Source organism: Kitasatospora sp. NPDC096204 (assembly GCF_044763205.1).
Classification (GTDB): Bacteria; Actinomycetota; Actinomycetes; order Streptomycetales; family Streptomycetaceae; genus Kitasatospora.
On record NZ_JBIWFT010000015.1, the window covers coordinates 111,787 to 165,773 of the forward strand.

The window sequence follows — 53,987 nt, forward strand, 5'->3', positions numbered from 1 at the left end:
CAGTCGTAGGTGCGCTCGCGCTTCATGGTGTCCAGGTCCGGGCCGAAGGTGAGCGCGCCGGGGCCGTTGCTGCCCCAGTACCCGTACTCGCCGGGAGCGACCGGCGAGGGGTTGTCGGCGAACTGCTGGATCAGCTCCCGGGCGATGGTGGTCTGTTCGCGGGGCGTGGTGCCGGTGGAGTACCCGAGGTTGATCATGTTGCGGCGGTAGTACTCCCACAGGCCCACGCAGTCGAGGGTCATCTCCTCGGCGGCCAGGTCCACGTTCCAGGTCAGCAGCGGGCCGCCCCACAGGACGCGGCTGCCGCGCTGGACGTGGGCGGTGATCCGCCACGGTGAGATGAGCGACCAGTCGAGTCCGGCGAGGGGTTCGGCGGCCAGAGGCACGGTGAAGCTCGCGGAGCCGGGGGCGTTGAGGATGGAGCGGTAGTTCAGGGCCGAGACGGGCAGCTCGGCGAGCAGAGCGCCGCCCTTGAACTCGGAGAGGATCACGCGGTATCCGTTGTCGTCCGTCATCAGGCCGCCGGGACCACGACGGCTTCGGCGTAGGACGTCCACGCCGTGGTGAGCCGGACGTTGTTGTTGTCCGAGTTGTCCGTGGAGACCATGCTGGAGACGTTCAGCGGGGTGCCGGCCGGGACACGGACGGTGGCGCTGCCCCGGGAGTCGTGGGCGTTGCCGGCCCTCACGAACTGCGGGCGGCCCGCACGACGGCGCTCACCGTGCCCGACGACCGTGGGCGTGATCCAGCCCTCGCCGAAGTCGCCCCGGTAAGAGGCCTCGAAGGAGACGGTGGCCAGGCGCGGGTACGGGGCGGCCGGGGCCGTGAAGGTGTGCCACGCCAGCGTGCCCCATGCCCCGTCCGCGGCCTGGTACGACGGGTCCAGACGGACCGCGCCGGGAACAACGGGGGCGGTGGTGCCGGGACCGGTGACCTTGTGCAGCGCCGTCGTTACCGCGTCGTAGACCAGGGAGCCGGCCGGGGCCCCGGTGGCGGCCTGGGCGATGCCCTGGGCACCGGCGGTGCGCAGGTGGCGCAGCGGGGTGGTGTCGAGCTGCCCTGCGACGACGAACCGCTGGTCCTCTATGCCGGTGATGCCGGTCTGGGCGATGTTCACCAGGGCGAGCCGGATGGAGTTGGACGGCACCGGCCAGTCCTTCGCGCCCGGGGTGGACTCGGCCAACGCCGCGATGGACCAGCCCTTGGCGCCCTCCTTCGTCACCTGTGCACCAGAGGCGGCGGTGGCGTACGGGGTGCCGTCGGCCGCGTAGGAGACGGGCTGGATGTACTGGTCCGCAGTGGTGCGGATGTCCATCAGCAGCGGGCCTGCGGGAACGGAGTCGGGGTCGGCGAAGGCCACCACCAGGTCGGTGCGCGCGGCCTCACCTGGCTTGGGGGTGGAGCACTGGAGCTGCACGGAGGCGTCCAGGTTCGCGAAGTGCACGGCGCCCTTGTGGGAGACGGCGACGTCGTCGGGTAGCCACACCGACCCGGCCGCGACGGAGACGCGCGGGGTGGGGTTGTCGACCTTCTCGACCAGCAGGGCGGTGGGCCCGGCGACGCCGACGTGGGCGCCCCGGGTTCCGCCGATCATCGTGCGCAGATCGAGCGCGTCATACCGGCCTTGCTGCACGAAGAGGGGTGCGCGGAGTTCAGCAGCCAAAGAGAGGGGGGTCCTTACATCCAGGCGGAGCGCCACTGCACATCCGCCGTGACCCCGTCGGGGCCTTCCAATACGTCGAGTTGAACGGTGCTCGCACCGGGCGGGAGGGCGAACCAGACGGAGGTCGGGTCGACCTGTCCGAACCTGCTGGCACCGTTGAGGGTGATGCGGCGGCGGCCCATGTCGACCACCAGGGCGTCACCGCGGCCGACCCGCAGCCCACGAAGCGCGAAGCGCTTCCGTTCCCCGTTGTGGACGAGGGTCAGCGACGGGTCGCGCACCTCCCCGGAACGCGGGGTGAGCCGCACGACGGGCCACGTGTCCACCGAGCCGGTGTTGGCGATGTCCGGAGCGGCCCGGGCGACGGGTCCGTCACCGAGGTCGAACGGGAACGTCAGCGGGAAGATCGGCCTGCCCTCGCGGGGGGCGGCCACCGCCACGGTCGCCCTCGCCTCGTCGGCCGAGTACAGCCGGGGGTCGGTGGCCAGCAGCTCGACGGTGACGCGGCGGCGGCCCGCGTGGAACTCACGGTCCACGGTCACGGCCCGCTTGCGCACCCGGCCCATGATCCGGGCCCTCCCGCCGGCCACCCCGGGGAACGCGAACTCGAACGCCCGCTCCTCGCCGCCAGGCGCGAACGCGGCCAGCACAGCGGGAAGCTCGTGGTCGTCCAGAGCCAGCATGGTCAGCGTGACGGTGCGCGCCCCCATGTAGTCGGTGCCCGGGGTCAGGCCGTCGCGCTGGAGCAGTTCGGCGTCCGAGGTGCGCACGTCGGGGGCGTCCAGGAGGCCGGCCACTTCTTCCAGGACGATGGTGGAGTCCTCGCCGAGCAGCAGCCCGCCCCACGACGCCGTCCACGGCTGGCCGGTGTAGGGGTTGTGGGCGCTGGGCTGGGGGCCGATGTCGGGAAGCCGCGGAGGCGGCAGGTCCGGCAGGGTCCGGAACGTGACCGGCTCCGACCAGGCGTCCAGGCCGGGGCCGGTGCAGTGGTAGCGGACCCGGTACTCGGTGTCCGGCTCCAGGGGCGGGTCGTCGCCCAGCGGGCCGTCGTCGCCGATGAGGGCCGACCCCGGCCACGTGGGGTCTTCGGCGTCGTAGTGCGCCTTGCCCGTTGTGGTGTTGGTGGTCTCGATGTCCGTCCACGCGCCCGCCGTCTTCGTGAAGAAGACGCGGGCGGTGTGGGCGGTGACGTCGCTGATGAAGGGTGGGGAGAGAGCCCCGATCTTGCTACCTCCCGGAGGTCTTCAGCTCCCACGCGATGGCCTTGCCGATCTCGTGGGGGTCCGCGTCGGTGCGGGCATTGACAGTGATGTGCGCGCCGTGGCGCTCCCGGCCCGCCTTGGACGTGGTGTCGGGGTGGCGCAGGCTTGCGGCGGCGCGCTGGCCGTAGCCGTAGGAGTCGAGCGAGCGAATCCCCGAGGCGACGGGGCGAAGGGCCTGCTCCAGCGGGCTCGCGTACGCGGCCACCGGCATCGCGGCCAGCGCCATGACCGGTGCGGCCATCAGCGAGCGCGGCGCGACGGCCGGAGCGGAGGCGGGGACGCTGGCCTTGAACGGGTTGAGGGACGAGACGATCCCTGAGACGACGCCGCTGATACTGATGGACTTCATGCCGTTGACCAGGCCCTGGATGGCGCTCTTGCCCTTGTCGAACAGGAGCGAGCCCAGGTCGCCGATCGCGCTGAGGATCTTGCCCGGCAGGCTGGAGACGTAGGAGACCACGGTCGAGATGCCGGACGACACGCCGCTGGCGATGTTCGACCATGCCGAACTCACCGCGCTGACACAGGAGTTCCAGGCCGAGGACGTCCAGGACTGGACGTTGCTCCAGGCTGTCGAGACCGCGCTGCCCACGGACGAGGCCGCCGACGACACGGTGGACGTCACGGACGACCAGGACGACGAGGTCCAGGAGGTCACGGAGCCCCAGGCGGAGGACGTCCACGACGAGACGTTGCTCCACGCGGTCGAGACGGCGGAGGCCACGGAGGACGCTGCCGACGACACGGCGGAGGTCACGGACGACCAGGCCGACGAGGTCCAGGAGGTCACGGAGTTCCAGGCCGAGGAGACGGCGGAGCCCACGGCGCTGGCCGCCGACGAGACGGCGGACGTCACGGACGCCCAGGCGGAGGAGGTCCACGAGGTCACCGCGGACCAGGCTGCGGAGGTGGCGGACATCAGCCCGTCCCACGCCGCCTGGACGGCGTGCCAGGCCGCGACGGCGGCGACCGCCAAGGCGTTCCAGGCGGCCATCGCGATGCCGAAGCCGACGACCAGCGCGCGGAGGCTCAGGTCGACCAGCCGCATCATGGCGGCCGTGGCCTCGGCGTTGTCCTTGAAGACCTGGAAGAACTGGCGGAGGGTGTCCGCGAACCACGAGATCGACGCGGCGATCTCCGGCGAGAACTGGACCGCCAGCGAGGCGATCCCCTGGAGGACGGCGTCCAGGACGCCGACCAGCGGGGACAGGATCAGCTTGAGCCGATCGCCCCCGTTCGCCAGGGTGACGAAGAAGTCCCCGAAGGCGGCCCCGATCCCGACGAGCGCGACCGGCAACTGCTCGGTGAACGCCTTCATCCCCGGCGACTGCATCGCCGCCGTGAGCTTGGGGAACAGGACATCGGCGAAGTCGGTGACCGACTTCACCATGGGCCGGACGAACGCCGAGCCCGCGTCGAAGAACGACTTCAGGACCGGCTCGGCCTGCTTGAACCAGGCCGTGACGTCCTTGACCGCGCCGCCGAACTCGTGGCGCATGGCGGCGGTCGCGGGCTTGAGCGCCGCCGACGCCTTCTGCATCGCCTCCTCGGCCTTGTCGCCGAGGGCCTTCATGTCGCCCGCCGCTGCGACGGCCGCGAGCCCCAGGGGCAGGACCGGCAGAGCGGCCAGCGCCAGGACGGCGACCAGCCCGGAGGCCACCACCGTCACCCAGGAGGCGATGGCGGTGACCGCCACCAGCAGCGGCAGCGTCGCTGCGGCGGACTGGGCGAAGCCGGCCGCGATGCCCAGGGTGCCCTGGGCGGCCGAGGCGATGCCCGCCCCGATGCCCTGGAGGGCGGAGGCCGTCTGCTCGATCGAGAGCGTGAAGAGCCGGCCGAAGTTCCGGGCGACCTCCGCGGCCCCCGAACCGACCTCCCCCAGACCGGACTTGATCCGGTCGAACCCACCTCTGGCGAGGTGGACGTTGATGCCCAGCCGCCAGCGGCGGCCGGTGAAGGCCCGGATCCGGGCCTCGGCCGGCGCGGTGTCCGCGTCCGCCCGGACCCGGGCTCGTCGCTCGCGGGTGAGCGCTGCGATCCGGGCCGCCGCCTCGCCGGTGTCGGCGACGACGTTGACCCGGACCGTGCGGTCGTGGGTCAGCTCCCGCAGCCGGGCGTTGACGCCCGTGGTGTCAAGGTCGAGCTTGACGGAGAGCTTGGTGTACTTCTCCAGCATCTCCAGGTACCGCTTCAAGCGGTCCCGGAAGCCGTCGGTGTCGGGCAGGACGCGTACGTGGACGCGCCCGGCCTCCTTGCCGCCGGGGCCGGCCACAGGCTCACCTCCTACGTGAGTCGGACCGGCGCGGGCCGCATCGGCGCGGCGGAGCGCGCGAGCACGGCCGCCGGAAGGCTGAACGTTTCTGCAAGGGGGGTTGAAGACTCGGCGAGCACCGGACCCCCACCCTCGCCGACCTCACGCTGGAGGGCGGCGGCGAAAGGGCTGGTGCCGGTCGGCCGGCTGTTGCGCTTGGCGTACGGGCGCGGGTAGGGCTTCGGGCTCTCGACCGCGCGAGGGTTCTTCGACGCCTTGGCGACCTGGACATGGGTGAGCGCCTGCACGGCGTCCACCAGATCCGCGAGCACATAGGTCCGGGCATCCCAGCCCAAGGCCTCACGGCCACCGCGCAGGGCGGCCACCGTCGCGGAACCGTCGGGGAAGGTCCCGATCAGAGCGAGGACGAAGCGGGCGGAGTGCCGCCCCCGGACCCAGTCCAGGACGTCCACCCCGCAGTAGCGGCGAAGGTCGGCCGTGATCTGCGCGCCGTGCTCGTCCAGCAGCCTGATCAGGCCGCGGCTTCCCCCGGTGCGGCCTCCTCCATCCACCGCTCAAGGATCTTCATCTGCTCCGGCAGCGGCAGCGCGTCCACGGACTCCCGCATCGCCTTCTTGTCGGAGGCGACCGCGACCAGCAACGCGGACATCGCGTCGATGCGGCGCTCGTTACTGACCTTCTCGGACTGCACGACGTCCAGCAGGGCCAGAGCGGTCTTCAGGTCGCCGCCGGGCAGGGCCTCGATCCGGCGCAGCCGGACCTTCTTGCCGCTGGCGGCGATGAACTTCAGGCCCTTGCCTGCGTGCTTGCGGTCGGCTTCGGCCTTGAGGTCGGCGAAGTCCAGGGTGGTCAAAGGGGTTGCCTCCAGGCGGTTTGACAGAAGTGACGTGAAGTCAAGAAACTAAGAGTGCAAGGGGGATGGCTTCCCTCGGGCAATCGGACCTTCGGGCCAGAGGGCGCAGGGCAACGCGTCCTTGCCCCGTGTGCTGCCGTTCGAGAGCCGGTGCTCTCGACTGGTGGTCGCGGGGGAAAATTGAACCCACCAACACCCGCAAGTGGGCCCCCTCGGGGGCTTTTGAAAGGTGCTGGAGAACAATCTCCAGCGCATACACGAGCACCTGCACCGGCAGGTCTCGATTCATCTACCGCTTGCGGTGGATCGGGTCGAGCCTGCCTGGAAACAGGACCACCCCGATCTGCCCCCATCAGAGGGAGTTATCGGTGTCGGTGGGAGTCTCTGAGTGGCTGGTTGTTCTCGGCGCAGGCTTCGCGGGCCTTCGGTACCTGTTGCTACGGGTGATCCCACCACTGAGCGATGCAGCAATCGTCGCGATCCGCGCCCTTCGCAGGGTCCAGCATGAGCTGCGCGGCGGCGATGAGTTGCACGGAAGGGACAACGAGGTCAGGCAGCCGGGGTCTGGAGGCCGGCGGCCAGGTCGAACACGGGGGTGACGGAGCCCAGCGGCGTGCTCTGGTTGAGGGCCACGACGGTGGCCTTGACCGGCATCTCGCCGAGTGCGGCGGGGTCCATGGTCACCGAGTCCGCGCCAATGATGCTCGTCTTCGGGTAGTGCCAGACCACGGCCTTCGTGCCGTCCACGGCGGCGACCATCAGCGCGCGGTTCTGCGCGGCCGGGGACGTCGGGATCGAGAACAGCCCCTTGGAGTCCAGGCCCTTGTCGGTGCCGTAGTACAGCCGGTAGGACTCGGCGGTGAAGTCCGACAGGTTGATCGTCACGGCGTAGGTCTTGCCGGGGTCGGTCGTCTTCAGGCTCTTGTTCTGCCAGCTCCCGAGGACTTCGGGCTCGTCGCCGTCGACGGACATCTCGATGCCGTTGTCCAGCGAGGTGTTCCCGATGCTCTTCCAGGTCAGGCCCTCGGGGCCCCACTTAGTGCTGTCCTTCGGGTCGAACCCCGGCTTGCTCAGGTCCGGCAGCGCGGTGCCCGGCGGGGCGACGTAGATGTATCCGGTGCCCGGTACCAGGACCGGGGCGTCGTCAGCAGCCAAGCTGACTCCCTTCCGGCCCTCAGCGGGGCCTTGTGGCGATCATGTAGTTGGCCGAGAACCGGTAGAAGCCGGTCTGGGCCTCGGTCATGGGGTCGGTGGTCATGAACGGCCCGGTCGCCTCACGGAAGCGGGACAGGTAGCCCTCGGCGTTGCCCCACTGCTCGAAGGTCAGGCGGACCAGGCCGGCGCGGGCGCGGCGGGCCAGCAGGGAGGCGTCCGCGCGGCTGGTGGCGTAGGTCTGGACGGTGAACATGCCCTCGTCCACGTAGCGCTTATCCTTCATCACGCCACCGACGCGGCGGGCGATGACCAGGCCGCCGGTCTTGCGCAGGGCGAGCTGCCAGTCGGCGGGCAGGTACACCGCGCAGCGGTGCTCCGACAGGACGGTGCGCAGGGCCTCCAGGACGATGCGCTCGGAGTCGGGCATCAGGTACGGCTCGCGGGTCACCACAGGGCGGCCTCCATCGCGTGGATGCCGTCCACCGGCCGCCCGGCCCGTTCGTTCCAGCCGCCCCAGTTCTTGTGGGCGGCCAGCGGGTCCAGGTTGACGATGGCGTAGCCCTTGGCGTGGCGGCGGACCTTGATCCCGGCGATGAACTCGCCGGTGTCGACGTGCAGCGCAGCCTTCGCCACGACCCGGGCGGCGCGCTCCGCGGCTTCGAGCTTGAGGGCGCCCATCACGCCGGGCAGGGCGGCGACCACCGCGTCCAGGTCCGGGCGGAGTTCAGCCACTCTGGCCACCCCCTTCCACGATCACGGTGACGAAGCGCATCCGGTCGGAAGCGCCGTGGTGCGAGCGGGGTGCGTCGACCACCGCCCAGTGCGTTCCAGGATCGCCGTCGTCCTCGAAGGTCAGGGACGACCACTTGTCGATCACCACGCCGGGCGGAAAGACGATCTTGCGACGGACCGGAGGCGACCAGCCGACCTGAGCGCCGACCGGGGCCCGCCAACCCGCCGCGTCACCGACCGGGGCGACCCACGCGGAGTAGGTGTTGCTCGGCCCGGGGGCCGGCCGACGGTCGCCGTAGCCGTCATCGACGTAGCGGACGGTGTGGACGGTCACCCGGGTCCGGCCGCGTTCCAGCAGGCTCACACCGGCCCCCAGGAGTCCACCGGGTCGGGGAAGGGGTAGCCGGTGCGAAGGCCCCGTGAGGCGACCTCGCGGCGGCCCTGCACGGAGCGCAGACCGGAGCGGCCGGCCACCCGCTCGATCAGCGCTTGCTCGCCCCGGGTGAGGGCCAGGCCCACCGGGGAGCCGTCCGACATGCGGTAGGACACCTCTCCGGCCTGCTCCTGCACGTACCCCTCGGGGTTGCGGAAGCGCCGGTCGGCGACGGCCAGGGCCAGGGATCGGATCACCGCAGGGTGCCGCTCGGGCGACCAGGCCCGGTGACCCTGGGCGGCGATCACCCAGAACGCGTCTTCGATCGCGGTGCTGGCCCGCTCCCAGTCCGGCGTACCGGGCTCGGGGGCGGGCCTGCCGAGGCGGGCGAACAGCGCGGCGACCGTCAGCCCGGCACTCATCACGCGGCCGGGGCCAGCGGCTTCGGCTCACCGGTGAAGGTGACCTTGACGCCCCGGACCTTGACCAGGTTGGCGGGCTTGGTCCAGTCGGTCTCGCCCTTCTTCAGGTCGGTCACCAGAGTGGCCCCCCAGTACGAGGACAGGAACGAACGCTCCATCGCCGCGCCGGAGTTGTAGTCCTTGATCCAGCGCAGCGCGAAGCCGTCGGCGGTCTGCCGGCCGCCCTTCGCGGACTCCGGGACCGACGGCGCGCCGGAGACGAGCTGGATCGCGCTGCGGTGGAAGGCGTAGACGCCGAGCGGGTTGAGCTTGTCGTTGGTCGACTCCACCAGGCGGAAGCCGTGGATGCGACCGAGGGTGCTCTCCTTCAGGGCCGCGCCGCCGTCGGCGTGCTCGGACGCGGACAGGACGTTCGGCGAGTTGAGGAGGTAGAACGCGGCCTCGGAGCCGAGCACGACGGTGCGGCCCTCGGCGGGGACGTTCTCCTTGTTGAGCTGGACGCGCAGGCGGGCGAGGGCCTTGCGGATCATCTGGCCGGCCGCCTCGTCGCTGGTGGCCTTGGTCAGGTCGACCGGGATCTTCGCGGTGGTGGCGACCTCGGGGAACTCGGTCATCGCACCGGCGACCTTGTTCTCCAGGCGCTCGGTGATGGAGTCGACCTGCGGCACCATGACCTGCTCGCCGAAGGAGAGCAGGTCGAGCGACAGCTCGGCATCGGAGAGGTCCACCGCGGAGTAGGCATGGGTGTCCAGCTTGACGGTCAGCAGACCCTCGTTCAGGTTCTCCGACTGAATCCAGGTGGAGGCGTCGTTGAACTTGCGCTTGGCGTCGATGGCCTCCTCCGCGCCCTTCAGGCGGGCGGGGCGGCGGATGTTGATGACCTGACCGGTGGCGTTGACGAACTCGGACGCGGCGCGGCGGTCGAACATGCCCGCCAGGACCACGGAGTCCTTCAGGTTGGCGACGGCCTGGGCGACGAGCTTGTCCGGGTTCTGGAAGGCGTTGGCACGGTTCGGGTTGGTGCTGATGGCGCTGTTCCTCGGGGTAGCGGAAAGCCGCCCCGGGGGCAGGGCGGCCTAGGTGAAACGTTTCTTCAGATGCCGTAGCGGCGCTGGCGCAGCTTCTCGGCGAGACCCTTGTACGGGTCGGGCTCTTCGTTCGGGGTCAGCCCGCCCGCGCCCAGCAGCGGCTTCGGCGCGGCGACGGCGGCCAGGGCCTCGGCGTGCTTGCGCACAGTGGCCTCGTCACCGCCTTGGACCAGGGCGGCGAGGACCGGCGGCAGGGCGTATTCGGCGGCGATCCGGTCCCGAAGGGCCTGCTCCTGGAGCTGGGCGACCTGGGCGCGCAGCTCGTCCGCCTCGACCCCGGCCTCCTGGCCGCGCTCGCGCGCGGTCTCCAGGTCGGCCTGGATCTTCTCGTACAGGGCCTTGTAGTCCGGCTCGGTCGGCACCGGGGCGGCCGGGGTCTGCTCGCCGCTCTCCACGGCGGGGCCCTCGGACTGCTCGGGGGCGGGTGGGGTGTCCGGGTGGGCCACGCCGCCGGGGATCGCCTCGGCCGGGGTCGGGGTCTCGGGCACGTCTCTCCTACGTCTTGGTGTAGATGGATTGGGTCAGCCAGCCGTTGAACCGCTAGACGGTAAGCCCGCGGGCAGCATGAAGAGCCCCCTCGGCAAGGCATGGGGTCAGCAGCGGCTGAGGCTGACAGCGCGAAGCCAGGCACTGAGTGGCAAGGGTCAATGCACCGCCGGACAACTGAATCTGATTGGACATGAAATATTGCTCCGGGACGGCGGGAAGGCACGGTTCGCGCCGCGACTGACGAGATGGAGTCAGGACCTTTCGGCTCGACTGCATCAACAGGACAGAATCCCGTACTCGGCAGCAGGTTCATGAGAGGAAATGGCATGGCGAAACAGGACTCAAGGCGCGGCACTGTCAAATGGGGCAGGGCCCTGGCCTCGATCGCGGGGGCCACTCTGGTTCTTTCCGGCATTCCGGGTCGCGCTGCGATAGCCGCAGAAACTGATTGGTCGAACATCGCCGGGCCGTCGCGCGGGTTTTCAGCCATCGCCAAAGTGACGGTCGGCGGCAACACCTTCGAAGTGGTTCGGGGAACGGACAATGGCGTTTGGTTCCGGTACAACGGCGGAGATTTCCGACCGCTCGGCGCAGGCCACTCTCAGACGGTCGACGAACCGGCCATCGTGCAATTGCAGGACCGAATCGTCGTTTCCCACAGAGGTCTCGATGGCCAGATCTACTACAGCTTCCTCCAGAGCCCATCCGCCAACATGTGGACACAGTGGGCACGAGTTCCTGGCGATGCCTGGTCCGTCAGCGGGCCATCCATGGTCGCCATCGGCCCCGACCTCTATGTCGATGTTGTTCAGCAGGACGAGCAAATGGCCGACATCGCCTTGCGTTTCGACTCCAACGGGAACATCAACTCTGCCAGCAGCTGGACCAAGCCATATCGCAGCCCCATACTACTCGTCGGTCCTCCCGGCGTTGGCAAAACCAGCCTTGCCCACTCGATCGGCCACGCCGTTACGCGGCCAATCACCCGCATGAGCCTGAGTGGACAAACCGAAATAAGGGACTACTTCGTAGGAACGGACAAGGCCGTTTACGTCGGGGCGCGAGCAGGCCAGATCTCCAAGGGGGCGCAGAAGGTGCCGGGCGGAGGCCTCTGTGACTCAGGCGTGTCCGCCGCCCGACTCGGATACCAGGACTACACCGTCGGCCCGGGGCACCCGATGTATAACCAGCAGTTGCAGACCCTACTTAGCTGCATTGGGACCGACGGGCTTGTATGGACTAACTCCTCGTCTGACGGTGGTGACACCTGGCACGGGTGGCAGCATCCTTCGGGTACGCCCGCAGTATCGACGTCCACTCCATCTATCAGCGCGACACAGTCATCCTTCCAGATAACCATCCGATGGGACGGAACAAAAAGCGCTCAGTACCCTGACAACACAGAGGTCGGGAAGCGGGTTAACCCCTAATCTGTTCCTGTCCACCATTCAGCCGTCTCGGCGGGAAGATCTCGGCCGGTGTGCTGGGATTCTGATTGATGCCCCGTGCGTCGTCTGCAATGGTTGAATCGGGCTGGGTCACTGGTTCCTGGCATAGTACGTGCGCCAGTCGGCCAGTGACCCGCCCCCGAACTCGCGCCACATCCGGGCGAACCTGTCGTTCTCGGTAGCCAGTCGGTAGCGGCGGGAGAAGATCGGGACGGCCTGGCAGTGGCAGTGGGGGTGAGCGCCGAAGGCGGCCGTGCGCTTGGACTTGTAGACCGCGCCTCGGCCTGCCATGAGCGCGCAGAAGTAGCAGGGGCTCGCGTCGGTGGCGCGGAAGTAGCCGATCGCCCCCGGGTCGTCCTGGAGGGCGAGGTGGACGGCGTCGCGGCCGGCGTCCTGGACGAGCATCCCGCCCGCCCCCGAACCGCCGGTCTTCAGCGACTCCAGGAACTCCTTCTCCCAGGCCACCAGCTCGGCGTCGTCCAGCGCCGCCGAGCCCTCCCGGGCCGGGCGCTCCCGCTCGTGCGCGGCCACCCGGTCGGCGACCTGGTGGCGGAACGATTCTTCAGCCCTGCGGGCCTCGCGTGCCGGGTCAGCGGCGGGGAAGGGGTTGCGGATGTCCACCGGCAGCACCTCGCGCGGGCCGGAGCCTGTCCGCTTGCCGGTGGCCTTGTTGAAGTCGGCCCACAGGGAGCCGAGCGAGGCACCCGGGCGGTAGCCGGGGCCTCCGATCACGCGGCCGGTCTCCAGCGCGCGCACCAGCCGGTAGAAGGCGACGGACAGCGTGTAGGAGGCCGCTGCGGATTCGCGGATCGCCGCCGTGTAGGCGGTCTCCAGCTCGGTCAGCGAACCGGCGAGCTGGCGGGCCTCGACGGCGGCCAGGGCCTCGGCCCAGCGGGCGGCGAACTCAGCGGCCAGCGCTTCCTGCGCGAGCTGGTACGTGGCCACCGCGCGCAGGATCTCGGCGGTTCTGGGAGTCCACGCCACCGTTGACCGCCTCCTTCTGCTGCTTCAGGGCTTCGGCGGCCTCGGCCTTGCGGGCTGCCTCCTCGGCGGCCTTCACCGCCTCGTCAATGTCGGCCTGGCTGAAGCCGGGCACCTTGCGCAGCGCGACGGAGAGCGGGACGCCCTGCTGCATGAGCTTGACCATCGCGTCGGCGGCCTGGGCGAGGCTGCGGGTGGACTTCTCGGCCCATTCGACCTGGCTCTCGTCCTGCTCGATCTCGCCCCGGCCGGCCACCATGGCGCACAGCCGGAACACCGACTCCCACGACTCGCCCAGCGAGTCCTGGAGGGTGGACAGGAACCGCTTGAACGAGGTCTCTGCCGCCGCGAGGGCATCCGCGCTCAGGTTCACGAGGTTCGACCCGGCGAGGTAGTGGGGCGGCACGTCCGCCAGGCCCATGATCTCTTCGACGGTCTGACGGCGGGAGGCCAGCAGATCGCCGGTCGGCATCGCCGGGAGCTGCCCGAACTTCGCATCGGAGTTGGGCGCCATCAGCAGGGTGGACGGGTCCAGGCTCGGCACGTCGTAGACGGGCTCGCCAGTCTCCGGGTCGCGCACCGGGTCACCGGTCTCCGGGTCCAGCCGCTCGGCCGGCGCGAGGCCGGTGGCCCACCTGATCGCGTGCGCGCCCCAGTGTTCATTGAGCAGCAGGGACAGGGTCTGCTGGTTGAGGCGGTCCTGCGAGACGATCAGCGGCTCGACCAGGCCCCGGGTGCGGCCCCGCAGGTCCACGGCCGGAGAGAACCGCACCACCGGGCAGACCCCGAGGCCGTGCGGCTGCGAGGTGAGCACCGCGGAGTCCGGTTCGGCGTCCAGATCGACGGTGTACTTCGCCACGTCGTCCCACAGGTAGCCGACCGTGCGGTCCTCGTCCGGCTGCTGCTCGGGCACGTGCAGCGCGTACACCGGGAACTCGTCCCACGCCGGATCGGCGTAGACCGCCACCGTGCTGATCGCGTCGTACGCCCGGATCGCAGGCTCCTTGCGGCCCTTGCGCGGATCGGGGGTGACGACGACGTACGCGGCCCCGGAGGTGAGCGCGGCGCGGTGGACGGCGTTCTGCCGCTCGTCCAGCCGGTTCTTCTGCCAGAACGCCCACTCGGAGGCGTTCTCCCCGCTGCCCGGCTTGCGGAAGCCGGAGACGCGCAGGGCGTTCAGCGGGGCCTCCACCGCCAGGGCGGAGACGTTCACGACGGACCGCTTCACCAGGTCCTTGAACTCGGCGTTGGCCGTGGCCGGCATCCACGGAGCGCGGTGGGCGCCCCGGGCGTAGCGGTCGACCAGGTTGAGCCGGTCGTAGTCGCGGTCGATCAGGTCCTTCGCGTGCCGGGCACGCTTGATCACCACGGGGAGGGACATCAGAACCCTCCTCGGGTCTGTAGCGTTCCGGGCCGCTTCTGCGGCTTGAGCTTGCCGCTCTCGGTGAGGCGGCGGTGGGCGATCCAGGCCAGCACCATCGCGGCGTACAGGTCGACCTTCAGCTTCGACTCGCGCGACTCCTTGCCGAACGAGATGCCGTACTGGTTGGGCCGCTTGCGGGCGTTGAGGGTATGGCGGGTGAGCGAGTAGTCGCGCACGTGCGGCAGGGCCACCGTCTCGATCGCGCCGACCATGGCCATGTGCTCGGTGGTGATCTCGCGCTGGTTGGCGCGCATGTCGAACCCGCAGGTCGACTTGCCGGACGCCTTGATCAGCAGGTGCTTGCCGTACTTCTCCGACCAGTCGGCGACGTAGGACTCCCACCCAGCGACGTCGGCGAAGAAGCCGACCACGGTGTACTTCCTGAAGACGTGGGCCACCATGTCGTTGACCTCGGTGCCGTCGACCTCCCAGCCCTTGCCGGCCGGGCCGTCAGGCTTCTCCCACAGCGCCAACTTCTGGACCAGTTTGTCCCGAACTCGCATGCCGACCAAGGCCGTTGAGTCATCCGTCTTGCCGCCGTCGAAAGCGAGCACGATGCGCTCGCCCGGCTTGAGCCCGTCGGCGGGCTCGACCGTGGCCAGGTCCCAGGTGTCGCGGTCGACCAGGGCGTCATCGTGGCTGGAGAGCTGGTTGAGGTACTTCCGGCGGCTCTCGTCCTCGGTGGTGGACGCCGACCAGATGTCCTTCATCACCCGGTCCGGGTTGATCCAGACCGAGTCGCCGCGGGCACACAGGATCGCGGCGCGCAGCTGCTGCTCGTCGGCGAGGTCGACCCCGGGCGGGGCCTCCACCGAGTCGTAGTAGATGCCCGCGTCGCGGTTGATCCCGTCGCGCTGCTTCTCGAAGGCGTACCACGTCGACTCCGCGACGCTTTCCTCCCCGATCACCGGCGCGTTGGTGATCTCCATCGTCCTGCCCGACACCTTCGTGGCGTTCGGCCGAATCGTCGCGGCGAGGCGGGGGCCGTGGTTGCCCTCTACCCAGTGCCACGTCTCGTTGAGCAGCGCGAAGCTCGGCCGTCCGCCCTCGGCGGCGCGGAAGCTCGACGCCTTGGCCTCAAGGCGGCACTGGCGGCCGTCGCTGTCGGTCTGGCTGGCGTAGCAGACCTCCTGGCCGAGCTTGATCGCGTACCGCTCGATGGCGGCCTGGCTGAAGATGGTGGACAGCGCCGACATCGTGTTGACGTTCTGGCCGGCCGCGGTGGCGAAGATCTGTACCCACGCCTCCTGCGGCGGGCCGCCGATCGGCGAGCCGTCGGCGCGGAAGCCCACCAGGCGGCACGGGCCGACGAACTCCATCCCGGCCACCGACGCCATCATGGGGTCCTTACCGGGGTAAGCCCCACCCCTTCAGGCGGCGCACAGTGCCGGACTCGTGGCGGAAGCCCCGACCCCAGGTCTCGGGGTCGTTCGGGTCCTCCGGGACCGCGTCGTCGCGCAGCTCGTACCAGCGAGCCAGGATGCGGCACTGCTCCGGGGTGAACTTGAAGTCCGGGCGGAAGGCATGCGCCGACCAGCGCAGCAGCTCGCCCGCGAGGGTGCGGTGCGGGTGCGGGACGGTGTCCGGAATCGTGCGCACGGGGTCGTAGGTGAGGGGGTGGTTCATGGATCACCCCCCTCGCAAGGCACAGTCGGTCGGCCGCTTCCCGAATAAGAGGTACAAGAGGCACCCCTTATTGCCCTGGCGGCCTGGTTACGGCTGGGCTGCCTCCCGGCGGGCGCGCTCCTCCAGCAGCCGGGCAGCGTCCACGGAGACGTGCTCACCGGCCGCGAAGGGCGAGTTCATGTCGTGGGCCCACAGTTCGCGGGCCATGGCGTGCGGGACCTCGCGGTCGAGACACGCCTCGTAGTAGACGATCGTCCGCGCGATGCGCAGGGACTCGTCCGAGGGCCCGGCGGCCCGGGTCTTGCGGCGTGCCACGGCGGCCCCTCCTCAGACTCGGTTGCCCCAGCGGGCGGCGATGGCGTCGCGGGCGTTGTGGCCGCGCTTGGCGCCCTCGCCCTCACCGCGGATCTTGGCGAGGTAGCCGGCCGCGCTGGCCCGGTTGGTCTGGGCCTGCGCGATGCCGGGGTGGAGGACGAACATGCCAGCGCGGTTGCCACCGGGGATCATCTGGCCCTCGCGCTTCACCACGGCGTCGAGCTGGGCGGCGCGGGCGAGCATCGGCGAGGCGATGTCGATCAGCGCGAGGTCGGTCGGCTCAAGATCGAGTTCGGTCTCGTACAGCTCGATCAGCGCGGCGCGGATCTTCGCCGGGTCCTTCTCGGAGGGGTCGACGTTCAACGGACCTCCCCGGGGTGGCGTCGGCGGTTTCGGGCGGGCTGCCAGCGGTCCGCGGCGGCCCTTCGGCGGGCCCGGCCGGCGTCGGCCGCGTCCTTGCGAAGGACGTGCCAGTCGCACAGCGCGCGGAGGTTGGCGGGGTCGTCGGGGCCGCCTTCGGAGGCGGGGACGATGTGGTCGCAGTGGCGCGCGGGCTCCCCGCACAGTTCGCCGGTGTCGTAGCGGACGTGCTGGCAGCGCCAGGCGTCGCGGTTCATCACCCCGCGGCGAAGGCGGGCCCAGTGCGCAGGGAGCGGGGTCGTCCGGCGCGAACTCGCAGCCACAGCAACCTCCTTGAGCACAGAGCCCCGCCAGGTGCTCGACCACGACCAGGGAGAGAGGACCGGTCGGGGAGCGTTGCCCTGGCGGGGCCACGTGAGGAGGCAGGCCGGCGTGCCGCAGCATCGGGAGCGCGCACGCGCGCGGTAACTGCCTCCACATGTATTAAGGCCGCCCGGTTAACACGTCGACTGCCCGGTGATCACTGTCCGCTGTCAGTGCGTGGCGCTGAGTTCATCACTGCGGGTCACGCTGTGTAAATGATCCCGAAGAAGGGGGCGGCCGGCGTTCGTATCGGATCTCGGCTGCTATGACGCCCCGGGCAGTAAAGGAACGCGTGTGGGAGTCACCCCCCCGGGTGCCATTCCGATAAACGGGAGACGCACGTCACGCCGCCTCAACTTGCGTTGTGGTCTGCATGTTTGCTTCATTGGAATTGCTCGGCCGGTCCGCCGAAGCGCAGCGAGGATGAAATGCCGCTGCCACGGACGAATTCACCGCCGGAGCGTTCGACTCGAAATTCCCTGAATGGCGGCGCGCAATGACCGCGCCCCATGGACCCGAAAGCGGTCACTGTGCGTAAGAATCTTGTTCCCGTCACCCTCGCCCTGGTCATGCTGCTCGCCGGGTCGCCGTGGCAGACCCACAGCTGGGGCGGAGGACTCGCTGCCGCCCTGCTGACCGGCCTTCTCGCCCATGGGGCGGGCAAGGTGCCCGGCCTGGTCAAGCGGGCCGTGCAGGGCCCCTCCGGGGCCGTTGTCGAGCCCGAGCCGGTGGCCGTCGCCCCCGCCCTGGTGAACGCCTACGACCGCGACCGCGCCGCCCGCTGACCACCTCGGCTCAACCCCTTCGGAGAACCCCGTGAACCCCCGCCGCACCCTCACCGTGCTCGCCCTGTCCGCCGCAACCGCCGTCGGCGGGTGGCTGGTTGGCCACACGACCGCCGCACCGGCCAACAACGACCCCGCCCATGTCCAGGCGTTCAACGACGGGTGGACCGAAGGCATGGCCGACGCCTGCGACCAGGGCAGCGCGTACGCCTGCGACTGGCTGTCCACCACCCGCTGACCCGCCCCGAGCCGCACCACCGCAAGGAACACGATCATGAGCGCGACCCTGACTGACGAACTCCTCTCCGCCACCGGCCAGCACTGCCACCGCTACGACTTCGTGACCCGCATGGAGTCCGAAGCGGACGGCCACGGGTGGGCCCGGATAGGCATGGTGATGGACGGCACGGGGGCCCTATTGGAGGACGGGGAGGGGTGGCACCAGCACGAGTCGGAAGCGGTCCGCGCACAGTCCAACTGGCAGGCCGCATGCCGGATCATGGCGGACGCCGCCGGGGAGTGCGGGGGACTGTGGGACACCTTGGGCGAGGGGATCGCCTACGACGCGACTCGTTCCTGGCCAGCGACGCAGCGCGCCGCATCGCGGACAGCCTGGCCGGATACCCGTTGCTGGACGACGACGACCACACCGAGCGGGAACACGCCGCGATGGTCGAAGAGATTGAAGGCTCACCCCTCACCCTGCCGGACGGCGTGGACGGCGAAGACGTGCTCCGCGAACTCGACTGCCCCTCGCTCGGCGAGATCACCATGACCATGGTGGAGGCCGCCCTGTCCAGTCTGGGCTACACCGCCTGCTCCGACTGTGACGAATGGCTGACCCCCATGGACGCCCGGCGCGGTGAGCCGCTGTGCCGTGACTGCGCGCTCAACGAGTCGTGCCCGCCCGTGCGCTGGGCCCACCCGACCCTGACCGGCGGGTCCGGCTGGACCACCGGCGAACCCCTGACGGCCGTCCTAATCCCGTACCTGGACGGCTACGCCACCGAGCAGGGGGCCGCGTACCGCGAAGACGTCCGCGCCATCGTCCGGGGCTCCCGGCAGGGATACCGCGCCATCTACGGCCGGGCCGCGTAGGCAACAGGCCCCACCCCTCCCAACTCCCGCACCACAGAACGGAAGCACCACCATGACCCGCGCCGACATGATCCGCCTCTCCGGCTACTGGCCCAACCTGGCCCGACTCGGCATGGACCACCCCGACGACGTGGCCGCGCTGTTCGACGCCTTCCGCGACATGCGCCGCGACCCGGAGTTCGGCCGGGGCCTTGACCTCCTGCTGGACGAGCTGTTCGACGCCCCCGACACCGTCTGACACCAGGCCCCACCCGTACCCCCGCACCGACCCGAGAGAGACCCCCGTGAGCCGCACCGCCGAGTACCTGACCGATCTTGCCGAAGACGCCGGAATCGTCGCCGAGTTGGAGGCCCTGACCGCCTACGCCGCGTACGTCGGCAACGCCGAATACGCCGTGGACACCTTCGAAGACGCCTACGAAGGCGAGTGGGACGACTTGGGGGACTTCGCCCATGACCAGCTCATGGAGACGGACGACGACTACCGCGCGGCGTACGAGAGCTGCCGGGGCTGGACTCCCCAAATCGACATGATCGCGTGGCAGTGCGACTACTTCCACACCAGCAGCGGGCACGTCTTCCGGTCCCTGTGAGCTGTGCCCCCCTGGTGAGGGCCCAGCCCCCCTGCAGGGCCCCCGCCAAGGGTGCACAGACACCAGGCCTCACCCCCCTCACCCCGAAGGAACAGCGCCATGACCCCCGCCGCACAGCTCCAGGCCATCGTTGACCGCGTCCACCGCAACGAAGCCGACTGGGAAGCCCTCTTCCACGAGTGCGTCCCGACGTACGACCCGCACACCGACGACCAGCCCGCCGAAGACCGGTACATGGGCCACTACGACGAGGCCGACAACGACCGCGCCCACCAGTGCCGGGAACTGCTGCTGGAGCTCACCGCCGAACTCGAAGCGCTCACCCGCGAGATGGAGGGCTCCCGGTGATCACCCCCGAGGACTTCGCGCTCCTGTCCCACTGGACCCATGCCGACCGCATCGGGGCCGACGTCGCCGACCCCGACGGCACCGCCGCCCGGCGACTCGCCCAGGCCGGATACCTCGTCCCCGGTTACGCGCCCGGCTGCTGGCGTCCCACCCCCGCCGGACACGCCGCCCGCGCCGAGTACACCAGGGCCCACCCCGTCGGGCGGCGCGTCGGTGGCATTCCCCTCGGCTGAGCAGCCCCTCCACCCCGGGCGGGCACCAGGCCCCACCCCTCCCCGCACCACCGAAGGAACAGCGCCACCGTGAACACCCGCGACACCTACGCCGAACTCCTCCAGCAGCTCAGCGACCACGCAGCCGTCAACGGCGCACGGGCCTACGCCACCGAGGCCGACGGCCCGAGCACCAGCCCGGACATCCTGGCCCAGCGCCTCGCCCGCCACGCCGTCCACCACGACGCGACCGTCACCCCCGCCCCCTGCGGAGCACTCACCGTCGAGTGGCCCCGCCCCGGCCGCACCGTCCGTGTGGTGTGGCGGCCGGTCCTCCGGGCGAAGTGGGTCGACCTGTCGCAGGCCCTGCCCGACTGGACCCCGGACAGCCGGGCCTACGGCAAGGGAGCCGAGGACGCGAGCCGGATGCGCGGCTGGAGGCTCAGCCGGGCCGGGTACCGGGCCTGGGCCGAAGCGGTCGGCCTGAGCGGAGACGACGGCGAGTGGTTCGCCTACGAGACCGGCCAGACCGACTGGTGGATCTCCCACGAGGGTCGCTGACACCAGGCCCACCCCCCTCCCGCGGCCGGCCGCCGCTGACACCAGGCCCCACCCCCACCCCGAGCAACCCCGGAGAGCAGACATGCCCAAGTACATCGTCGCCGTCGACGTCATCACCGTGCACGTGGTGCCCGTCCTCGCCCCCACCCCCGAAGCCGCGCAGGCCGAAGCCGAACGGCTCGTCACCGGCGACTGGGAGACCTGGTACGACCACACCGAGCCCGTGGTCGTCGGCGACGCCCTCACCGAAGCCGAGTGGGACGCCGAGAAGGAAGCCGACGCCCGCCGCCGCGGCACCTGGCTCCAGACCCCGCCCCGGGCCCGCCGGCCGAAGCAGGTCTGAACCCCCACCGCCCTCAGACCCCACCCCCGGGAGACCCCCGTGCACACCATCCCCGAGCCGCCACGCGTCATGGACCTGCCCCCGCACCTCACCTTCGGCTACGCCCGCCCCGGCACCCCGCCCCACGTCACCTCCGCGGCCACCCCGCCACCCGAGCGCCGCGCACTGTGCGACCCGGCCTTCCCACTCACCTCGGCCTGGGCCCTCAACGGTGACCCGCTCTGCCCGGCCTGCGCGACGCTCGCCCGGCTCTGACACCGGGCCCAACCCCCACCGGCACCAGGCTCCCCCCTCCCCGGGGTGGGGCCTGGTGCCGAAGTGCCGGGTGTCGGACCCCGGTTGGCATTGAGGCCCACCGTAAGAGTGCTGTTTATATATCTTTTTTAAAGTGTCAAAAAAATGACACTAACGACATGGCCCTTACGCCGTACTACCCCCTCCACCACCCAGCGTGACCACAGGCCAGACCCCCAGGAGACCCAGTGACCAGCCCCGCCCGCGCCCCCTGGATACCCGGCGGCACCGCCCTGGAGTGGGGCCTGCGCAATCCCTGCCCCGTCGGCGTCGGCCCCGGCGGCTATCGGGGCGACGGCGGGAAGGTGTGGTGTCTGTCCTGCGGCGACCGCTACGCCGGGCGCCCGGCCCAGGTCGGCGAAGACCACCTTCACCGCGACGACGCCCACCACGCCGCCCGGCTCCACGCCGACGACCACGAAGCCGAGATCCGCCGGTACATCACCGCCGAACGCACCCGGGAGACCCGCGAGAAGTCCGGGTGGACCAGCGGGTGTACGGCCTCGTCGCGGCGGCCACCGGCGAGGACCCCGACGGCTGGGTGTGGTGGGACGGCACCGGCTACCGGCTCGTCCCGGCCGGGGCCCGCCTCGGGGCCAAGGGCCGCCGAGTGCGCCGCCGCGTGGTCGAGCTGGTCATCGCCGCCGGCTTCCTCCAGCAGGACGAGCGCGGCGACGTGGTGGCCACCCCCGACGGCCGGGCCATGCTCCGTGTCTGGCAGCACCACCGCGCCGAGCTGGCCGAGCCGTGGCCCGCCCGTCACGAACCCCAGGCCCTGCCCCCGCTGCCCGGCGGCCAGGAAACCGCCCGCCGCCGCGAGACCGCCCGCCAGCTTGCCCTGGAGCTGGAGCACCAGGCCGCCGAGACCCGGGCCTCGTTCCTGCTGCTGCGCGAGCAGGCCGAGCAGCAGCGCCAGGCCGAGCTGGCGGCCAAGCGTCAGCGCCGCGAAGATGAACAGGCCGAGCGCGAGCGCGCGGAGCGGGCCCGCACCGGGGCGGACATCGACCTCACGTGGTCCGCGGTGGGTGCCGGCCGTTGGACCGTCACCGGGGCCGGGCACGACCGCCGGCTCGACGTCACCCTCAACACCACCGACTTTGCCGCCGATATGTACGAGGTCCGGGAGAACGGCCACTTCCACTCCCGCCACCGCTACGAGCACCAGGCCGAGGCCGCCGTCCGGCAACTGCTCGCCGATGGAGTCGAGATCGGGCAGCCGGCACCAGGCCCCACCCCTGCGGCCTCCGCCCGACCGTGCCCAATAGAACCCGCCGGCCGAGGGCACCAGGCCCCGCCCGCCCCGAACAAGAGGAACATCCCTGACCGTCTACCCCGACAACGTCCTCCCCGCCGGTTGATGAAACCCGTGGCTCGTCGCCCTCGACTGCGAAGGCCGCAGAGGCCGCTACCGGGGCGTCAGCGGCCTTGGGGAACAGATCGGCACCGTCGAGAAGGGATTCGATCGGCTACGTTGGGTAACGATGTGCGGGATCTCGCTCCTTCTTGAGCGCTGGTGCGGACGAGGCCTTGCCTTGGAGCCGAAGGGTTGTTGCTCCAGTGCTGGACTCGGAGTCGCCGAACTGGCTGTTCATCAGAAAGTGAAACGCCTGACACGGCCTCGGCCCGCGCGCGATCCTGTTCCTGCACCAACAGCCATGCAAGATCGCGCAAGTGAAGTGACAGGAGGGGTGGGCATGGCGATACGGTTCTTTGGTATCGACCCGGAGACCGGTCAGGGGAACAGCCCGACCATCTGGGTGGACGAGGGGGTCGGGGACTTGCTGGTCCAGAGCTACGTGGCCGACGAGGCGTCGATCGCTGGCGTGCTCGCGGCCGGCCATGGTCCGGACCACGAGAACACGATCCCGTCGCACGAGGGAGTGTTTCGGATTCCGGCCCGAATGGTGCCGATTCTCAGGAGGGCGTGTGATGAGGCAGAGCGTTCCCAGCTTCGTCGAGATGCTGAACTCGGCGAAGAGCACGGCGGTGCACCTGGAACTGCGTGACCAGTACGGCGTCGCCGAGGAAGCCGCCGAGCTCGCCAAGTGGCACCGTGGCGAAGCCGTCGATGTCGACCCCGACTCGGAGTACTGGAGCGGGTGGAGCGACCTCGTCCGCCGCACCGTTGCCCGAGGCGTCCAGGTCCGCCGGGCGCGCGTCGTGTCGGTGCCGGTGACGGATTACGTGCGGTACGAGCATCACATCACCAGCGTGAACCTGGCCATCGGCGAGCAGGTGCGTTGGCTGCCCCGCAGTGAGGCGTCGGGCCTCGCCCTGCCGGGCAACGACTTCTGGCTGGTGGACGGGCGCGCTGTCCGCTTCAACCTGTTCGATGGGCCCGGAGCTGCGTTGGACCCGCAGTACTCCGAGGATCCGGCGGTGGTCGAGCTCTGCGCCAACGCCTTCGAAGCGGTGTGGGAGCGCGGAGTGGAGCACGAGAAGTTCGCCGTCTGATCCAGTACGCAGGACCACCAGATCATGCCCCTGTCTCCGTCCTCCAGTGCGCAGAGCGCCCGCGAGACGATCGCCAAGAGATTGAAAGCGCTTCAGCAGGATGCCGGCCTCACAGGGCATGATCTGGCCCTACGAACAGGCTTCAGCGAGTCGAAGGTCTCGCGCATCGCGGGTGCCAAGACCCCGCCGTCGGCAGACGACATCCAACGATGGTGTGCAGCCTGCGGCGCGGAGGAGCAGGCCGCGGACCTGGTCGCTGCGAGCCGGGCGGCCGATGAGATGTACGTCGAGTGGAAGCGTCTTCACCGGACGGGGATGAAGCACGCCCAGGACGCCATCCTGCCCCTGTTCAAGAACAGCCGGCAGATCCGCATGTACTGCTCCAACGTCATGCCGGGGATCGTTCAGCGCCGTGAGTACGCGCGTGCGCTGATGGAGACCATCACGGCCTTCCAGAACACTCCGAACGACGTGGAGGCTGCCGTCGAGAGCCGACTCCAGCGAGGACGCTACCTTCACCAGGGAAGCTGCACCTACGCGTTCGTCCTGGAGGAAACGGTCCTCTACTACCCGCTCGGCGACGTTGCGGCCATGGCGGATCAGCTGCGGCACCTGCTGGAGGTCATGACCCTGCCGCGCGTCAGTCTCGGGGTGATTCCCTTCCGGGCTCCTCGCGTGATGTGGCCGCTCGAAGCCTTCTACATGTTCGACGATCGGCAAGTGGATGCCGAACTGCTGACCGCCGTCGTCAAGATCACGACACCGACCGAGATCGCCGCGTACTCGAAGGCGTTCAAGGCCCTCTCCGGCATGGCGGTGCACGGCCGTGAAGCTCGGACCCTCATTGAACAGGCAATCCACGCGCTCGGGTGAATACGTGCAAGACGATGCAAGATTGTGGCACCCTCTGTAGCCGACTCCCTACGGTCTATCACGCACCCCCACCGCCACGGCGAAGGAGGAGAGACCGATGGCGAGACACACCCCCAAGCGTGAGTACCGAGAGGTCGGGACCGGGTCGTCGAAGGCCGAGCTGCAGCAGCCCCCGGCCAGCTGGAACCCGCTGGACGACTACCGGGCGGCCAACCCTGCCGGGCAGGCCCCGTCCGTGGGAACACTGCTTCAGATCGCGGCCGTTCGGGCGTTCTGCGCCTGCGCCGACTGCGTGGCCCGCAGGGCGGCGGCGTGAACAGGGTGATCGAGGGCGCTCCAGTCCGCCACCTCACGGACGGCTGGACGGGCACCGTCGCGGAGACCCCGAGCCCGCTTGCCAACCACGCCTGGGTGAACCGGGACAGCTCGGCTGACCCCTACCCGGAGATGGTCCTCCTGGAGGACTTGGAGGCCGCGGATTGAACGCCTCGCTGCCCGTCCGCCGCGTGACCACGCCCCCTCCCGTCCGAGGGGACGTCCCGCCGCCGACGCCGGTCCGGATCACGGGCGAGGGGATGGTCGTGGACCGCCCGGACGGCTACCGGCAGGGGACCTGTTGGGCTTGCCACCGCGAAACATTGGTCTGCGCGGGCACCCTCCTCCAGGCCCCCGGTGAAACCCAGGGAACCTGCCACTCGATCTGCGACGACTGCATCGCCCGCGCCCGTCGGCCGCAGAGCCGCGCCGCGCTGCGGGCCGCGCTCGACAAGCGCCCGGTGTAGCCCGCCTTGGACGACGGACAGGAGGAGTACCGCGAGGCCGCCGACCGGGCTGCCCGAGGGCTCCCCACCCCGCTGCCGGTGGCCATCGCTCAGACGGTGGCACTGGTCCTTCTCGCGGTCGTGGCCACCGTGCTCATCGCTTCCGGCCGCTTCTGACCGTCGACTCGCCCCCCGGGGGGCGCCCCACGAACTCCCGGCTCATCGTGATCCCTGCGATGGGCCGGAGCACCACGCACGACTGCGCGTCCGTACCCGGGCGAGCAGAGCCAAACCGATTGGAGAGGCACGTGAGCACCGCCATCACCCTCGGCTCCACCGTGGAGCTGGACGAGTTGGGCAAGTTCTTCACCATCACCGCGCACCGGATCGACGCGGGCGACACCGCCCCGCAGATGTTCTCCGGCGCGATCGACGCGGCGTGGCACGCCCTCGTCGCGGACTCGGCCGCGCACGAGGCGTTCACCCTCCGGCACGCGGGCCGCAAGCTGGCCCACGTCGAGAGCGCGGGCAGCGGCTTCATCTCGTGGGTGAGCGCCTACGAGGAGGCGTACGGCCCCCTGCCGGAGGTGTGGTTCACCGACGCCAACGGCACGGTCAACGCCGAGGCCTTGGCCCGGTACCAGGACACCGGCGAGGTCTGGGCGGAGTGGGACTGCTCGCCCGCCGGCGGCGACGGCGACGACGTGGCCCCGGTGGCGTCCTACCTGTGATCACCGCACCGTTCGACGGAGCGTCCCGGCCCACCGCCGGGGCGCTCCGCCTCACCGAGGGCCGGACGGAGAATCCCGTCAGCGTGGACGTGGACGGCTACCTCGCCGACCTGTACGAGCATTGCCCGTTCCTCCGGCCCTCCATCCGCCGGGGCATGACCGGGTGGACCGTCTACGAGATCGCCCCGGGCAGCCACCGGTATGCGGTGGAGGCGGAGTTGTTCTACGCCGGGGTCCAGGCCGCGGAATGGGTCCGCCCGCTCATGGGCCGCCCGTTCGGCCTCCTCGCGTGCGAGAACGTGGTGCTGGTCGGGCACTGCGAGGGGGCGGACCACCGGGAGCTGATGGCCTGGCCGCACTGGGCCCTGAAGAACCTGTACGCCCCGGTCGGCGTGATGTTCGGGAAGTTCGCCCAGGGGGCGGTCGAGGCCGGCCGGCGCGGGCAGAGCATCCCGCCGCCGCCGTTCTCTTTCCTCCCGGTGCGGGCTGGCGTCCGGCCGTTGGACCCGAAGTTCCTGGAGGCGACTCCCGACCTCGCCATGGCGCTGTCTGTGGCTGTGGACGATGGCCGGGATGTCTTCGAGCACATCCCCTGCGAGTGGAAGGCAGTACGAGAATGGGCGAGTTCCCTTCCGAGGCCGGAGCGGCACTGAGGGCGGCGGAGGCCGCCTGTGGGGCGCTGGAGCTGAAGGAGGTCAGCGACCGGCGGGGGTCGGCGGTGTGGAAGGCCAGCGGGCCGCGCGGGGTGGTGGGCATCAAGCTCGGCACCGGCGAGGCCGCCGAGGTCACCGCCCGCGAAGCCTCCGTGCTGGACCAGCTCCCCGACTACACCGTGACCGTCGGTCGCTTCGACAGCGGGATCTGGTTCGTCACCCCGTGGCTGGCCGGACCGTCCACCTGGGACGTCTTCCGCCCCGTCCGCAAGGGCGAGGGCGGGCGGGTCGAAGCCCTGGCGGCTGCGGTCGACTTGTGCCAGGCGGTGGCCGACCTGCACGAGGCCGGATGGGTGCACGGCGACCTCCAGCCCCAGCACGGCATCCACGGGGAGGACGGAGCGGTGCGCCTGCTCGACTTCGCCTGGACGCGGCGGATCGGCAGCACCCCGTGGCCGAGGTTCGACGGCACGATGATCCACCTCACCGCGCCCGAACTGGCCACCCGGATCATCAACGGCCCCCAACCCGTCGAGACGACCCGCACCGCCGACGTCTACGCCCTCGCCGGAACCTTGTGGACCTGCGTCACCGGCACGTGGCCGCTGGACTACGCGAGCGCCGGCCTCGAAACGGGCACGCCGGTGGAGGAGATCCGCAAGGCCATCGCGCACCGGGCCGTCCCGATGTCCACCGCGATGCCCTGGCCCGCCCTCCAGGCCCGGCTGCGTTACGTCCTGCTGGCTTCCCCGGACGACCGACCCGCCGCCGCCGAACTGGCGAAGCTGATCGAAGCGGTGGACGGGTGATCGAGCTACGTGAGCTGGAGCCCGGCGACGACATCGCCCTGCTGCGGATCTACAGCGCGGAGTCGACCAAGTACCTGGGCCGGGCACCGATGGACGCCGACGAAGCCCGCCACTGCCTCCGAGACATCGTCGCCGCTGCGGAACAGTTGCCGCGCACGCTGTACGTGCTCGGCCTCGTCGTCGACGGGGACCTCCTCGGGGTCGTCAAGCTCCACCGGGACCGCCCGGTCGCCGCCCTCAGCTACATCCTGCGCGTGGACGCCTGGGGCCGGGGCCATGCGACCGAAGGGGTGCGGCGGATTCTCGACCTCGCCTTCGAATACCTCGCCCTCCCGAAGGTCCGCGCCAAACACCGCACGGACAACCCCGCCTCCGGCCGCGTCCTCCTCAAGGCCGGCTTCATACCGACCGGTGAGCACAACGGGTTCAGCACCTACACCATCGATGCCCCCGGCAGGCCGGCGGACCCGCAGACCACCAGCCGCATGAACCCCGGCCGAAGCGAGCGGTCGGCCATCTGATCTCCCGGGGCGTCGACACCCTCGACACCCCGGGCTCACCCGCCGGTTCAACCCGGCGGAAGGGTGCGCGAGGGGCGCGCGTACCGGTCGCCTCGGTCCGGCTCCCCGGTTCAGGGCCGGGGCGACCACCCCACGACTCCCCGCTCTGGCAGGCGGCCCAGACCCACCTGCCAGGGCGGGGCACCACGCCCGGCCACGCTGCCGGGGCGCGCACCGCGGACCGTGCTCCCCGCACCGCGCGCGCCGGTCCCCAAGATGTTCTGACAAACACGGGAGACCGGCCCCAAGCCTCTACGTCTGCGATTGGACCGACCGCCATGTACGCCAACAACCGGCGTGACCGGCAAGCCATGATTCAGCGCCTCGTCACGGCCGCGATTCCGGCAGTGGCCAAGAGGTACCGCGCCGGGCTGGGGGTCCAAGTCCTCGGAGAGATGTACGGATGCGACCCGAGGTGGCTGCGCAGGCAGCTCATCGACTCGGGGGAATCCCTGCATCGCGACGGACACCCCGGCCCGCCGCTGCCGTGGCAGCCGATCCCGCTGCCGAGCCACACGAGGGTGCCCTGATCTCGCGAGAATCCGCAGGTTCGGGAATCGTCCGGTAGACGAACTGCTTCTTGTGTTTGCCCAGGTCAGGGCGGAGATGTAAGGGTGTATCCTCACCCTTCAGCCAGTAGAACTCGTCGAGGACGGACGCGCCCTCGACCTCCAGCGAGGGCACCGAGCGGAAGAGGTCCCACAGGCACTCCATGTGGTCCTCCAGCTCGCGCCCGCCGCGGACCACGAAGCCCTTCTCGGGCACCTCGATCCCGTCCAGCGCGCCGCCGGCCAGCTTCAGCCGCTCCAGGACCGTGATCCGCTCGCCGGGCACCTGCCCGTCGCGGACCAGGAACGCCGCCCCGGCCAGGGCCGCGAGCCCCGAGCCCACGAACCAGGCCCGCTTGCGCTCGGCCCCCTCGGGCTTCCTCGGCCGGGCGAACGCCTCGTAGTTGCCGCTGCTGTAGTACAAGCCCGCGCTCCCTGGAAAGTTCGACATCGAACCGCCCGTCGGGCATGCCGGATCCCGGCGGGCCGTCTCCATCCACCCATCCGGTGGTGATCTTCGCCTGCTGAATGGGCCGAACGGGTGATGATCGGGTGGCAGGGGCACCCGGTGGGCCGGGTGCGCCGCGTATGGAGAGCGTTGGGAACGACCCCCGGAACGTCAGGGAGGCGTCAAGGAGAGCAGGTCAGCCCCGTCGGCGGCGGTTGGGTGGAGGACGGCGGAGAACGCGACCACACGAGGACGGATCATGCACGGCAACGGGCGGTACGAAGGCGGCGCGGCACCCAGGGTGGTGGTCGGGGTCAGCGGATCGCTGGGGAGCCTCGCGGCACTGCACCGCGGCGTCGCCGAGGCCCGCGAGCGCGGCGCCGTCCTGGTGCCGGTGCTCGCCTGGGAGCCGCCCGGCGGCGAGCACGGCTACCGCCGCTCGCCCTGCCCGCCGCTGCTCGCCGCCGTCCGGGAGGCCGCCGAACAGCGTCTGCGGGACGCCCTCGACGCGGCCTTCGGCGGCACCGACCCCGGGGTGCCGCTGCACCCGGTGGTGATCAGGGGCGAGGCCGGCCCCGCCCTGCTGCACGTCGCCGACCGGCCCGACGACCTGCTGGTCCTCGGCCGCAGCGGCGGCCCGCTGCGCCGCCGGCTGCGGCGCTCGGTGCCCGGCCACTGCGCCCGGAAGGCCGGCTGCCCGGTGCTGACCGTCCCGGTGCCCGAACTGCTGCACGACCTGCACCGGCTGGAGTCCGCGCACCGCCGCGCCCGCCGGCACCAGCCGGCCGGCCCCGCGCCCGAAGCCCTCGCGGCGAAGCGGTAGTCCGCGGTGCGGATGTACTCGGCCCGCCCCGGCGCCGGCCGCTACCGCCCGGTGCTGGAGCGCCTGTCGGTCCCCACCGCGGGCACGGTGGCGCTGCTGGGCGGCGGCGCGCTGGCGCTCGGCCTCGGGGCCCTGCGTGAACTACACTCCGGTCCGCTGCCGTTCCTCGGCTACCTGGTGCTGTGCGGAGTGGTCGGGCGTCGCTCCCGGCCGGGGGCCGCACCGCTGATCGGTCTGGCGGCCTGGCTCTGCTGCAACGTCTTCGCCGAGCACGGCCACGGCGAACTCGGCTGGGCGGGCCCGTGGCCGGAGGCCGGGCACTACGCGATGTTCACCGCGACCGCCCTGCTGGCGGCCCTGCCCGCCGCCCTGCCGCGCCGCACCGTACGGGTGTCGCGGTTGCGGTTCGACGGCCCTCGGTTCGACGGCCCTCGGTTCGACGACCCGAGGTTCGACGGTCGGCGCTGAGGTGCCGTCCACGGACGGTCCGCCCGTACGGGCGGACCTCACCGGGGAACCGGGGCTCCGGCCGGTATCCGGAGCCCCCGGCGAACCGGTGGAGGCAGGCGGCCCGGGCGCGCGGAGCGGTCGCCGGTTCGGACAGCGGGCCCGCCCGTACGGACGGGCCCGCCGCGACCACCCCGCGCGCCCCGGTCGGCCGCGGGCCCGGCCTACAGCGCGAGCAGGGCGCGGTGGGCCAGGGTGGTGTCCCGCAGTGGTTCGAGGGCCAGGCGGACCAGCGCCAGGGCGTTGTCGTCCCCGGCGATCCGGTTGGCGCTCAACTCGCCGCAGGACAGGCACTGGTGGATGATCATCCACTCGCCGTCGGCGCGGACCGACAGGCTCAGCACGGCCATCCGGCCGCCGCAGCCGGCCGCCCGGTCACCGGGCCTCCGGCCGTCGACATGACGGCTGGCCAGGCAGTTCGGGCAGTGGTTGCGGTGCGCGGTGCCGGGGGCGTCCAGGGGGACGTCCAGCCGGCAGTCCACGCAGCGGAAGGCGTTCGCCCGGTGACCGCCCTGCTCGTGCAGGACGTCCTTGTACCGCTGCGGGCGGCGGCCCTGTCGGCTCCGGCCGGCGGCGTTCTTGCGTCGTGGCACGCTTCGGTTCCCCTCTTCCGTGCGCGGCTCAGAGGGAGCCGAACGCTTCGAGCGGGAACGGCGGTTGGGCGAGCGGCCGGACGGCCATCCGCATCAGAACGAGCTGGTTGTCGTCCGTGCAGACCGGAGTGGACGTCAGCTCGTCGCAGCGCACGCACCGGTGGACGACCGTCCAGCCGCCGGTGCGCAGCACGGCGATGGCGATCGGCGACATCCGGCCCCGGCAGTCGCTCGGACCGCCCTCGACCTGGTCGAGGACGTGCCGTGACTGCAGGCAGGACGGGCAGTGGTTGCGCCGCGTGCCGTCGGCGGCGTAGGTGGAGACGGTCAGACCGCACCAGGCGCAGGCGAAGGTGGAGGTCTTCAGAGCGGGGGGAGTGCTGGAGGTGCTGGACACCCGGGGTGCTCCTTGCTGAGGGGTTTCTGCGATGACAGCAAGAGCAGGCCGAGTGGCCTCGACGGTTCGTCAGGCCTGGTCGTCAGGCGGTGTGGCGAGGCGCACTCGGCGCGGTCCGGGACATCAAGACACCCTCTCTGGTCGGGCGGTGGCCCGGGTCGATCGGTAAGGAACGGCGTGAGCCTAACCACGCGGATCGCACGGGCGCCAACGATTATTTCCGCCCGCGCCCACCCTCGCCGCCGGGCCGGAGATAAAGGGCGCGCAGGATGTCCGTGTGCAGATGACCAACGCGCCGCAGCCGGCGACCCTCGATGACGCGTCGTCAGTCAGTCGATTACTGGCCCTGGCCTTCGCCGACGACCCGATGATGTGCTGGTTCTTCCCCGACCCGGCCACCCGGCAGGCGGGGCTGGGCGGTTACTTCACCACGCTGTTCACCCGGCAGTACGTCCGGCACGGGGTGTGCGAGCGGACGGCGGACGCGGCCGCCTTCTGGGTGCCGCCGCAGGCGCAGGACAAGGCCGTGCCGGACGAGGAGACGCTTCGGGAGCTGGTCGAGCCGCTCGGCGACCGGGCCGAGCCGTTCCGGCAGTCCGTCGAGGCGGCCGCCGCCAACGCGCCGCAGGAGCCGCACTGGTACCTCGCGGTGATCGGCGCCGACCCCGTCGCCCAGGGCCGGGGGCAGGGGTCCGTGCTGCTGCGCTCGGGGCTGGCCAAGGCCGACGCCCAGGGGCTGCCGGTCTACCTGGAGTCCTCCAAGGAGGAGAACCTCGCGATCTACGGGCACTTCGGCTTCGAGGTGCTGGAGGAGGTCCGGCTGCCCGAGGACGGGCCGGCGCTCTGGGTGATGCGGCGTGGGGCCGGCGCGTAGCGGTGCCTTCGGGTCGGCACCGGTGGCGGCGCGGCCGAGACGAGCGGCGAGGTCGGCGCGGCCGAGACGGGCGGCGAGGTCGGTGGGGCCCGCGCGTAGCGGTCCCCCCGGGGCCCGGTCAGTCGTCGGCGGGCAGCTCCGCCGGGACGGCGAGCACGTCGACCAGGGCCTCGCCGCGCAGCACGGTGAGCGGGAGCGGGTGGCCGATCGCGTCGGCCAGCATCAGCCGCTGGAGGGCCTGGGCGCTGCCCATCGGCTCGCCGGCGGCGGTGAGCAGCAGGTCGCCCGCGTGCAGCCCGGCGCGGTCGGCGGGCGCGCCGGGCACCACCTCGACGATCCGCAGGCCGCCGCGCTGCCCGGTGCGGTGGCGCAGGGCGGGCGGCAGGGGCGCGGGCACCCCGGCGAGGCCGAGGTAGGCACGGCGGATCCGGCCGTCGGCGATCAGGGCCGTGACGATCCGTCGGCTGGTGGCGTCGATCGGGACGGCCAGACCGAGGCCGTTGCCGGCCACGGCCGTGGTGATGCCGACCACCGCGCCGTCCGCGGTGGCCAGCGCGCCGCCGGAGTTGCCCGGGTTGAGCGCGGCGTCGGTCTGGACCACGTTGTCGATGACCCGCACCGTGCTGCCGGAGCGGGCCGGGATCGAGCGGCCGAGGGCGCTGACCACGCCCGCCGTGACCGTCCCGGCCAGGCCCAGCGGGTTGCCGACGGCGACGACCAGCTGCCCGACCCGCAGACCGGTCGCCTCGCCGAGCGCGACCGGCGTCGGGGTCGGCCCGTCGGCGCGCAGTACGGCGAGGTCGGAGAGCGGGTCGGCGCCGATGGTGTGGAACGGGGAGGTGGTGCCGTCGGCGAAGGCCAGGGTCCCGGCGTCGGCGTGGCCGACGACGTGGGCGTTGGTGAGCAGGAACCCGTCCTCGGTGAAGACCACCGCCGAGCCGAGGGCCGTGCTGAACCAGCCGCCCCGGCCGCGCCGGGGGACCTGGAGCGCGGCGACCCGCGGGGTCAGCGCCGCGGCGACGGAGGTGACGATCCGGGAATAGGCGTCCAGCGGGGCCCGCGAATCGGGGGCCGGACCCGGGCCGGGGAGCGTGTCGGCCATGGTGCTCACCCCTCTCGCGGACGCGGTTCCCACGATGGCACCAGATGCCAACAACGGCGGATCGCCCTGTCTTCCACGCCCCGCGCCGCGGCACCTTCCTGACGCGTTCTTGACGTGCGGGTAATTATCAAGAGAAGGAAAAGCAGGAATATAGTCCGAGTAAAGCCGCCGTGGTGGGAGGGGCCGATGGACACGACCATGCTGGAGCCGGACTGGTGCGCGCTCGGAGAGCCGGGCGACGGGCGGTTGGGGACGGAACACCTCCTGATCGCCGTGGCCGGGGAGGTGGGCCCCGCCGGTGCGGCCCTCGCCGCCGCGGGGGCGGGCGCGGGCACCCTGCACGCCCTGCTCCGGGAGCGCGAGGGGCACTGGACGACGGACGAGGAGCCCGCCGCCGATTCCGCCCGGGACGGCGGGAACGGTCGGCCACTGAGCGCGGCCGCCGCCCGGGCCCTCGCCACCGCGACCGAACGGGCCCGCCGGGCCGGCGAACCGGCCTGCACCGCCGCAGACCTGCTGCGCGCCCTGCTCGCCGAAGAGCCCGACGGGCGCGACGGGCGCGATGGGCGCGATGGGTGCGATGGGCCCGACGGCCGCGACGGCCGGACCCGGGCCGCCGAGCTGCTGCGCGCGGCAGGCGTCGCGCCCCGGGCCGTCCTGGACCGGCTCGACGGCCGATTCGACGGCCGATTCGACGGCCGATTCGACGGCCGGCTCGACGGCCGACTTGAAGGCCCGCCCGCCGACCGGCCCGACGACTCCGTGCGGCAGGGCGGCGGCCTCGACCCGCTGCTGCGCCCCACCCGGGAGGCGATGCTGGCCCGCCGCGCGCACCCCGCGCCGCGCTGGAAGCGCGTGCTGCGGCCGGGCTCCTCCGGTCCGGCGGCCTGGATCCGGTCGGAGGCCGACGCCCAGGCCGAGCGCCTCGGGCGCCGGACGCCCGGCACCGAGCACGTCCTGCTCGCCCTGCTGGCCGTGCACGAAGTGGCCCGCCACGAGCCGCAGTTGGCGCAGGAGGGCGGCGCCGTCGAACTGCTCGCCGGGCTCGGCCTCGACTACGCCCGGGCGCACGCCGCACTGGACTCCGGCGGGGTGACGCTGCCCGCCGACCCCCGCTCGGTCGAGGCCTACCTCGCCGACGTCGCAGGTCAGGGCACTGATCGACTGCTCCGGGCGTTGCTCGAGGAGGACACCAGGGCCCGGCGCCTGGTCGAAGCACTGCGCGGTTGAGGCGCCGTCGGCGCAGCGAGCCGCGGTACCGAGAGGAAGGGGCACCCGATGCACGTCACCCTCGCCGAGGAGCTGATGCTGCTCTCGCTGGACGACGAGTCCGGCGTGGCGAAGGACGCCGCCACCGCCGCCTGGGCCGCCGCGGGCGGCATCCTGGCCGAGCTGGTGCTGGCCGAGCGGGTCGCGATCGAGGACGGCCGGCTCACCGTCGCCGACCGGACCCCGACCGGCGAGCCGCTGCTGGACGGTCGGCTGGCCCGGCTCGACGAGTGGGCCGCGGGGCGCCGCACCGGCAAGGCCAAGGCGGCCGACTGGCTGACCAAGGACCGTGCCACGGCCGTCGCCGACACCGTCGCGCGGCTGTGCGAGCGCGGCCTGGTGGTCGAGGAGCGGCGCCGCGCGCTCGGCATCTTCCCGGTCCGCCGCTACCCGGAGGCGGACGGCGGCGTGGAGCGCGAACTGCGCGAGCGGCTCGCCGCCACGGTGCTGAACGGCGCGGAGCCGGGCCTGCGCACCGCCGCCCTGGTGGCCCTGCTGCACGGCTCCCGGCTGCACCGGCTGGCCTTCCCCGAACTGCCCCGCAAGCAGGTCGAGCCGCGCTTCGCCGAGATCGCCGCCGGGGACGGGGCCGCCGAGTCGGTCCGCGAGGCGATCCGGAACATGCAGCTCACCATGGCCGCCGTCACCACCGCGGCGACGGTGGCGGCGACCACCGCCGCCACCGTCTGAGCGGGCGGGCGGGCCGCGCACCGAACCGCGTGGCCCGCCCGGCCCGCCCGACGCACCGTCCCGGGGGCCCGGTCGGAGCACCGCGTCATCCGGTCAGAGCACCGTGGCGCCGAGGGTGATCGAGCCGAGCACCACCAGCACCCCGAGCGCGAGGAACCCGTACTCCAGCCCCGCGCGTTCCCGCCCGTCGACCAGGATCTGCCGCGGGTCCGCCGGGTCGTAGCGCACCGGGACGAAGCCGCCGTCCGGCAGCGGGTGGCGAGTGGTGGAGGGGACGGGGGAGAAGACCTCGACCACCCGGCCGTCCTCGGTCTCGAACTGGAGCAGCGGCCGCGGTGGCAACGCGCGGTCCTCCGGTACCGGGGCCCGCTCGCGCACCAGCGCCCGTGCCGGGACGCCGACCCGGCGCAGCCGCCGCAGTTCGCGCAGGCCGACCGCCCCGGCGAGGTAGGCGACCACGCCGCCCAGCGCACCGAACACCACCACGGCGAACCCGGCCGTGCCGCCCATCGCCGCCTCCCTGTCCGAGACTCCGTGCCCGCAGGGAGTGCTGGGACTCCCGCGACTCCCCCCAGGGCTCCAGTATCACGCGGACGAGGCACCCTTGACGCCCCGGAATGGTCCAGTCCACCCTGGCGACGGCATGTTCCTGTCACCACCGGCCTCCGTCACCCCGGCCGGCCCCGACCACCGCAAGGAGCACCGTCCGTGACCCAGCGCCCCGCCGTCCCCGTCCTCCTCGCCGCTCTCACCGTCCTCACCCTCGGTTCGGCCGCCCCCACGGCCGTCGCCGCCGGCTCCGCCGCCCCCACGGCCGTGGTCAAGGCGACCGTGGTCAAGGTCGGCACCACCAAGCAGCTCCAGAGCGCGCTCGCCGCCGCCGCGCCCGGCCAGACCATCCAGCTCGCCGACGGCACCTACTCCGGCAACTTCAAGGCCACCACCCCCGGCACCGCGGCCGCCCGGATCACCCTCACCGGCTCGGCGAAGGCCGTCCTCACCGCCCCCAGCGGTGGCGGTTACGGCCTCCACCTCGACGGCGCGAGCTACTGGACCGTCCAGGGGCTGACCGTCACCGGCGGCCAGAAGGGCATCATGGCCGACGCCGCGAACCACGTGCTCCTGGACGGCGTGACGGTCCACCACACCACCATGGAGGGCGTGCACTTCCGCAACTCCAGCGCCTACGGCACACTGCGCGACTCGCGCGTCCACGACACCGGCCTGAGCGGGGACGGCATGGGCGAGGGCGTCTACGTCGGCACCGCCAACACCCTGACCGACCGCAGCGACCACGTGCAGATCACCGGCAACACCTTCGGCCCGAACATCGGCGGCGAGAACGTCGACCTCAAGGAGGGCACCACCGGCGGCCTGGTCTCCGGCAACACCTTCGACGGCGACGGCCTCACCGGGAGCCACTCGGACGACTCCTGGGTCGACGTGAAGGGCAACGGCTACGTCATCGAGAACAACACCGGCCGGCGCACCACGAACGACGGCTACCAGACCCACAGCCTCCAGCCGGGCTGGGGCTGCGGCACCGTCTTCCGCGGCAACCGCTCCGACCTCAGCGGCGCCACCGGGCCGGACCGGTACGCGATCCACGTGACCAACTACGACGCGGCGAAGTGCAAGGTCACGATCGGCGCGGGCAACACCGTCACCGGGGGCCGGGGCCTGGTGAACCCCGGCATCCCCGTCGGCTGACCGGTCCGGCCGACCGATTCAGCTGACCGATTCGGCTCGCCGACTACAGCGAGTCGAGCGGAACGTTCGGGTCGGCCAGCGCCTCGGCGTCCACCACCCGCCCCGAGCGCACCAGTTCGCGGATCGGGTCGGTGACGTCCCAGACGTTGACGTTCATCCCCGCGAGCACCCGGCCGCCGGAGAGCCAGAACGCGATGAACTCGCGGGCGGCCGGGTCGCCGCGGAACACCACCCGGTCGTAGCCGTCCGGTTCGACGTAGCCGACGTACTCCATGCCGAGGTCGTACTGGTCCGTGAAGAAGTAGGGGACACGGTCGTACACCGCGTCCGGCTGCCCGAGCAGCGCGCGGGCGGCGGTCTGCGGCTGGTTGAGCGCGTTGGCCCAGTGCTCGACCCGCACGTGCCGGCCGAACAGCGGGTGGTAGGCGTTGGCGACGTCACCGGCCGCGTAGACGTCCGGGTCCGAGGTCCGCAGGTGCTGGTCGGTCTTGACGCCGTTGTCGACCTCCAGGCCGGCCGCCTCGGCCAGGCCGGTGGCGGGGGCGATGCCGATGCCGACGACCACCGCGTCGGCCGCCACGGTGGTCCCGTCGGCGAGCCGCACACCGCTCACCGTGCCGCCGTCGCCGGTCAGTTCGGCCACCTTGACGCCGAAGCGCAGGTCCACGCCGTGCTCCCGGTGGAGGTCGGCGAAGACCTGGGCGACCTCCCGGCCGAGCACCCGCAGCAGCGGCAGTTCGAGCGCCTCCAGCACCGTCACCTCGGCGCCCGCCTCCCGCGCCGCGGCCGCCACCTCCAGCCCGATCCAGCCCGCGCCGATCACCGCGATCCGGGCCCCCGGCCGCAGCGCCGCCTTGATCCGGTCGCTGTCCTCGACCCGGCGCAGGTAGAGCACCCCGTCCTGGTCCGCGCCGGGCACCGGCAGCCGGCGCGGCACCGAGCCGGTGGTCAGCAGCAGCTTGCCGTACTCCACCTCGCCGTCGTCGGTGAGCGTCACGGTGTGCCCGGCCGGGTCGATCGAGGCCACCGCCGTGCCCAGCCGCAGCGTGACGTCGTGCTCCGCGTACCACTGCGGCGGGTGGACGTAGATCTTCTCCCGGGGCGTCTTGCCCTGTAGGTAGCCCTTGGACAGCGGCGGCCGCTCGTAGGGGCGCTCGTGCTCCTCGCCGATCAGGACGATGCCGCCCCGGTACCCGGCCTCGCGCAGCGCCTCGGCCGCCTTCGCACCGCCCAGGGACGCCCCGACGATGACGACCGGGCGCTCCCGCCCGCCCGCTCCGCTGGTCCCGGTGTCCGTGCCCGCCATGCTCGACTCCTCGTTCTCCGGCCGTGGTCGGGCCCAGCCTGCCGCCGTCCGGGTGGTCTGTCGAGACCGCGCCGGGCGCGCCGCACCGCGCTCGCCCGTACGGGTGAACGTGGGCCTCGGTGGGCCACGGCGGGCCTCACGCCGTCATCGCCTCCCTGACCAGCGCGGTGTCGGTGAACTGCTCGAAGCGGACGATCCGCCCGCCGCGCACGGTGAAGCGGTGGGCGACCCGGACCGCCAGCGGCTTCCGGGTGGCCTTGTGGACGGCCGTGTACCGGCCCAGCACCACCACCGTCTCCCCGTCGACCACGTAGGTGTCGTCGTGCGCCGTCCAGTCGTCCCACTCGGCGGCCAGCCGCTCCATCACGTTGGCGGTGACGCCCTTCGGCGTGCGGTAGGTGCCGGCCAGCGGGAAGCCGGCCATCTCGGTCCACTCCACGTCCTCGGCCAGGGTGGTGCGCAGCGCGGCCAGGTCGCCCCGGGCGGAGGCCAGGTACTGGCGGCGCACCACGTCGGCGGGGGCGGGCGACTCGGCGAAGGACGCGACGTCCCTGGGGATCTCGATCACCGCCCGCTCACCCCCAGGCCATCTCGCCCATGACGACCTTGGTGCCGATGTCCACCGCGATCCGCAGCCCCAGCTTCGGGAACCGCCGCTCCAGCGCCTCCTTGGCGGCGTCCGCGTCCGCGGCCCGGCCGATCTCGGTCTCGAAGGCGCGCAGGTAGGCGCGGGTGTGGTCGACGGCGTTCAGGTCGGTGGGCGCGCCGGCGATCCGGTGGCCGGCCGCGACCCAGGTCGGATGGAGTGCCTCGATGCCGTCCAACAGGTCGATCCACGCGGCCCGTTGAGCGGAGGTGGGGGTGTCGGCGGTCCACACGTGCAGGCCCTCGAAGAGCAGCACCCCGCCCAGCACGGCGCGGTGGTGGTGCTGCCAGAGGTAGTGCCGGTCCGGCAGGTGGAAGTCGGCGCCGCGCAGTTCGAAGCGGTGGCCCTCGAAGACCAGCTCGTCACCGTGCAGCACCTCGGGCCGCACCAGCCGGGTGGGCAGCTCGGGGCCCAGGTGCGCCCAGGCGCGCAGCTTGGCCTCGTACGTCTCCTGGATGTGCTCGACGGTCGAGGCGGTGGCCACGAAGCGGGCCTGCGGGAAGGCGGCCTGGACCTCCTGGGCGCCGAAGTAGAAGTCCGGGTCGCCGTGGCTGACGAAGACGGTGGTCAGCCGTCTGCCGCTCGCCCTGACCCGCTCCACCAGCCGGCGCCCGTCGGAGCGGGTGAACCCGGCGTCCACCAGCAGGGCGTCGTGGGGGCCGGTGACCAGGACGGAGGTCTTGTTGAGCGAGCTGTCGGGGCTGTCGATGATCTCGAAGTCGAGGGCACTCACGTTGTGGCTTCCTTCCTCGGGCCGCGCACGCCTCGCCGCCAGCATCGGCGCTCGGCGTGCCGTCCGCATCCGGAAGCCGGACGGGCCAGGGAAGGAGCGGCGGGACAGGCCCTAGCAGCGGGTCCAGAGCGTGAGGTCGCTGCTGGTGGCCACCGCGAGGGTCCGGCCGGTCGGGGAGAAGCCGGCCGCCCGGAAGGTGGACCGGTCGGCGTCCAGGACCAGCCACCAGCTCTCGCCGTGCTCGCCCTCCCACGGCCCCCGCCCGCTGGCGAGCAGCACCCGGTGGTGCGGCCACTCCGGGGCGGCCACGCTGACGTGCCAGCCGCCCTCGGCGGCGGTGTGCAGCCCACCGCCCCACAGCCCCGCCACCGGGACGCGCACGTCCGCGACCTGGCCGAGGCCGGGGCAGGCGAGGTCCGGGCCGTCCGGGTCCTCGACGGGCTCGTGGTCGCGCGCCAGCTTGAGGCCGGTCACCGCGTCGAACAGGCCGTGGCCGCCGTGCGAGACCGTCAGCACCAGGTCGTGCCCGCTCTCCGGGTGGACGGCGAAGCCGATGCCGATCAGTCCGCCGACCGCGAGCACCCCACGGCCGACCGGCCGCCACGGCTCCGGCGGGGCGGTCACCTCGGCGGCCATGATCCGGTCACGGAGGTGCCGCTGGTGCGGGGTCAGGGCCATGGCGCCGATCATCCCACCGGGACGGAGCCGCCGCGTCCGATCGACCGGCGCCGCCGCCGGTCAGCGCGCCCGGCCCAGCCGCAGCGCCGCGAGCGCCCCCAGCGCAGTCGCCGCGGCGAGCGACCCCCACAGCGCCCCGGAGCCGACCGCGAGCAGCGCCGTCAGCACGGCCGGCGCCGCCGCCCGGCCCACGCCCGCCGACAGCTCCCACCGCGCCAGCGCCCGCCCCAGCAGGTGCGGCGGGGCGACGGCCGTCACCAGCGCGGTGCCCGAGCCGGTGTAGAGGATCTCACCCAGCGTGTACAGCACCGAGACCGCCGCGATGCCCACCGTCCCCGGCACGCCGCCCACCGAGCCGGCCGCCCAGAAGCCCAGGTACGACACCGCCAGCAGCACCCCCGAGGCGGCGAGGACGGCGTGCCGCGAACGGTCCGCCAGCCGCAGCACCAGCGCCAGCTGCAGGGCGATCACCAGCACCGTGTTGCCGACGAAGATGCCCGAGGACCAGGCCGGCGAGGCGTGCAACCGCAGCACCAGCAGCACGGGCAGCGCCACCTCCAGCACGTCGAAGCAGAACGCGTACGGCAGGTTGGCGAGGCTCAGCAGGGTGATCCGGCGCAGCGGCTGCGCCCGCTCCGGCGAGTCCGCCGGCCGGTCCTGGCGCGGCGCCCGCACCCGCAGCGAGCCCACCAGCCCGGCCGCGCCCAGGCAGGCCACGCCCGTCACCCCGGCCAGCAGCCGGATCGCGCCCGCCCCGCCGCTCACCGCCACGGTGGCCAGCAGCGCGCCCGCGCCCAGACCGGCGTTGCGCAGCGACCGCCCGGCGGCCAGCGCCGCGTCCCGCAGCCGGCCCTCCGTCAAGGTGCTCACCACCGCCGCGTGGGTGGTCGGCCAGGACTGGCTGCCCACCCCGAACAGCACCGCCGCCGCCGTGAAGCCCGGCAGGCCGTCCGCGAGCAGCAGGGCCAGCGCACCCGCCGCCCGCAGCAGCAGGGTGACGGCGGCGGGCAGGGTCCGGGCGCCGCGGTCGATCCACCGCCCGGTCAGCGGTACCGCCAGCAGGCCCGCCACCATCCCCGCGGACAGCGCCAGCCCGGCCGCGCCCGCGCTCAGGTGCAGCATGCCGACGCCGTACAGCAGCAGGAACGGCCGCAGCAGCCCGCCGCCCACCGCGTCCACCACCAGCGCGACGGCGTACCGGGGCCCACCGGCGGCGGTCAGCGGGCCCAGCAGCGCGGACGGTCCCCGGCGGCCGGTACCGGTCGGCGCGGCGGGCGGCTCGCCGGGGCCGGCGGCGTGGTCGTGGACGGACTTCTCCCTGATCAGGCTCATGGCCGGTACCGTCCGCCCGGACCGGACCGCCTGGCACGCGGATTGACGCTTCCCGTCAATCGGCGCACGGCCGTTCCGGCAGGGGTGACAGCATCGTCGTCGTGAGTGAGCGAAGCGAGCACGTCATCGGGAGCAGCGGGCGGGCGAACGCCCCCGCCGAGTGCGGCGGGGCGGGCGCATGAGCCTGACGATCGACATCACCGGTCTGCCCGAGGAACGCCTGCTCTTCGCGCCGTCCCCGCTGGCCGAGCTGAACGCCATGCTGCACGTGCTCGCCGAGCCCGCGCACCACCCCGCGCTGCACGGCTGGGCCGGCTCCACCACCACCGTGATCCCGCCCGAGCTGTCCGAACGACTGCTGGAGGCCGACTTCCTCTGGCGCTCCTCGCGCGCCGACTTCCTCGTCCCCGGCCTGCCCGGTGCCACCCTCGACGAGGAGCTCGACGCCGTCGACCGGATCGACGACGAGCTGTACGTCGCCGCCGCCCTCGTCACCACCTGCGGTTCCTCCCGGCTCACCCGCCGGATGGGCTCCCCGCTCACTGACCCGGTCGCCAACGAGCGCGCCCGGGAACTCGCCCTCGCCCGCGGCCCCCGGCAGGCCGCCTTCGCCGACCGGCTCCTCGCCGACCCGCCGGCCGTCCGGGCCCTGGTGCGGCGGATGCTGGAGGACTGCCGGTCCGCGTTCTTCGCCGACGCCTGGCAGCGCGTCCTGCCCGACCTCGCCGCCGACGCCCGGCGCAAGGCCGACCTGCTCGCCCGCCGCGGCCTCGCCGAGGCGCTCGCCGACGTCTCGCCGTCCGTCGCCCTCGACCAGGGCGGGGACGGCCGGCGCCGGATCGTCATCGACAAGCTCCAGGACAACACCACCAGCGGTACCGACGCCGGGGGCGTCACCTTCGTCCCCACCGCCTTCGGCCGCCCGCACCTGCTGGTGGTGCACGCCCGCGGCTGGCGGCCCGTACTCCAGTACCCCGTCGCCGAGGCGGGCCTGCCCGAGCCCGTCTCGCTCGCCCTCGTCCAGCAGCGCCTGGAGGCCCTCGCCCACCCCGTGCGGCTGCGCCTCGCCCGGACCATGGCCCGCGGCCCGCACACCACCGGCGAACTGGCCTCCGCCTGGCAGCTCAGCGCGCCCGAGGTGTCCCGTCACCTGGCCGTGCTGCGCAAGGCTGGACTGCTGACCACCCGGCGGCGCGGGCGGTACATGCTCTACGAACTCGACCTGGCGGGCAGCGCCCGGCTCGGCACGGACTTCCTGGAGGCGGTGCTGCGGTGAGCGGGAACAGCCCGCGCACCCGGCGCGTTCGTCCGATCATGACCGACGCCGCTCCTGAGATCCTCCGCTACGCCGCCTTCGCCACCCGCCCCGAGGGCGGCAACCCGGCCGGCGTGGTGCTCGACGCCACCGGGCTGACCGACGAGCGGATGCTCGCCATCGCCGCCGAGGTCGGCTACTCCGAGACCGCCTTCCTGACCGCCGGCCCGGCCGAAGGGTCCTACCGCGTGCGGTACTTCAGCCCGCTCGCCGAGGTGCCGTTCTGCGGCCACGCCACGGTCGGCTCCGCCGTCGCCGTCGCCGAGCGCACCGGCCCCGGGAAGTACCTCTTCGAGACCGCGGCCGGGGAAGTCCCGGTCGAGGTCGAGCGCGGAGCCGACGGGCTGCTGCGCGCCACCCTCACCAGCGTCGAGCCCAAGGTCGAGGATGTGCCGGCGGCCGACGTGGCGCGGGCGCTCGCCCTGCTCGGCTGGTCCGCCGCCGACCTCGACCCGGCCCTGCCGCCCCGCGTCGCCTACGCGGGCGCCCGGCACCTCGTCCTGCCGGTCGCCACCCGCGAGCGGCTGGCCCGGCTCGACTACGACTTCGACGGCCTCGCCGACTTCATGCGTGCCCGCGACCTGACCACCCTGCAGCTCGCCTGGCGGCAGGGCCCCGAGGTCTTCCACGTCCGCGACCCGTTCCCGGTCGGCGGCGTGGTCGAGGACCCGGCCACCGGCGCCGCCGCGGCCGCCTTCGGCGCGTACCTGCGGGAGCTCGGCGCGGTGGGCGCCCCGGCGGTGCTGACGCTCCACCAGGGCGACGACCTGGGCCGTCCGGGCCTGCTGCGGGTCGAACTGCGGGCCGAGGACACCCGGGTGCGGGTCTCGGGCACCGCGGTGGCCATCGGTTAGTACGGCGCGCCGGCCTCGGGGCGGGGGCTGCGCCACGACCAGCTCGCCCTCGCCCCGGGGCTCCTCGACATCGGCACCACCGTGCCCGATCGCCGTGCCATCGGCCCGGGCCGGCTCCGGGCGGGGCCGGTGGGCCGCCGTGCCCGGGGCGGAGAAGGCCACCGCGTGAAAGAAGTCCGCGTGCTCGACCCCGCGCTCAGGCAAGCGCTCCGTCAGTTCCGTTCGGTGCGGTCACACAAGCCCGACAGCGGTGACCCGGGCAGCCTCGCCGAGTGGCGGGAGGCGATGGCCGAGGCCCTCGACGGGTTGGCCGTCCGGCTTCTGTTCGCGTCCGACCGGGAGCAGGCGGCGGCAGCGGCGGAACGCGAGCGGGCCCGGGCGGCGATCCTCCGGTCGGTGCGGTCGGTGCGGTCGGTGCGGTCGGTGCGGTCGGTGCGGTCGGTGCGGTCGGTGCGGTCGGTGCGGCCGGTGCGGCCGGTGCGGCCGGAAAACCGTTGGCGTCGGCCCGACCCCGTCGGCGAAGCTGCTCCGATGCAGCGAGCGAGCAACCGGACCGTGACGGTCGATCTCACCTACGGCGACGAGTACTTCGGCCAGTTGGGCCCCTTCGAGGTGGAGCCCGGCTGGTGGTCCTCCGTGGACGAGGTGGTCGCGCGGGCGACGGAGGCGGTCGGCGTACCGGTGCTGGTGGCGCGGCTGGTCGACGGGCGGAGCGAGGACCAGGGCCACGGCGGGCGGGTGCGCTACCACGCCGAGGCGCTCGAGCGGCCGAAGGCGCTCGACTCCCGCCCCCAGGAAGCCGGGACGGCCGCGCTGCTCGGGCCTGCCGAACGCCGCGCCGCCTGGGCCACGCCCGCGGGGCTGCGGGCGGCACTGGCCTGGGCGCGGACGGAGCTGGCCGCCGTCGGCCGCGCACCGGCCGCGCCCGCGCGGCAGATCCGGACCTGGAACCTCTCCGGGCTCTTCCGCCTCCCCACCGCCGGTGGCGTCGACGCCTGGCTGAAGACCACGACGCCCGCCTTCAACGCCGACGAGGCCCGGGTCATCGCGCTGTTCGGCAGCGTCGACCGCGCGCTCGTGCCGACCGTCCTCGCCGCCCACGCCTCCGGTGGGCGGCTGCTGCTCGACCACGTCCCCGGCGAGGACTGCTGGAGCCCGTCCGCCGGGACGGTCGCCGACGTCGTCCCCCGGCTGGTCGCCGCCCAGGCCGCGCTCGCCGACCGCCCGGGCGACCTGGCCGGCCTGCGCGACCGCACCCCCCGCGTCCTGGCCGCCCAGCTGACGGCCCTGCTGGACCGGCTCGCCGAGGAGACCGACCTGACGCCCGCGGAACTTGACGCCCTGGCCGGCTTCGCCGCCGGCCTTCCCGGCCTGCTGGACCGGCTCGCCGACTGCGGCCTGCCCGAGACCCTGCTGCACGGCGACTTCCACCCCGGCAACTGGCGCTCCGACGGCACCCGCACGGTGGTCGTCGACTACGCGGACTCCTGCCTCGGCCACCCCGCCCTGGACGGGCTGCGCCCCCGCGCCTACCTCGGCGAGGAGGCCTGGCAGCACCACGCCCGGGTCTGGACGGAGGCCTGGCTGCGCCACGCCCCCGGCTCCGACCCGCGACGCGCCCTCGAACTCGCCGAGCCGCTCTACCACCTGTCCTACGCCCTGCGCTACCAGGAGTTCCTGGACCACATCGAGCCGAGCGAACGCCCGTACCACGAGGGAGATCCGGCCGCCGAGCTGCGCGCCGTCCTGGCCTGCGGAGCGGCCGGGTAGCCGGACGTAGACTGCCGAGGTGGAACGACCGCCCTCGGCCCTCGCAGCCTCCGCCGTCCTGCCCGAGCTGCCGCTGCAGGAGCTGGAGTGCTTCTCCGTCCTCGTCCACCAGCTGCACTTCGGGCGGACGGCGGAGCTCCTCGGCGTCTCGCAGGGGCGGGTCTCCCAGCTGATCAAGCGCCTGGAGAGCCGGATCGGCGCCCCGGTGTTCCGACGGACCAGCCGCCGGGTCGAGTTGACCGAGCTGGGGCGGGCGCTGGCCGAGCAGGTGGTGCCCGCCTTCGAACGGCTCAGGGACGGCTACGACGCCGCCCGGGCCGGGGCCGCGACGGCGAGGCCGCTGCGGCTGGGCTTCCAGTGCGCGGTGTACGAGCCCGTCGCCCGGGTGGTCGCGAGCCTGCCGGAGGGCGCCGCGCACCTGGTCGAACTGCCGTGGGCGGACCCGTTCTCGCACCTCGCCCGGGGCGAGGTCGACCTGGCGATCGTGCTCGCCCCGTGCCGGGAGCCGGGGCTCGAGGTGCTGATGGAGTTCTCCCGGCAGCCGGTGTACGTGGCGGTCTCCGCCGCGCGGAGCCCCGGCGGGGCGGACGGGGTGAGCGCCGCCGAGCTGGCCGCCATGCCGCTGATCGAGCCGCGCGGCCCGGCGCCCGAGTACTGGCGGCTGGCGAACGCGCCCCGGCGGACGCCGGACGGGCGGGAGTTGGCCTACTCGGCGGGTGCGGCCACCCTCCAGGCGGGCCTGTCGATGGTGGCCGGTACCCGCCAGGGCCTGCTGCTCTGTGAGCGCAGCACGACGTACGTCCGGCGGCCGGACATCCGTTTCCTGCCGGTGCCCGAGCTGGAGCCGACCGCGCTGCAGGTGGTCCAGCACGAGCGGCGCCCGCACCGGCTGGCGGCCGGGTTCGTCGAGCTGCTGGCCGGGCACGTCGACTGAGCCGCCGGGCTACCGCCCGCTCGGCCCGCCGTGGTGCGGCCGGGAGAGCAGGGTGAGCAGCAGCCCGGCGGCCGCCAGCGCGGCCGCGGTGAGCAGCACGGCGTGGGTCCCGGCCCGGTCGACGACGAGGCCGCCGGCGAAGGAGCCGAGCGCGATGCTCGCGTTGAACACGCCCGCCCAGACCGCCGCGGAGGCCTCGATCCGGGCCGGGTCGGCGATCCGGACCCAGGTCTGGGTGGAGACCGACACCCCGCCGTACGAGGCGCCCCAGACGACCAGGACGAGCAGTACGGTGACGACGCCGGTGGCGTAGGCGAGCAGGGCGGCGGCCACCGTGACGCCGGCGAGCGCGAGGGTGACGGCGGTCTTCGGGCGGCGCCCGGACAGCGGGCCGAGGGTGAAGTTCCCGGCGACGCCCGCGAGTCCGTACACCAGCAGGCAGGCGGCGATCGCGCCGCTGCTCAGGCCCGCGTCGGCTTCGAGGACCGGGCGGACGTAGGTGTAGCCGGCGAAGTGGCCGAGCACGACGAAGGCGGTGATCGCGGTCCCGGCGGCGACGCCCCGGTGGCGCAGGGCGCCGGCCGGCCCGCCGAGCCGTCCGCGCTCGGGTACGGGCAGCGCGGGCAGGGTGGCGGCGAGCACGGCGGCGGAGGCGGCACCGAGCAGGGCGAGCGCCCAGAACGCGGCGCGCCAGTCGAGGAGTGCGGCCAGGTAGGTGCCCAGCGGGACGCCGAGGACCGAGGCGATGGAGACGCCGGAGAAGATCAGTGTCATGGCGAGCGCGATGCGCGGCCCGTCGGCGAGGCGCGGGCCGAGGCTCGCGGCGAGGCCCCAGACGATGCCCATGGCGGCGCCGAGCAGGACGCGGCCCGCGGCCAGCACCGCGAAGTTCGGCGCCATCGCCGTCACCGCGTCGGCCAGGCCGAGCAACAGCATGAAGACGACCAGGACGGTGCGGCGGTCGCGCGGCCCGACGAGCAGTGGCGCGAAGGGGGAGAGGACGGCGGCGATCAGGCCGGTGATGGTGAGGGAGAGGCCGGTGACGCCGTCGGTGACCCCGAGGCTGTGGGACATCGGGGTGAGCAGGCCGACCGGCATCATCTCGGAGGACACCACGGTGAAGGTGGCGAGCGCGACGGCGAGGACCGGGGACCAGCGGTGCGGGGCGGTCGGTGAACCGGCCGGTGGGGCCAGGGTTTCGGCGTTTGTCATGCGGCCAGCTCACCAGCCGGCGGAAGGGCCGAACAAGATCGATGAGCTCATCGACCCATGAGCCGGGCTCATTGATCGCCCCTGCCGGTCGAGGCGTTCCCGGTGGTGCCCGCCGCGGTTCGTCGCGGCGGGCACCACCGGGGCGGACTCACTCCGCGGGGGCGATCCGGTAGCCGCCGCGGGCCGAGTGGAGGCTGAGCGCCTCGACCGGGCAGTAGTCCACCGCCTCGCTCAGCCCGTCGGTCAACTCCGCGCCGCCGTCGGCGTACGCGGCCAGCGGCGCGGCCAGCCCGTCGGCGCCGAGGACCAGCGAGTCGGGGGCGCTGAGGGCGCACATCCCGGAGCCGATGCAGCGGTCCCGGTCGACCCGGACGACCACCGGCTCGGTGTCCGCGCGGCCCGTCACCAGGCCACCTGCAGCGAGTTCGGGCTGCGGGTGAGCAGGCCGCGCCGCCAGTCGATCCGCTCGACCGGGTCGGCCAGCCGCAGGGCGGGCAGCCGGCGGGCCAGCCGGTGGAGGGCCAGCTCCAGCTCCATCCGGGCCAGCCAGGCGCCCAGGCAGTGGTGCGGTCCGGCGCCGAAGGTGAGCGTGGGGCCGGCCAGCGGGGAGAACAGCTCGGTGTGCAGGTCCCCGGCGAACACCTCCGGGTCGTGGTTGGCGGCGGCCGGGTCGGCGGCGACCACGCTGCCGGCCGGGATGACCACGCCGCCGATCTCGACGTCCTCGACGGCGCGGCGCAGCAGTCCGGGCATCTGCTCCTTGCGGTCGCCGAGCGGGACGGCGCGCAGCAGCTGCTCGGTCGCGACGGTGGCGCCGGCCTCGTCGGAGGCGAGCCGCTGCCAGGCCTCACGGTCGTCCTGGAGCAGGTAGACCAGGGCGTTGCCGAGGCTGGTCATGGTGGTCTCGTGCCCGGCCACGACCAGGCCGATGACCAGCAGGACCAGCTGGCCCTCGGTGATCGATCCGTCGTCGGCGGCGGCCGCGAGCAGGCCGCTGACCAGGTCGTCGCCGGGGGCGGCCCGGCGCTCGGCGATCACTTCGGCGCCGAAGGCGGCGAACTCGGTCATCGCCGTGACGATCTCCTCGGCGCTGTAGGCGGTGGCGGAGAGCGCGTGGTCGCTCCAGTGTGCGAGCCGCTTGCCGTCCAGGTGGTCCAGGCCCATCAGCCGGCTGATCACCGCGACCGGCAGCGGGCGGGAGTAGGCGGCGATGATGTCGGCGGGGGAGCCGTGGTCGATCAGCTCGTCGATCAGCGACTCGACCACCGAGGCCACCCAGGGCCGCCAGCGTTCGATGGCGCGCGGGGTGAAGGCGCGCTGCACGGTGCGGCGCAGCCGCTGGTGCTCGGTGCCGTCGATGTTCAGCATGCCGTCGGGGTCGTCCAGGATGTTGGGCGTGACCGTGATCGGCGGGGCGTCCGGCGCGTAGAGCGGGGCGCGGCCCAGCCGCGGGTCGGTCAGCACCTGGCGCACGTCGGCGTGTCGGCTGACCAGCCAGACCGGCGTGCCGGTGGGCAGCGCGGCGAGGCGGGGCGGGCCGGGTTCGAGCAGGCGGATGCAGTGCAGCGGGGGGAGCGGGGGGAGCGGGGCGGGGCCGGCGCTGGTCGCACTGTTCTCGGTGGACATCCGTACTCCAGACTCCAGGGTGGTGGGCCGCGGAACGCGACCCGACGGAGGGTGAATCCGGGGATGGTGCGGGGCGGGGGACGGGTGATGCGGCCGGCTGGCGGCTCGACACGGGCCGGGTTCGGTCGGGCTCCTGCGGAGGGGGTGGCGCGAAATGTGCGGGCGCACACGGTCGGTGCGCACCCGGCGCGGTCGGCTCGCGGTCGCGCGCCGACGGGTGGTGCGGGTGTGCTGAGCGTGATCGCGTGGACCGTCTCAGCTACGACCGTACGTGGGCGGCGGTCGCCCGTCTGCGGCACTTCCAGCCAACGCCGGTGCTTTCCGGGCACTTCGAGGGGGGCTGACAGGCGCTCAGTGCCACTTGCGCGCCCCCGTCGCCTCCGCCGCGCCGGGTTGTCGCCGGGCCCTCGGCGGATACCCGGCGGGCACATGCCGACTGAGCGTGCGTGAGCCGTCGGGGCGGCGCCGGGAGTGCCGGGAGTGCCGGGCCGTCGAACGGTGTCGAAGCCGCCGTCGACACGTTCGGTGAGCCGTATCACACGGCGTCACACCGGATCGCCCCGGGCGCTCCGCAGGAGGTCGGCCGGGTGGGCGATACGCTTCGTGGGCAGTTCGTCTTGCAGTCTTTTGTCGCAGGTCACGCCGGTGCAGAGTCGCACCGGCCGACGGAGGTGGAATCGGATGCCCCAGCAGGTCAAGGCAGTCATCGCGCGCGCCAAGGGCGCTCCCGTGGAGGTGACCACGATCGTGGTGCCGGACCCTGGCCCGGGCGAGGCGGTGGTCCGGATCCAGGCGTGCGGCGTCTGCCACACCGACCTCCACTACCGGGAGGGCGGCATCAACGACGAGTTCCCGTTCCTGCTCGGCCACGAGGCTGCGGGCATCGTGGAGTCGGTCGGCGAGGGCGTCACCGAGGTCGAGCCCGGTGACTTCGTGGTCCTCAACTGGCGCGCGGTGTGCGGCCAGTGCCGCGCGTGCAGGCGGGGCCGCCCGCAGTACTGCTTCGACACCCACAACGCCAAGCAGAAGATGACGCTGCTGGACGGCACCGAGCTGTCCCCGGCGCTGGGCATCGGCGCGTTCGCCGAGAAGACCCTGGTCGCGGCCGGCCAGTGCACCAAGGTGGACCCGGCCGCCGAGCCGGCCGTCGCCGGCCTGCTGGGCTGCGGCGTGATGGCGGGCCTCGGCGCCGCGATCAACACCGGCAACGTCGGCCGGGGCGACTCGGTCGCGGTGATCGGCTGCGGCGGCGTCGGCGGCGCGGCCGTGATGGGCTCCCGGCTGGCGGGCGCGGCGAAGATCATCGCCGTGGACATCGACGACCGCAAGCTGGAGACCGCCCGCAAGCTGGGCGCCACCCACACCGTCAACTCCCGCACCACCGACCCGGTCGAGGCGATCCGCGAGCTGACCGGCGGCAACGGCGCGGACGTCGTGGTCGAGGCGGTCGGCCGGCCGGAGACCTACAAGCAGGCCTTCTACGCCCGCGACCTGGCCGGCACCGTCGTCCTGGTCGGCGTGCCGACCCCGGAGATGACGCTGGAGCTGCCGCTGCTCGACGTCTTCGGCCGCGGCGGCGCGCTGAAGTCCTCCTGGTACGGCGACTGCCTGCCCTCGCGGGACTTCCCGATGCTGATCGACCTCTACCTCCAGGGCCGCCTGGACCTCGGCGCCTTCGTCACCGAGACCATCGAGCTCGACAAGGTGGAGCAGGCCTTCGAGCGCATGCACCAGGGCGACGTCCTCCGCTCGGTGGTGGTCCTGTGAGCGAGAGCGGCACGGCGCGCATCGACCGGCTGGTGACCGCCGGGACCTTCGAACTCGACGGCGGCAGCTGGGAGGTGGAGAACAACGTCTGGATCGTCGGGAACGACGAGGAGGCGGTGGTGATCGACGCCGCCCACGACGCCGAGGCCATCGAGGCCGCGCTCGGCGGGCGCCGGCTGCTGGCGATCGTCTCCACCCACGCGCACAACGACCACATCGACGCGGCCCCGGCCCTCGCCGCCCGCACCGGTGCGCCGATCCTGCTGCACCCCGACGACCTGCCGCTGTGGAAGCTCACCCACCCCGAGCGGCTGCCGGACGGCGAACTGGCCGACGGCCAGCGGATCGAGGTGGCCGGCACCGAGCTGACGGTGCTGCACACCCCGGGCCACGCGCCGGGCGCGGTCTGCCTGTACGCGCCCGGGCTGGGCACCGTCTTCACCGGCGACACCCTGTTCCAGGGCGGCCCCGGCGCCACCGGCCGGTCGTTCTCGCACTTCCCGACGATCGTCGACTCGATCCGCGAGCGGCTGCTGACGCTCCCGGCCGAGACCGTGGTGCGCACCGGCCACGGCGACCCGACGACCATCGGAGCCGAGGCCCCGGCCCTGCCGGAGTGGATCGCGCGCGGCCACTGACGGATCGCGCGGGCACGCCCGTACGGCCTGTACCGCCCGTACGGCCCCCGCGGAACGCGCGTTCCGCGGGGGCCGTACCATCGCGACCATGGCCCACGACCCGCGCGACCTCGACGAATCCTTCCTCGCCTTCTGGCGGGAGCGGCACATCTCCACGCTGACCACCACCCGCGCGGACGGCACGCCGCACGTGGTGCCGGTCGGTGTGACGTACCAGCCGGAGACGGGGACCGCCCGGGTGATCACCAGCCGCACCAGCCGCAAGGCCCGCAACGTCGCCGAGGCCGGGCCCGAGGGCCTGCGGGTCGCGGTCTGCCAGGTGGACCGGGCCCGCTGGTCGACCCTGGAGGGCGTGGCGGTGGTCCGCGACGAGCCCGAGCAGGTCGCCGAGGCGGAGCGCCGTTACGCCGAGCGCTACCGGGAGCCGCGGGTCAACCCGGACCGGGTGGTCATCGAGATCGCCGTCGACCGCGTCCTCGGCCGGGCCTGAGGAAGCCCGCCCCCAGGAGCGGCCGTTCCCGGGAACGACCGCTCCCGAGAACGCTCGTTCCCGCTTCCGGAACGAGCGTTCCGCGCGGATCCGGCCGATCCCGGCGGCACCTGAACGGGCCAGCTCCCCGCGCGGGTGCCGGGCCCCGCCGGTGAGCATGAAGACCGCCAGCCCCGGGCGCCCGGTGCCGTGCGCGCAGCGCGCCGGCGGGTGGAAACGGCCGGCAGGCCGCGGCGCGGCCCGCCGGCCGGCCGGGGAACCCCCGAGGAAGGAAGCACCCGCCATGGAGGCATCCGCACAGATCGGCGTGACGGGGCTTGCGGTGATGGGCCGCAACCTGGCCCGGAACTTCGCCCGCAACGGCTACACGGTCGCGGTGCACAACCGGACCGCGGGGCGGACCAAAGCGCTGATCGAGGAGTTCGGCCACGAGGGCGCGTTCGTCCCGGCGCACTCGCCGCAGGAGCTGGTGGCCGCGCTGGAGCGGCCCCGCCGGTTGCTGATCATGGTGAAGGCCGGTCAGCCCACCGACGAGGTGATCGAGGAGTTCGCCCCGCTGCTGGAGGCGGGCGACATGATCATCGACGGTGGCAACGCGCACTTCGCCGACACCCGCCGCCGGGAGCGGGCGCTGCGCGAGCGCGGCATCCACTTCGTCGGCAGCGGCGTCTCCGGCGGGGAGGAGGGCGCGCTGCACGGCCCGTCGGTCATGCCCGGCGGCTCCGCCGAGTCCTACGCCGTCCTCGGCCCGATGCTGGAGAAGATCAGCGCCCACGTGGACGGCGGCCCGTGCTGCACCCACATCGGCACCGACGGGGCCGGCCACTTCGTGAAGATGGTGCACAACGGCATCGAGTACGCCGACATGCAGCTCATCGCCGAGGCCTACCACCTGCTGCGGGAGGTCGGCGGCTACGCCCCCGCCGAGATCGCCGAGATCTTCCGGAACTGGAACAAGGGCCGGCTCGACTCCTACCTGATCGAGATCACCGCCGAGGTCCTCGCCCACACCGACGCCGCCACCGGCAGGCCCTTCGTCGACATCGTCCAGGACGCGGCCGAGCAGAAGGGCACCGGGCGCTGGACCGTCCAGACCGCCCTCGACCTCGGCTCCCCGGTCACCGCCATCGCCCAGGCCACCTTCGCCCGGGTCGCCTCCGCCCGGTCCGAGCTGCGCGCGGCCTACCGGTCGCTGCCCGGCGGCACCCGCCAGGAGCTGCGCCCGCACGAGGCCGAGCGCTTCACCCGGGACGTCGAGCAGGCCCTCTACGCGTCGAAGGTCATCGCCTACGACCAGGGCTGGACCATGATCCGCGACGGCGCGGCCGAGTACGGCTGGGACATCGACCTGGGCGCGGTGGCGCGGATCTGGCGCGGCGGCTGCATCATCCGGGCCGCCTTCCTCGACCGGATCCGCGCCGCCCACGCCGCCGACCCCGACCTGGTCAGCCTGCTCGCCGAGGAACAGTTCGCGGCGGAGGTCTCCGACGCCCAGGCGGCCTGGCGCACCGTGGTGGCCGGCGCGGCGCAGCACGGCATCCCCGTACCGGCGTTCTCCGCCGCGCTCGCCTCCTACGACACCCTGCGCGGCGAGCACCTGCCGGCCGCCCTGATCCAGGGGCAGCGCGACTTCTTCGGCGCCCACACGTACCGCCGCACGGACCGTCCGGGCAGCTTCCACACCCGCTGGGCCGAGCCCGGCCGCCCCGAGGTGACCGCGTAGGCGCGGCCCGCTCCCCGCGGCGGGCGGGTCAGGCCCCGCCGTCGGCCGGGCGCACCACGGACGGGAGGTTCCTGCCCTCCTGCAGTGTGGGCAGGTTGAGGT

The 53,987-nt window shown here is 72.7% G+C and carries 71 protein-coding genes (2 of these 71 only partly in view); 36 read left to right on the forward strand and 35 right to left on the reverse strand.

Features of this window, described 5'->3' with window-relative positions; genetic code table 11:
• The 13 genes from ACIQ87_RS18600 to ACIQ87_RS18660 form a co-directional block, all read right to left on the reverse strand.
• Positions 1-515 carry the start of a hypothetical protein gene (locus ACIQ87_RS18600; RefSeq protein ID WP_402407603.1) on the reverse strand. Its footprint begins 661 nt before the window's first position, so only the first 515 of its 1,176 coding nucleotides appear in the window; its start codon is at positions 513-515; the stop codon falls past the left edge of the window.
• On the reverse strand, positions 515-1,663 hold the full coding sequence (locus tag ACIQ87_RS18605; protein WP_402407605.1) for a hypothetical protein: 1,149 nt from the start codon (positions 1,661-1,663) through the stop codon (positions 515-517). Before ACIQ87_RS18605 ends, ACIQ87_RS18600 begins: the two co-directional genes overlap by 1 nt.
• A gap of 14 nt (positions 1,664-1,677) precedes the next feature.
• Entirely contained in the window at positions 1,678-2,460 is a 783-nt protein-coding gene (locus ACIQ87_RS18610; RefSeq protein ID WP_402407608.1) for a phage distal tail protein, read from the reverse strand.
• Between the two features lie 430 nt (positions 2,461-2,890).
• The gene (locus ACIQ87_RS18615; protein ID WP_402407610.1) at positions 2,891-5,197 is read right to left on the reverse strand and encodes a hypothetical protein; all 2,307 of its coding nucleotides are present in this window, start codon (positions 5,195-5,197) and stop codon (positions 2,891-2,893) included.
• An 11-nt stretch (positions 5,198-5,208) separates the two neighbouring features.
• A complete protein-coding gene (locus ACIQ87_RS18620) occupies positions 5,209-5,748 on the reverse strand; it encodes a hypothetical protein (RefSeq protein ID WP_402407612.1) in 540 nt (179 codons plus the stop codon).
• Positions 5,709-6,050 carry a hypothetical protein gene (locus ACIQ87_RS18625; protein ID WP_402407615.1) on the reverse strand — a complete coding sequence of 114 codons (342 nt, stop codon included), beginning with the start codon at positions 6,048-6,050 and terminating at the stop codon, positions 5,709-5,711. The genes ACIQ87_RS18620 and ACIQ87_RS18625 overlap by 40 nt, the downstream gene beginning before the upstream one ends.
• A 549-nt stretch (positions 6,051-6,599) precedes the next feature.
• Positions 6,600-7,205 carry a hypothetical protein gene (locus tag ACIQ87_RS18630; RefSeq protein ID WP_402407618.1) on the reverse strand — a complete coding sequence of 202 codons (606 nt, stop codon included), beginning with the start codon at positions 7,203-7,205 and terminating at the stop codon, positions 6,600-6,602.
• Positions 7,206-7,224: 19 nt separating this feature from the next.
• On the reverse strand, positions 7,225-7,653 hold the full coding sequence (locus ACIQ87_RS18635; RefSeq protein WP_402407620.1) for a hypothetical protein: 429 nt from the start codon (positions 7,651-7,653) through the stop codon (positions 7,225-7,227).
• Complete coding sequence (locus ACIQ87_RS18640; protein ID WP_402407623.1) at positions 7,650-7,937, reverse strand: DUF5403 family protein; 288 nt, start codon at positions 7,935-7,937, stop codon at positions 7,650-7,652. The genes ACIQ87_RS18635 and ACIQ87_RS18640 overlap by 4 nt, the downstream gene beginning before the upstream one ends.
• The gene (locus tag ACIQ87_RS18645; RefSeq protein WP_402407625.1) at positions 7,930-8,301 is read right to left on the reverse strand and encodes a hypothetical protein; all 372 of its coding nucleotides are present in this window, start codon (positions 8,299-8,301) and stop codon (positions 7,930-7,932) included. Before ACIQ87_RS18645 ends, ACIQ87_RS18640 begins: the two co-directional genes overlap by 8 nt.
• Positions 8,298-8,732, reverse strand: a complete 435-nt coding sequence (locus tag ACIQ87_RS18650) for a hypothetical protein (protein WP_402407628.1) — start codon at positions 8,730-8,732, stop codon at positions 8,298-8,300. Before ACIQ87_RS18650 ends, ACIQ87_RS18645 begins: the two co-directional genes overlap by 4 nt.
• Positions 8,732-9,802: a P22 phage major capsid protein family protein gene (locus tag ACIQ87_RS18655; RefSeq protein ID WP_402407856.1), complete on the reverse strand. Its 1,071-nt coding sequence runs from the start codon at positions 9,800-9,802 to the stop codon at positions 8,732-8,734. The genes ACIQ87_RS18650 and ACIQ87_RS18655 overlap by 1 nt, the downstream gene beginning before the upstream one ends.
• Positions 9,803-9,825: 23 nt before the next feature.
• Entirely contained in the window at positions 9,826-10,308 is a 483-nt protein-coding gene (locus tag ACIQ87_RS18660; protein WP_402407629.1) for a hypothetical protein, read from the reverse strand.
• 327 nt (positions 10,309-10,635) lie between these two features.
• Between ACIQ87_RS18660 and ACIQ87_RS18665 the strand changes: the two genes are divergently transcribed.
• Positions 10,636-11,739 carry an AAA family ATPase gene (locus ACIQ87_RS18665; RefSeq protein ID WP_402407631.1) on the forward strand — a complete coding sequence of 368 codons (1,104 nt, stop codon included), beginning with the start codon at positions 10,636-10,638 and terminating at the stop codon, positions 11,737-11,739.
• Between the two features lie 108 nt (positions 11,740-11,847).
• Here the strand turns inward: ACIQ87_RS18665 and ACIQ87_RS18670 are convergent, their stop codons facing one another.
• From ACIQ87_RS18670 to ACIQ87_RS18700, 7 genes are all read right to left on the reverse strand, one after another.
• Complete coding sequence (locus ACIQ87_RS18670; protein ID WP_402407633.1) at positions 11,848-12,702, reverse strand: hypothetical protein; 855 nt, start codon at positions 12,700-12,702, stop codon at positions 11,848-11,850.
• Positions 12,662-14,119, reverse strand: a complete 1,458-nt coding sequence (locus tag ACIQ87_RS18675) for a phage portal protein (protein WP_402407636.1) — start codon at positions 14,117-14,119, stop codon at positions 12,662-12,664. The genes ACIQ87_RS18670 and ACIQ87_RS18675 overlap by 41 nt, the downstream gene beginning before the upstream one ends.
• Entirely contained in the window at positions 14,119-15,501 is a 1,383-nt protein-coding gene (locus ACIQ87_RS18680; RefSeq protein ID WP_402407638.1) for a terminase, read from the reverse strand. Before ACIQ87_RS18680 ends, ACIQ87_RS18675 begins: the two co-directional genes overlap by 1 nt.
• A 7-nt stretch (positions 15,502-15,508) precedes the next feature.
• Positions 15,509-15,787 (reverse strand): hypothetical protein, encoded by a 279-nt coding sequence (locus ACIQ87_RS18685; RefSeq protein ID WP_402407641.1) that lies wholly within the window; start codon positions 15,785-15,787, stop codon positions 15,509-15,511.
• Positions 15,788-15,874: 87 nt separating this feature from the next.
• A complete protein-coding gene (locus tag ACIQ87_RS18690; RefSeq protein ID WP_402407644.1) occupies positions 15,875-16,102 on the reverse strand; it encodes a hypothetical protein in 228 nt (75 codons plus the stop codon).
• A gap of 12 nt (positions 16,103-16,114) precedes the next feature.
• Positions 16,115-16,465 carry a hypothetical protein gene (locus ACIQ87_RS18695; protein WP_402407647.1) on the reverse strand — a complete coding sequence of 117 codons (351 nt, stop codon included), beginning with the start codon at positions 16,463-16,465 and terminating at the stop codon, positions 16,115-16,117.
• Complete coding sequence (locus ACIQ87_RS18700) at positions 16,462-16,785, reverse strand: HNH endonuclease (protein WP_402407649.1); 324 nt, start codon at positions 16,783-16,785, stop codon at positions 16,462-16,464. The genes ACIQ87_RS18695 and ACIQ87_RS18700 overlap by 4 nt, the downstream gene beginning before the upstream one ends.
• A gap of 570 nt (positions 16,786-17,355) precedes the next feature.
• On the opposite strand from ACIQ87_RS18700, the gene ACIQ87_RS18705 reads away from it, so the two are divergent.
• The 10 genes from ACIQ87_RS18705 (at position 17,356) to ACIQ87_RS18750 (ending at position 21,020) form a co-directional block, all read left to right on the forward strand.
• Entirely contained in the window at positions 17,356-17,610 is a 255-nt protein-coding gene (locus tag ACIQ87_RS18705; protein ID WP_402407652.1) for a hypothetical protein, read from the forward strand.
• A 31-nt stretch (positions 17,611-17,641) separates the two neighbouring features.
• Positions 17,642-17,848: a hypothetical protein gene (locus tag ACIQ87_RS18710; protein ID WP_402407654.1), complete on the forward strand. Its 207-nt coding sequence runs from the start codon at positions 17,642-17,644 to the stop codon at positions 17,846-17,848.
• Positions 17,849-18,237: 389 nt separating this feature from the next.
• The gene (locus tag ACIQ87_RS18715; protein WP_402407657.1) at positions 18,238-18,708 is read left to right on the forward strand and encodes a hypothetical protein; all 471 of its coding nucleotides are present in this window, start codon (positions 18,238-18,240) and stop codon (positions 18,706-18,708) included.
• Positions 18,709-18,760: 52 nt separating this feature from the next.
• Positions 18,761-18,946, forward strand: coding sequence for a hypothetical protein (locus ACIQ87_RS18720; RefSeq protein ID WP_402407660.1), 186 nt, complete (start codon positions 18,761-18,763; stop codon positions 18,944-18,946).
• A 46-nt stretch (positions 18,947-18,992) separates the two neighbouring features.
• Positions 18,993-19,301: a hypothetical protein gene (locus tag ACIQ87_RS18725; RefSeq protein WP_402407662.1), complete on the forward strand. Its 309-nt coding sequence runs from the start codon at positions 18,993-18,995 to the stop codon at positions 19,299-19,301.
• A 99-nt stretch (positions 19,302-19,400) separates the two neighbouring features.
• The gene (locus tag ACIQ87_RS18730) at positions 19,401-19,649 is read left to right on the forward strand and encodes a hypothetical protein (protein WP_402407665.1); all 249 of its coding nucleotides are present in this window, start codon (positions 19,401-19,403) and stop codon (positions 19,647-19,649) included.
• On the forward strand, positions 19,646-19,882 hold the full coding sequence (locus ACIQ87_RS18735) for a hypothetical protein (protein WP_402407667.1): 237 nt from the start codon (positions 19,646-19,648) through the stop codon (positions 19,880-19,882). The genes ACIQ87_RS18730 and ACIQ87_RS18735 overlap by 4 nt, the downstream gene beginning before the upstream one ends.
• Positions 19,883-19,951: 69 nt before the next feature.
• A complete protein-coding gene (locus ACIQ87_RS18740; RefSeq protein ID WP_402407670.1) occupies positions 19,952-20,422 on the forward strand; it encodes a hypothetical protein in 471 nt (156 codons plus the stop codon).
• A gap of 82 nt (positions 20,423-20,504) precedes the next feature.
• Positions 20,505-20,765 carry a hypothetical protein gene (locus ACIQ87_RS18745; RefSeq protein ID WP_402407671.1) on the forward strand — a complete coding sequence of 87 codons (261 nt, stop codon included), beginning with the start codon at positions 20,505-20,507 and terminating at the stop codon, positions 20,763-20,765.
• Between the two features lie 39 nt (positions 20,766-20,804).
• Positions 20,805-21,020 (forward strand): hypothetical protein, encoded by a 216-nt coding sequence (locus tag ACIQ87_RS18750; RefSeq protein ID WP_402407673.1) that lies wholly within the window; start codon positions 20,805-20,807, stop codon positions 21,018-21,020.
• A gap of 409 nt (positions 21,021-21,429) precedes the next feature.
• Here ACIQ87_RS18750 and ACIQ87_RS18755 read toward each other — a convergent pair whose 3' ends face one another.
• Positions 21,430-22,344, reverse strand: a complete 915-nt coding sequence (locus ACIQ87_RS18755) for a hypothetical protein (protein WP_402407676.1) — start codon at positions 22,342-22,344, stop codon at positions 21,430-21,432.
• A gap of 409 nt (positions 22,345-22,753) precedes the next feature.
• Between ACIQ87_RS18755 and ACIQ87_RS18760 the strand changes: the two genes are divergently transcribed.
• The 11 genes from ACIQ87_RS18760 (at position 22,754) to ACIQ87_RS18810 (ending at position 27,861) form a co-directional block, all read left to right on the forward strand.
• Complete coding sequence (locus ACIQ87_RS18760) at positions 22,754-23,065, forward strand: hypothetical protein (RefSeq protein WP_402407677.1); 312 nt, start codon at positions 22,754-22,756, stop codon at positions 23,063-23,065.
• On the forward strand, positions 22,989-23,513 hold the full coding sequence (locus tag ACIQ87_RS18765) for a DUF6879 family protein (RefSeq protein WP_402407678.1): 525 nt from the start codon (positions 22,989-22,991) through the stop codon (positions 23,511-23,513). The genes ACIQ87_RS18760 and ACIQ87_RS18765 overlap by 77 nt, the downstream gene beginning before the upstream one ends.
• A gap of 24 nt (positions 23,514-23,537) precedes the next feature.
• The gene (locus ACIQ87_RS18770; RefSeq protein ID WP_402407681.1) at positions 23,538-24,386 is read left to right on the forward strand and encodes a helix-turn-helix domain-containing protein; all 849 of its coding nucleotides are present in this window, start codon (positions 23,538-23,540) and stop codon (positions 24,384-24,386) included.
• A 97-nt stretch (positions 24,387-24,483) separates the two neighbouring features.
• A complete protein-coding gene (locus ACIQ87_RS18775) occupies positions 24,484-24,702 on the forward strand; it encodes a hypothetical protein (protein WP_402407683.1) in 219 nt (72 codons plus the stop codon).
• On the forward strand, positions 24,699-24,869 hold the full coding sequence (locus ACIQ87_RS18780; protein WP_402407686.1) for a hypothetical protein: 171 nt from the start codon (positions 24,699-24,701) through the stop codon (positions 24,867-24,869). Before ACIQ87_RS18775 ends, ACIQ87_RS18780 begins: the two co-directional genes overlap by 4 nt.
• 23 nt (positions 24,870-24,892) lie before the next feature.
• The gene (locus ACIQ87_RS18785; protein ID WP_402407689.1) at positions 24,893-25,168 is read left to right on the forward strand and encodes a hypothetical protein; all 276 of its coding nucleotides are present in this window, start codon (positions 24,893-24,895) and stop codon (positions 25,166-25,168) included.
• 6 nt (positions 25,169-25,174) lie between these two features.
• A complete protein-coding gene (locus ACIQ87_RS18790; RefSeq protein WP_402407693.1) occupies positions 25,175-25,324 on the forward strand; it encodes a hypothetical protein in 150 nt (49 codons plus the stop codon).
• A 131-nt stretch (positions 25,325-25,455) separates the two neighbouring features.
• Positions 25,456-25,878, forward strand: a complete 423-nt coding sequence (locus ACIQ87_RS18795) for a hypothetical protein (RefSeq protein ID WP_402407696.1) — start codon at positions 25,456-25,458, stop codon at positions 25,876-25,878.
• Positions 25,875-26,531, forward strand: a complete 657-nt coding sequence (locus ACIQ87_RS18800) for a hypothetical protein (protein WP_402407699.1) — start codon at positions 25,875-25,877, stop codon at positions 26,529-26,531. Before ACIQ87_RS18795 ends, ACIQ87_RS18800 begins: the two co-directional genes overlap by 4 nt.
• A complete protein-coding gene (locus ACIQ87_RS18805; RefSeq protein ID WP_402407701.1) occupies positions 26,495-27,340 on the forward strand; it encodes a hypothetical protein in 846 nt (281 codons plus the stop codon). Before ACIQ87_RS18800 ends, ACIQ87_RS18805 begins: the two co-directional genes overlap by 37 nt.
• Entirely contained in the window at positions 27,337-27,861 is a 525-nt protein-coding gene (locus ACIQ87_RS18810; RefSeq protein WP_402407704.1) for a GNAT family N-acetyltransferase, read from the forward strand. The genes ACIQ87_RS18805 and ACIQ87_RS18810 overlap by 4 nt, the downstream gene beginning before the upstream one ends.
• A gap of 471 nt (positions 27,862-28,332) precedes the next feature.
• Here the strand turns inward: ACIQ87_RS18810 and ACIQ87_RS18815 are convergent, their stop codons facing one another.
• Positions 28,333-28,872, reverse strand: coding sequence for an oleate hydratase (locus ACIQ87_RS18815; RefSeq protein WP_402407707.1), 540 nt, complete (start codon positions 28,870-28,872; stop codon positions 28,333-28,335).
• A 283-nt stretch (positions 28,873-29,155) separates the two neighbouring features.
• Between ACIQ87_RS18815 and ACIQ87_RS18820 the strand changes: the two genes are divergently transcribed.
• Positions 29,156-29,719 carry a universal stress protein gene (locus ACIQ87_RS18820; protein WP_402407710.1) on the forward strand — a complete coding sequence of 188 codons (564 nt, stop codon included), beginning with the start codon at positions 29,156-29,158 and terminating at the stop codon, positions 29,717-29,719.
• Between the two features lie 6 nt (positions 29,720-29,725).
• Positions 29,726-30,187, forward strand: a complete 462-nt coding sequence (locus ACIQ87_RS18825; protein WP_402407713.1) for a hypothetical protein — start codon at positions 29,726-29,728, stop codon at positions 30,185-30,187.
• 203 nt (positions 30,188-30,390) lie between these two features.
• On the opposite strand, the gene ACIQ87_RS18830 is transcribed toward ACIQ87_RS18825, so the two are convergent.
• Together ACIQ87_RS18830 and ACIQ87_RS18835 are read right to left on the reverse strand one after the other, a co-directional pair.
• Positions 30,391-30,819 carry an RNHCP domain-containing protein gene (locus ACIQ87_RS18830; protein ID WP_402407715.1) on the reverse strand — a complete coding sequence of 143 codons (429 nt, stop codon included), beginning with the start codon at positions 30,817-30,819 and terminating at the stop codon, positions 30,391-30,393.
• 28 nt (positions 30,820-30,847) lie between these two features.
• Positions 30,848-31,216 (reverse strand): RNHCP domain-containing protein, encoded by a 369-nt coding sequence (locus ACIQ87_RS18835; RefSeq protein ID WP_402407718.1) that lies wholly within the window; start codon positions 31,214-31,216, stop codon positions 30,848-30,850.
• Between the two features lie 283 nt (positions 31,217-31,499).
• On the opposite strand from ACIQ87_RS18835, the gene ACIQ87_RS18840 reads away from it, so the two are divergent.
• On the forward strand, positions 31,500-32,090 hold the full coding sequence (locus tag ACIQ87_RS18840) for a GNAT family N-acetyltransferase (RefSeq protein ID WP_402407859.1): 591 nt from the start codon (positions 31,500-31,502) through the stop codon (positions 32,088-32,090).
• 118 nt (positions 32,091-32,208) lie between these two features.
• Here ACIQ87_RS18840 and ACIQ87_RS18845 read toward each other — a convergent pair whose 3' ends face one another.
• Positions 32,209-33,192 carry a S1C family serine protease gene (locus tag ACIQ87_RS18845; protein WP_402407720.1) on the reverse strand — a complete coding sequence of 328 codons (984 nt, stop codon included), beginning with the start codon at positions 33,190-33,192 and terminating at the stop codon, positions 32,209-32,211.
• Positions 33,193-33,378: 186 nt separating this feature from the next.
• Here ACIQ87_RS18845 and ACIQ87_RS18850 point away from each other — a divergent pair, with 186 nt between their 5' ends.
• Positions 33,379-34,422, forward strand: coding sequence for a Clp protease N-terminal domain-containing protein (locus ACIQ87_RS18850; protein ID WP_402407723.1), 1,044 nt, complete (start codon positions 33,379-33,381; stop codon positions 34,420-34,422).
• A gap of 48 nt (positions 34,423-34,470) precedes the next feature.
• Complete coding sequence (locus tag ACIQ87_RS18855; RefSeq protein ID WP_402407726.1) at positions 34,471-35,151, forward strand: GPP34 family phosphoprotein; 681 nt, start codon at positions 34,471-34,473, stop codon at positions 35,149-35,151.
• A gap of 93 nt (positions 35,152-35,244) precedes the next feature.
• Here ACIQ87_RS18855 and ACIQ87_RS18860 read toward each other — a convergent pair whose 3' ends face one another.
• The gene (locus ACIQ87_RS18860) at positions 35,245-35,661 is read right to left on the reverse strand and encodes a DUF3592 domain-containing protein (RefSeq protein WP_402407729.1); all 417 of its coding nucleotides are present in this window, start codon (positions 35,659-35,661) and stop codon (positions 35,245-35,247) included.
• Between the two features lie 198 nt (positions 35,662-35,859).
• Between ACIQ87_RS18860 and ACIQ87_RS18865 the strand changes: the two genes are divergently transcribed.
• A complete protein-coding gene (locus ACIQ87_RS18865; protein ID WP_402407732.1) occupies positions 35,860-36,861 on the forward strand; it encodes a right-handed parallel beta-helix repeat-containing protein in 1,002 nt (333 codons plus the stop codon).
• Between the two features lie 43 nt (positions 36,862-36,904).
• Here ACIQ87_RS18865 and ACIQ87_RS18870 read toward each other — a convergent pair whose 3' ends face one another.
• From ACIQ87_RS18870 to ACIQ87_RS18890, 5 genes are all read right to left on the reverse strand, one after another.
• Positions 36,905-38,167 carry an NAD(P)/FAD-dependent oxidoreductase gene (locus ACIQ87_RS18870; RefSeq protein ID WP_402407735.1) on the reverse strand — a complete coding sequence of 421 codons (1,263 nt, stop codon included), beginning with the start codon at positions 38,165-38,167 and terminating at the stop codon, positions 36,905-36,907.
• 136 nt (positions 38,168-38,303) lie between these two features.
• Positions 38,304-38,735, reverse strand: a complete 432-nt coding sequence (locus tag ACIQ87_RS18875) for a nuclear transport factor 2 family protein (RefSeq protein ID WP_402407737.1) — start codon at positions 38,733-38,735, stop codon at positions 38,304-38,306.
• Between the two features lie 7 nt (positions 38,736-38,742).
• The gene (locus ACIQ87_RS18880) at positions 38,743-39,546 is read right to left on the reverse strand and encodes an MBL fold metallo-hydrolase (protein WP_402407740.1); all 804 of its coding nucleotides are present in this window, start codon (positions 39,544-39,546) and stop codon (positions 38,743-38,745) included.
• Positions 39,547-39,657: 111 nt separating this feature from the next.
• The gene (locus tag ACIQ87_RS18885; RefSeq protein ID WP_402407742.1) at positions 39,658-40,224 is read right to left on the reverse strand and encodes a hypothetical protein; all 567 of its coding nucleotides are present in this window, start codon (positions 40,222-40,224) and stop codon (positions 39,658-39,660) included.
• A 60-nt stretch (positions 40,225-40,284) separates the two neighbouring features.
• Complete coding sequence (locus ACIQ87_RS18890; RefSeq protein WP_402407745.1) at positions 40,285-41,556, reverse strand: MFS transporter; 1,272 nt, start codon at positions 41,554-41,556, stop codon at positions 40,285-40,287.
• Positions 41,557-41,734: 178 nt separating this feature from the next.
• Here ACIQ87_RS18890 and ACIQ87_RS18895 point away from each other — a divergent pair, with 178 nt between their 5' ends.
• The 4 genes from ACIQ87_RS18895 to ACIQ87_RS18910 all read left to right on the forward strand — a co-directional run bounded on the left by ACIQ87_RS18895 (position 41,735) and on the right by ACIQ87_RS18910 (position 46,429).
• Positions 41,735-42,832, forward strand: a complete 1,098-nt coding sequence (locus ACIQ87_RS18895) for a DUF5937 family protein (protein WP_402407748.1) — start codon at positions 41,735-41,737, stop codon at positions 42,830-42,832.
• Positions 42,833-42,870: 38 nt separating this feature from the next.
• A complete protein-coding gene (locus ACIQ87_RS18900) occupies positions 42,871-43,725 on the forward strand; it encodes a PhzF family phenazine biosynthesis protein (protein ID WP_402407751.1) in 855 nt (284 codons plus the stop codon).
• A 531-nt stretch (positions 43,726-44,256) separates the two neighbouring features.
• Positions 44,257-45,495, forward strand: coding sequence for a phosphotransferase family protein (locus ACIQ87_RS18905; protein ID WP_402407753.1), 1,239 nt, complete (start codon positions 44,257-44,259; stop codon positions 45,493-45,495).
• Between the two features lie 19 nt (positions 45,496-45,514).
• Positions 45,515-46,429 carry a LysR family transcriptional regulator gene (locus ACIQ87_RS18910; RefSeq protein ID WP_402407756.1) on the forward strand — a complete coding sequence of 305 codons (915 nt, stop codon included), beginning with the start codon at positions 45,515-45,517 and terminating at the stop codon, positions 46,427-46,429.
• Positions 46,430-46,438: 9 nt separating this feature from the next.
• Here ACIQ87_RS18910 and ACIQ87_RS18915 read toward each other — a convergent pair whose 3' ends face one another.
• The 3 genes from ACIQ87_RS18915 to ACIQ87_RS18925 all read right to left on the reverse strand — a co-directional run bounded on the left by ACIQ87_RS18915 (position 46,439) and on the right by ACIQ87_RS18925 (position 49,267).
• A complete protein-coding gene (locus ACIQ87_RS18915; RefSeq protein ID WP_402407759.1) occupies positions 46,439-47,641 on the reverse strand; it encodes an MFS transporter in 1,203 nt (400 codons plus the stop codon).
• Between the two features lie 148 nt (positions 47,642-47,789).
• Positions 47,790-48,047, reverse strand: a complete 258-nt coding sequence (locus tag ACIQ87_RS18920) for a ferredoxin (RefSeq protein ID WP_392878018.1) — start codon at positions 48,045-48,047, stop codon at positions 47,790-47,792.
• A complete protein-coding gene (locus ACIQ87_RS18925) occupies positions 48,044-49,267 on the reverse strand; it encodes a cytochrome P450 (protein WP_402407761.1) in 1,224 nt (407 codons plus the stop codon). The genes ACIQ87_RS18920 and ACIQ87_RS18925 overlap by 4 nt, the downstream gene beginning before the upstream one ends.
• A 681-nt stretch (positions 49,268-49,948) precedes the next feature.
• Here ACIQ87_RS18925 and ACIQ87_RS18930 point away from each other — a divergent pair.
• From ACIQ87_RS18930 to gndA, 4 genes are all read left to right on the forward strand, one after another.
• Positions 49,949-51,034: an S-(hydroxymethyl)mycothiol dehydrogenase gene (locus ACIQ87_RS18930; protein ID WP_402407764.1), complete on the forward strand. Its 1,086-nt coding sequence runs from the start codon at positions 49,949-49,951 to the stop codon at positions 51,032-51,034.
• Positions 51,031-51,672, forward strand: a complete 642-nt coding sequence (locus tag ACIQ87_RS18935) for an MBL fold metallo-hydrolase (RefSeq protein WP_402407765.1) — start codon at positions 51,031-51,033, stop codon at positions 51,670-51,672. Before ACIQ87_RS18930 ends, ACIQ87_RS18935 begins: the two co-directional genes overlap by 4 nt.
• Before the next feature lie 88 nt (positions 51,673-51,760).
• Positions 51,761-52,162, forward strand: coding sequence for a pyridoxamine 5'-phosphate oxidase family protein (locus tag ACIQ87_RS18940; RefSeq protein WP_402407768.1), 402 nt, complete (start codon positions 51,761-51,763; stop codon positions 52,160-52,162).
• A 283-nt stretch (positions 52,163-52,445) separates the two neighbouring features.
• A complete protein-coding gene (gndA, locus tag ACIQ87_RS18945) occupies positions 52,446-53,885 on the forward strand; it encodes an NADP-dependent phosphogluconate dehydrogenase (RefSeq protein WP_402407771.1) in 1,440 nt (479 codons plus the stop codon).
• A gap of 28 nt (positions 53,886-53,913) precedes the next feature.
• Here the strand turns inward: gndA and ACIQ87_RS18950 are convergent, their stop codons facing one another.
• A protein-coding gene (locus ACIQ87_RS18950; RefSeq protein WP_402407773.1) for an NAD(+)/NADH kinase crosses the window boundary here: on the reverse strand, positions 53,914-53,987 show its 3' end. 1,030 nt of this gene lie beyond the right edge of the window; the window shows 74 of its 1,104 coding nt (coding positions 1,031-1,104); its start codon lies beyond the right edge, outside the window — the gene reads right to left on this strand; the stop codon is at positions 53,914-53,916.

Coding starts and splice junctions, on each gene's coding strand:
- ACIQ87_RS18900 (WP_402407751.1), top strand. CDS start 42,871: ATGACCGACGCCGCTCCTGAGATCCTCCGCTACGCCGCCTTCGCCACC.
- ACIQ87_RS18930 (WP_402407764.1), top strand. CDS start 49,949: ATGCCCCAGCAGGTCAAGGCAGTCATCGCGCGCGCCAAGGGCGCTCCC.
- ACIQ87_RS18675 (WP_402407636.1), bottom strand. CDS start 14,119: ATGTCCCTCCCCGTGGTGATCAAGCGTGCCCGGCACGCGAAGGACCTG.
- ACIQ87_RS18870 (WP_402407735.1), bottom strand. CDS start 38,167: ATGGCGGGCACGGACACCGGGACCAGCGGAGCGGGCGGGCGGGAGCGC.
- ACIQ87_RS18890 (WP_402407745.1), bottom strand. CDS start 41,556: ATGAGCCTGATCAGGGAGAAGTCCGTCCACGACCACGCCGCCGGCCCC.
- ACIQ87_RS18855 (WP_402407726.1), top strand. CDS start 34,471: ATGCACGTCACCCTCGCCGAGGAGCTGATGCTGCTCTCGCTGGACGAC.
- ACIQ87_RS18850 (WP_402407723.1), top strand. CDS start 33,379: ATGGACACGACCATGCTGGAGCCGGACTGGTGCGCGCTCGGAGAGCCG.
- ACIQ87_RS18885 (WP_402407742.1), bottom strand. CDS start 40,224: ATGGCCCTGACCCCGCACCAGCGGCACCTCCGTGACCGGATCATGGCC.
- ACIQ87_RS18680 (WP_402407638.1), bottom strand. CDS start 15,501: ATGATGGCGTCGGTGGCCGGGATGGAGTTCGTCGGCCCGTGCCGCCTG.
- ACIQ87_RS18915 (WP_402407759.1), bottom strand. CDS start 47,641: ATGACAAACGCCGAAACCCTGGCCCCACCGGCCGGTTCACCGACCGCC.
- ACIQ87_RS18905 (WP_402407753.1), top strand. CDS start 44,257: ATGCAGCGAGCGAGCAACCGGACCGTGACGGTCGATCTCACCTACGGC.
- ACIQ87_RS18940 (WP_402407768.1), top strand. CDS start 51,761: ATGGCCCACGACCCGCGCGACCTCGACGAATCCTTCCTCGCCTTCTGG.
- ACIQ87_RS18775 (WP_402407683.1), top strand. CDS start 24,484: ATGGCGAGACACACCCCCAAGCGTGAGTACCGAGAGGTCGGGACCGGG.
- ACIQ87_RS18895 (WP_402407748.1), top strand. CDS start 41,735: ATGAGCCTGACGATCGACATCACCGGTCTGCCCGAGGAACGCCTGCTC.
- ACIQ87_RS18805 (WP_402407701.1), top strand. CDS start 26,495: ATGGGCGAGTTCCCTTCCGAGGCCGGAGCGGCACTGAGGGCGGCGGAG.
- ACIQ87_RS18760 (WP_402407677.1), top strand. CDS start 22,754: ATGGCGATACGGTTCTTTGGTATCGACCCGGAGACCGGTCAGGGGAAC.
- ACIQ87_RS18650 (WP_402407628.1), bottom strand. CDS start 8,732: ATGAGTGCCGGGCTGACGGTCGCCGCGCTGTTCGCCCGCCTCGGCAGG.
- ACIQ87_RS18720 (WP_402407660.1), top strand. CDS start 18,761: ATGACCCGCGCCGACATGATCCGCCTCTCCGGCTACTGGCCCAACCTG.
- gndA (WP_402407771.1), top strand. CDS start 52,446: ATGGAGGCATCCGCACAGATCGGCGTGACGGGGCTTGCGGTGATGGGC.
- ACIQ87_RS18745 (WP_402407671.1), top strand. CDS start 20,505: ATGCCCAAGTACATCGTCGCCGTCGACGTCATCACCGTGCACGTGGTG.
- ACIQ87_RS18860 (WP_402407729.1), bottom strand. CDS start 35,661: ATGGGCGGCACGGCCGGGTTCGCCGTGGTGGTGTTCGGTGCGCTGGGC.
- ACIQ87_RS18925 (WP_402407761.1), bottom strand. CDS start 49,267: ATGTCCACCGAGAACAGTGCGACCAGCGCCGGCCCCGCCCCGCTCCCC.
- ACIQ87_RS18770 (WP_402407681.1), top strand. CDS start 23,538: ATGCCCCTGTCTCCGTCCTCCAGTGCGCAGAGCGCCCGCGAGACGATC.
- ACIQ87_RS18730 (WP_402407665.1), top strand. CDS start 19,401: ATGACCCCCGCCGCACAGCTCCAGGCCATCGTTGACCGCGTCCACCGC.
- ACIQ87_RS18685 (WP_402407641.1), bottom strand. CDS start 15,787: ATGAACCACCCCCTCACCTACGACCCCGTGCGCACGATTCCGGACACC.
- ACIQ87_RS18820 (WP_402407710.1), top strand. CDS start 29,156: ATGCACGGCAACGGGCGGTACGAAGGCGGCGCGGCACCCAGGGTGGTG.
- ACIQ87_RS18845 (WP_402407720.1), bottom strand. CDS start 33,192: ATGGCCGACACGCTCCCCGGCCCGGGTCCGGCCCCCGATTCGCGGGCC.
- ACIQ87_RS18840 (WP_402407859.1), top strand. CDS start 31,500: ATGACCAACGCGCCGCAGCCGGCGACCCTCGATGACGCGTCGTCAGTC.
- ACIQ87_RS18665 (WP_402407631.1), top strand. CDS start 10,636: ATGGCGAAACAGGACTCAAGGCGCGGCACTGTCAAATGGGGCAGGGCC.
- ACIQ87_RS18765 (WP_402407678.1), top strand. CDS start 22,989: ATGAGGCAGAGCGTTCCCAGCTTCGTCGAGATGCTGAACTCGGCGAAG.